This window comes from Nitratireductor sp. ZSWI3 (assembly GCF_024655565.1).
In the GTDB taxonomy this organism is placed as follows: domain Bacteria; phylum Pseudomonadota; class Alphaproteobacteria; order Rhizobiales; family Rhizobiaceae; genus Nitratireductor.
In genome coordinates this window covers 1-57,671 of sequence record NZ_JANKOF010000013.1, presented here as the reverse complement: position 1 = coordinate 57,671, position 57,671 = coordinate 1, and the positions used below count along the sequence as shown (strand labels likewise).

General features: G+C 64.1%; 39 protein-coding genes and 1 other annotated feature (1 of these 40 running past the window's edge). Of the genes, 17 read left to right on the top strand and 22 right to left on the bottom strand.

The features are described from left to right. Together NUU27_RS06805 and NUU27_RS06800 are read left to right on the top strand one after the other, a co-directional pair. A protein-coding gene (locus tag NUU27_RS06805) for an SDR family oxidoreductase (RefSeq protein ID WP_257761332.1) crosses the window boundary here: on the top strand, positions 1–561 show its 3' portion. It extends 219 nt beyond the left edge of the window; only the last 561 of its 780 coding nucleotides appear in the window; its start codon lies beyond the left edge, outside the window; the stop codon is at positions 559–561. Positions 562–579: 18 nt separating this feature from the next. After that, complete coding sequence (locus tag NUU27_RS06800) at positions 580–1,860, top strand: D-amino acid dehydrogenase (protein ID WP_257761331.1); 1,281 nt, start codon at positions 580–582, stop codon at positions 1,858–1,860. Here NUU27_RS06800 and NUU27_RS06795 read toward each other — a convergent pair. The 5 genes from NUU27_RS06795 to NUU27_RS06775 all read right to left on the bottom strand — a co-directional run bounded on the left by NUU27_RS06795 (position 1,824) and on the right by NUU27_RS06775 (position 8,090). Then, positions 1,824–2,600, bottom strand: coding sequence for a FadR/GntR family transcriptional regulator (locus NUU27_RS06795; protein WP_257761330.1), 777 nt, complete (start codon positions 2,598–2,600; stop codon positions 1,824–1,826). The genes NUU27_RS06800 and NUU27_RS06795 overlap by 37 nt on opposite strands. Then, positions 2,593–3,582, bottom strand: a complete 990-nt coding sequence (locus NUU27_RS06790) for an ABC transporter ATP-binding protein (RefSeq protein ID WP_257761329.1) — start codon at positions 3,580–3,582, stop codon at positions 2,593–2,595. The genes NUU27_RS06795 and NUU27_RS06790 overlap by 8 nt, the downstream gene beginning before the upstream one ends. After that, entirely contained in the window at positions 3,575–5,515 is a 1,941-nt protein-coding gene (locus NUU27_RS06785; protein WP_257761328.1) for a dipeptide/oligopeptide/nickel ABC transporter permease/ATP-binding protein, read from the bottom strand. The genes NUU27_RS06790 and NUU27_RS06785 overlap by 8 nt, the downstream gene beginning before the upstream one ends. Continuing rightward, the gene (locus NUU27_RS06780) at positions 5,515–6,459 is read right to left on the bottom strand and encodes an ABC transporter permease (protein ID WP_257761327.1); all 945 of its coding nucleotides are present in this window, start codon (positions 6,457–6,459) and stop codon (positions 5,515–5,517) included. Before NUU27_RS06780 ends, NUU27_RS06785 begins: the two co-directional genes overlap by 1 nt. Positions 6,460–6,533: 74 nt before the next feature. Beyond that, positions 6,534–8,090 carry an ABC transporter substrate-binding protein gene (locus NUU27_RS06775; RefSeq protein WP_257761326.1) on the bottom strand — a complete coding sequence of 519 codons (1,557 nt, stop codon included), beginning with the start codon at positions 8,088–8,090 and terminating at the stop codon, positions 6,534–6,536. 46 nt (positions 8,091–8,136) lie between these two features. On the opposite strand from NUU27_RS06775, the gene NUU27_RS06770 reads away from it, so the two are divergent. Then, positions 8,137–9,474 (top strand): Zn-dependent hydrolase, encoded by a 1,338-nt coding sequence (locus NUU27_RS06770; RefSeq protein ID WP_257761325.1) that lies wholly within the window; start codon positions 8,137–8,139, stop codon positions 9,472–9,474. Position 9,475: 1 nt separating this feature from the next. Here NUU27_RS06770 and NUU27_RS06765 read toward each other — a convergent pair whose 3' ends face one another. After that, complete coding sequence (locus NUU27_RS06765) at positions 9,476–10,186, bottom strand: phosphoribosyltransferase (RefSeq protein ID WP_257761324.1); 711 nt, start codon at positions 10,184–10,186, stop codon at positions 9,476–9,478. A gap of 198 nt (positions 10,187–10,384) precedes the next feature. Between NUU27_RS06765 and NUU27_RS06760 the strand changes: the two genes are divergently transcribed. Next, positions 10,385–11,554 carry a M20 aminoacylase family protein gene (locus NUU27_RS06760; protein ID WP_257761323.1) on the top strand — a complete coding sequence of 390 codons (1,170 nt, stop codon included), beginning with the start codon at positions 10,385–10,387 and terminating at the stop codon, positions 11,552–11,554. Between the two features lies 1 nt (position 11,555). Here NUU27_RS06760 and NUU27_RS06755 read toward each other — a convergent pair whose 3' ends face one another. From NUU27_RS06755 to NUU27_RS06720, 8 genes are all read right to left on the bottom strand, one after another. Next, positions 11,556–13,343: an adenine deaminase gene (locus NUU27_RS06755; RefSeq protein ID WP_257761322.1), complete on the bottom strand. Its 1,788-nt coding sequence runs from the start codon at positions 13,341–13,343 to the stop codon at positions 11,556–11,558. Continuing rightward, positions 13,340–14,257 carry a nucleoside hydrolase gene (locus NUU27_RS06750; protein ID WP_257761321.1) on the bottom strand — a complete coding sequence of 306 codons (918 nt, stop codon included), beginning with the start codon at positions 14,255–14,257 and terminating at the stop codon, positions 13,340–13,342. Before NUU27_RS06750 ends, NUU27_RS06755 begins: the two co-directional genes overlap by 4 nt. A gap of 12 nt (positions 14,258–14,269) precedes the next feature. Beyond that, positions 14,270–15,295 (bottom strand): ABC transporter ATP-binding protein, encoded by a 1,026-nt coding sequence (locus NUU27_RS06745; protein ID WP_257761320.1) that lies wholly within the window; start codon positions 15,293–15,295, stop codon positions 14,270–14,272. Then, complete coding sequence (locus tag NUU27_RS06740) at positions 15,288–16,067, bottom strand: ABC transporter permease (protein ID WP_257761319.1); 780 nt, start codon at positions 16,065–16,067, stop codon at positions 15,288–15,290. Before NUU27_RS06740 ends, NUU27_RS06745 begins: the two co-directional genes overlap by 8 nt. After that, positions 16,064–16,891 (bottom strand): ABC transporter permease, encoded by an 828-nt coding sequence (locus tag NUU27_RS06735; RefSeq protein ID WP_257761318.1) that lies wholly within the window; start codon positions 16,889–16,891, stop codon positions 16,064–16,066. Before NUU27_RS06735 ends, NUU27_RS06740 begins: the two co-directional genes overlap by 4 nt. Positions 16,892–16,965: 74 nt before the next feature. After that, positions 16,966–17,988: a PotD/PotF family extracellular solute-binding protein gene (locus NUU27_RS06730; RefSeq protein ID WP_257761317.1), complete on the bottom strand. Its 1,023-nt coding sequence runs from the start codon at positions 17,986–17,988 to the stop codon at positions 16,966–16,968. Then, on the bottom strand, positions 17,982–19,091 hold the full coding sequence (locus NUU27_RS06725) for a LacI family DNA-binding transcriptional regulator (protein ID WP_257761316.1): 1,110 nt from the start codon (positions 19,089–19,091) through the stop codon (positions 17,982–17,984). The genes NUU27_RS06730 and NUU27_RS06725 overlap by 7 nt, the downstream gene beginning before the upstream one ends. A 249-nt stretch (positions 19,092–19,340) precedes the next feature. Further along, positions 19,341–19,547 carry a hypothetical protein gene (locus NUU27_RS06720; protein WP_257761315.1) on the bottom strand — a complete coding sequence of 69 codons (207 nt, stop codon included), beginning with the start codon at positions 19,545–19,547 and terminating at the stop codon, positions 19,341–19,343. Between the two features lie 634 nt (positions 19,548–20,181). Here NUU27_RS06720 and NUU27_RS06715 point away from each other — a divergent pair. Next, positions 20,182–20,544, top strand: coding sequence for a hypothetical protein (locus NUU27_RS06715; protein WP_257761314.1), 363 nt, complete (start codon positions 20,182–20,184; stop codon positions 20,542–20,544). A gap of 59 nt (positions 20,545–20,603) precedes the next feature. Here NUU27_RS06715 and cysN read toward each other — a convergent pair whose 3' ends face one another. From cysN to NUU27_RS06680, 7 genes are all read right to left on the bottom strand, one after another. Continuing rightward, positions 20,604–22,499, bottom strand: a complete 1,896-nt coding sequence (cysN, locus tag NUU27_RS06710) for a sulfate adenylyltransferase subunit CysN (RefSeq protein ID WP_257761313.1) — start codon at positions 22,497–22,499, stop codon at positions 20,604–20,606. Next, complete coding sequence (gene cysD, locus NUU27_RS06705) at positions 22,499–23,413, bottom strand: sulfate adenylyltransferase subunit CysD (RefSeq protein ID WP_257761312.1); 915 nt, start codon at positions 23,411–23,413, stop codon at positions 22,499–22,501. The genes cysN and cysD overlap by 1 nt, the downstream gene beginning before the upstream one ends. Before the next feature lie 123 nt (positions 23,414–23,536). Next, a complete protein-coding gene (locus NUU27_RS06700) occupies positions 23,537–24,451 on the bottom strand; it encodes an NAD-dependent epimerase/dehydratase family protein (protein ID WP_257761311.1) in 915 nt (304 codons plus the stop codon). Positions 24,452–24,742: 291 nt separating this feature from the next. Beyond that, positions 24,743–26,536, bottom strand: a complete 1,794-nt coding sequence (locus NUU27_RS06695; protein WP_257761310.1) for a hypothetical protein — start codon at positions 26,534–26,536, stop codon at positions 24,743–24,745. An 18-nt stretch (positions 26,537–26,554) separates the two neighbouring features. Next, complete coding sequence (locus NUU27_RS06690; protein WP_257761309.1) at positions 26,555–27,880, bottom strand: HlyD family type I secretion periplasmic adaptor subunit; 1,326 nt, start codon at positions 27,878–27,880, stop codon at positions 26,555–26,557. Continuing rightward, positions 27,877–29,526, bottom strand: a complete 1,650-nt coding sequence (locus tag NUU27_RS06685) for a type I secretion system permease/ATPase (RefSeq protein WP_257761308.1) — start codon at positions 29,524–29,526, stop codon at positions 27,877–27,879. The genes NUU27_RS06690 and NUU27_RS06685 overlap by 4 nt, the downstream gene beginning before the upstream one ends. A 248-nt stretch (positions 29,527–29,774) precedes the next feature. Then, the gene (locus NUU27_RS06680; protein WP_257761307.1) at positions 29,775–30,254 is read right to left on the bottom strand and encodes a hypothetical protein; all 480 of its coding nucleotides are present in this window, start codon (positions 30,252–30,254) and stop codon (positions 29,775–29,777) included. Positions 30,255–31,011: 757 nt separating this feature from the next. On the opposite strand from NUU27_RS06680, the gene NUU27_RS06675 reads away from it, so the two are divergent. The 6 genes from NUU27_RS06675 to NUU27_RS06650 all read left to right on the top strand — a co-directional run bounded on the left by NUU27_RS06675 (position 31,012) and on the right by NUU27_RS06650 (position 38,919). Next, a complete protein-coding gene (locus tag NUU27_RS06675) occupies positions 31,012–33,099 on the top strand; it encodes a polysaccharide pyruvyl transferase family protein (protein ID WP_257761306.1) in 2,088 nt (695 codons plus the stop codon). Positions 33,100–33,465: 366 nt separating this feature from the next. Beyond that, positions 33,466–34,689: an NAD-dependent epimerase/dehydratase family protein gene (locus NUU27_RS06670; protein WP_257761305.1), complete on the top strand. Its 1,224-nt coding sequence runs from the start codon at positions 33,466–33,468 to the stop codon at positions 34,687–34,689. Between the two features lie 65 nt (positions 34,690–34,754). After that, the gene (locus NUU27_RS06665) at positions 34,755–36,851 is read left to right on the top strand and encodes a glycosyltransferase family 4 protein (protein WP_257761304.1); all 2,097 of its coding nucleotides are present in this window, start codon (positions 34,755–34,757) and stop codon (positions 36,849–36,851) included. Then, positions 36,844–37,569 (top strand): glycosyltransferase family A protein, encoded by a 726-nt coding sequence (locus tag NUU27_RS06660; RefSeq protein ID WP_257761303.1) that lies wholly within the window; start codon positions 36,844–36,846, stop codon positions 37,567–37,569. The genes NUU27_RS06665 and NUU27_RS06660 overlap by 8 nt, the downstream gene beginning before the upstream one ends. Before the next feature lie 72 nt (positions 37,570–37,641). Next, positions 37,642–38,604: a sulfotransferase family protein gene (locus NUU27_RS06655; RefSeq protein WP_257761302.1), complete on the top strand. Its 963-nt coding sequence runs from the start codon at positions 37,642–37,644 to the stop codon at positions 38,602–38,604. Positions 38,605–38,622: 18 nt separating this feature from the next. Beyond that, positions 38,623–38,919: a hypothetical protein gene (locus NUU27_RS06650; RefSeq protein ID WP_257761301.1), complete on the top strand. Its 297-nt coding sequence runs from the start codon at positions 38,623–38,625 to the stop codon at positions 38,917–38,919. Between the two features lie 56 nt (positions 38,920–38,975). Here NUU27_RS06650 and NUU27_RS06645 read toward each other — a convergent pair whose 3' ends face one another. Then, a complete protein-coding gene (locus NUU27_RS06645; protein WP_257761300.1) occupies positions 38,976–39,215 on the bottom strand; it encodes a hypothetical protein in 240 nt (79 codons plus the stop codon). A 176-nt stretch (positions 39,216–39,391) separates the two neighbouring features. Further along, positions 39,392–39,447, top strand: a sequence feature (sul1 is cis-regulatory element that is thought to sense ions involved in sulfur or methionine metabolism; They are found in Alphaproteobacteria). Positions 39,448–39,509: 62 nt separating this feature from the next. On the opposite strand from NUU27_RS06645, the gene NUU27_RS06640 reads away from it, so the two are divergent. The 6 genes from NUU27_RS06640 (at position 39,510) to NUU27_RS06615 (ending at position 57,609) form a co-directional block, all read left to right on the top strand. After that, positions 39,510–40,994 (top strand): SulP family inorganic anion transporter, encoded by a 1,485-nt coding sequence (locus NUU27_RS06640; protein ID WP_257761299.1) that lies wholly within the window; start codon positions 39,510–39,512, stop codon positions 40,992–40,994. 152 nt (positions 40,995–41,146) lie between these two features. Next, on the top strand, positions 41,147–42,340 hold the full coding sequence (locus NUU27_RS06635) for an MFS transporter (RefSeq protein ID WP_308219953.1): 1,194 nt from the start codon (positions 41,147–41,149) through the stop codon (positions 42,338–42,340). 223 nt (positions 42,341–42,563) lie between these two features. Beyond that, positions 42,564–42,788, top strand: a complete 225-nt coding sequence (locus tag NUU27_RS06630) for a hypothetical protein (protein ID WP_257761298.1) — start codon at positions 42,564–42,566, stop codon at positions 42,786–42,788. A 1,014-nt stretch (positions 42,789–43,802) separates the two neighbouring features. Then, complete coding sequence (locus NUU27_RS06625) at positions 43,803–44,555, top strand: AraC family transcriptional regulator (RefSeq protein WP_257761297.1); 753 nt, start codon at positions 43,803–43,805, stop codon at positions 44,553–44,555. Positions 44,556–45,073: 518 nt separating this feature from the next. Continuing rightward, a complete protein-coding gene (locus NUU27_RS06620) occupies positions 45,074–53,863 on the top strand; it encodes a choice-of-anchor D domain-containing protein (RefSeq protein WP_257761296.1) in 8,790 nt (2,929 codons plus the stop codon). Beyond that, positions 53,860–57,609 carry a TonB-dependent receptor gene (locus tag NUU27_RS06615; protein ID WP_257761295.1) on the top strand — a complete coding sequence of 1,250 codons (3,750 nt, stop codon included), beginning with the start codon at positions 53,860–53,862 and terminating at the stop codon, positions 57,607–57,609. Before NUU27_RS06620 ends, NUU27_RS06615 begins: the two co-directional genes overlap by 4 nt. Positions 57,610–57,671 lie beyond the last annotated feature (62 nt).

Genomic DNA, 57,671 nt, shown 5'->3' with positions numbered 1-57,671 from the left:
GCGGCGCTTGCCGCTTGTCCGGAACCGGACATTCTTCTCAACAATGCCGGCGGCTGCCCGCCGGGCGACTTCCGCGACTGGAGCCGGGACGACTGGATCGCAGCGATCGATCTGATGATGCTGCCGCCCATCGAGATGATGAAGGCAACGGTGGACGGGATGATGGCCCGCGGCTTCGGCCGCATCGTCAACATCGTCTCGCGCAGCGTGAAGATCGCCCAGCCGGAGCTGGGCTTGTCGAACGGCGCGCGTTCGGGCCTCGTCGGCTTCACGGCCGGGCTCTCCCGCCAGACCGTCGCCAGCAACGTGACGATCAACAATCTGCTGCCCGGCATCTTCGACAGCGAGGCGCAGCGCGAACACATCCGCGGCATGCTGGACCCCGGCGGCAAGAGCTTCGACGAGGTCTGGCAGGAGCGCGCGCGCGGCAATCCTGCCGGCCGCTACGGACGCACGGAGGAGATCGGCGCCTACTTTGCCTTCCTTTGCAGCGCGCATGCGGGTTTCATCACCGGGCAGAACCTGTTGATCGATGGAGGCGGCTATCCGGGCACATATTGAGGTGGGGTGCGGCTCCCGATGAAGGTTCTGGTTATCGGCGCGGGGGTGGTGGGCCTGACCACGGCCTGGTACCTGACGAAGCACGGCCATGAGGTGACCGTCGTCGAGCGTTGCGCCGGCCCGGCGATGGAAACGAGCTTCGGCAATGCCGGGGGCGTGTGTCCCGCATTCGCCGGACCGTGGGCCGCGCCCGGCATGCCGCTGAAAGCGCTGAAATGGATGTTCAGGGAGAACGCGCCGCTGAAGGTCCGGCCGCGGCTGGACCCTCATCAGTGGTCGTGGATGCTTCGTTTCCTGGCGAACTGCACCGCCTCCCGCTTCGCCGAGAACAAGGCCCGCATGCAGATGATGGCCCATTACAGCAAGGCCTGCCTCGTCGCCTTGAGGGAGGAGGTCGGGATCGCCTACGACGATGCGGCCAACGGCGTGCTGCAGGTCTTCGCCACGGAGGAGGAGATGGCCGGCGGCGTGCGGGCCGCCGCCGTTCTGGAACGGCTGGAGATCCCCCACCGTCTCGTCGATCGCGACGGGATCGCCACGATCGAGCCTGCGCTGGCGGCAAGCGGCGCGCCGCTCGCCGGCGGCCTTCATCTGCCGGATGACGAGACCGGCGATTGCCGACTCTTCTGCACCCGCCTTGCCGATCTGCTCACGGAGCGCGGCTGCGTCTTCTTCTACGACACCTCGGTGCTGCGGCTCGTCCGTTCGGGCGACCGGATCGACCGGGCGGTGACGACGGAAGGCGGCATGCAGGCGGATGCCTATGTGGTCGCCTGCGGGCCTTTCGCGCCCTCGTTGCTCGGCACCCTCGACATCCGCCTGCCGGTCTATCCGGTCAAGGGGTATTCGATCACCTGTGAAATCGACTTGCCCGAGCGGGCGCCGCGCTCCTCGGTGATGGACGAGCATTCCAAGGTGATGATCACGCGCCTCGGCACACGTCTGCGGGCGGCCGGCGTGGCGGAAATAGCAGGCTTCGACGGCAGCTTGCGCGAAACGGCGCTCGCCGGCATTCGCGCGCGGGTGCGGGCGTTGTTCCCCGACGCCGCAGACTATGATGCGTCGAGCGTGTGGTGCGGGTTCCGCCCGATGACGCCCGACGGTCCGGCGCGGGTCGGTCCGACCCGGTTCGCCAATCTTTTTCTCAATGCCGGCCATGGTTCGAATGGCTGGACACAGGCCTGCGGGACGGCCTCCTATCTGGCTGACATCATCTCGGGAGAGCGCCCGCAGATTGAGTATGACGGGCATGTGCAGCAGCGTCAGTCGCGCACGACCTCGGCGCGCTCCAGCATATAGGCCTCGGCCGTGGCCATGTGCTCCCGCATGATCTGGCGGGCGCGCTCGGCATCGCCGGCCTTGATGGCCCGCAGAAGGCGTATCTGGTAGTTGAGCCCCGTCTCCCTCAACGTGGGGTTCGCTTCCCGATAGATCGCGCGGCAGGCCGTCATGTCGCGCAGGAGGCTGACCAGGAAGGTGCACAGAAAGCCGAGCAGTGCGTTGTCGGTGCGGCGTGCCAGCTCGACATGAAAGTCGAGCTCCGCGAGCCGCTGGCCGTATTCCTCCTCTGCGGTTTTCGGCTCGTCCTCGTAGAGCCTGATCGTTTCCTGCAGCGCGGCGAAGGCGTCGGACGACAGCTTTCCCGCCACGCTCGCCGCCAGAAGGGGCTCCAGTTCCTTGCGGATCGCATAGATGTCGGCAATCGATGGGGGATGGAAAAGAAACAGGTTGTCGAGGAGGCGGATCGCCTCGTCGGCGCCGACGCCGGACACGAAAACGCCGCCGCCGGGCCCGGTCTTGCTGGTCGTCAGACCCTGGATCTCCAGTATCTTCAAGGCTTCGCGCAAGGTGCCGCGCGATGCCCCCTGTGATTGCGGCGAGAGCCATTCGCTCGGCACGCGGTCGCCGGGGGCGAGCCGGTGCGCGACGATCATCTCGCGCACCTTGTCGGCGATGATGTCCGGGCGCTTCCGGCGCCGCAGGACGGCTGAAAGCTGCGAGGGCACCGGTGTGGGAGCCCCTGGGTCCGGGTCAGGCATGTCCTCTCTCTTCGACGGGATGATAGCACGCGGTCCGGTGGGCGGGGCGGCCGGCGGCCTGCTCGAGCGGCGGATGCGAGGCGAGGCACCTGTCCGTCCCGCGGGGGCAGCGCGCATGGAAGGCGCAGCCGGGCGGCGGGTCGTAGGGATCGGGCAGCTCGGTGTTGGCGTCCTCGGGAACGAGCGAGCGCCGGCCGGGCACCGGCGCCGATTTCAGCAGAAGATGCGTGTAGGGATGGCGCGGCGCGGCGAAGATCTCGCGCGCCGGCCCGGTTTCGGCGATGCGACCGAAATACATGACCGCCACGCGGTCGCTGACGCTTTCCACCACCGAGAGGTCGTGGCTGATGAAGACATAGGTCAGGCCGAAGCGCTGCTTGAGGTCGTCGAGGATGTTGAGGACCTGCGCCTGCACCGAGACGTCGAGGGCGGAGACCGGCTCGTCGAGAACGATCAGTTCCGGATCGGCCGCGAGGGCTCGGGCGATGCCGATGCGCTGCGCCTGGCCGCCGGAGAATTCGTGCGGGTAGCGGTCGAGGAACTCGGGCGCCAGGTTGACCGCTTCCATCAGTTCCTTCAGCCGTGCCTGACGCGCCTTTTTGTCGAGCGCCAGGAGATGGCGCAGCGGCGCCTCCAGAATGGCGCGGATGGTCTTGCGCGGATTGAGGGATGCGACGGGATCCTGGAACACGTACTGCACCCGCCGGGCAAGTCTCTGCGGGTCGCGCCTGGCTTCAGCCACGAGATCGCGCCCGTCGAAGGTGATGGTTCCGGCGGTCGGTTTGTCGAGGCCGACGATCAGGCGCGCGAGCGTCGATTTCCCGCAACCGGACTCCCCTACCACGCCCAGCGTTTCGCCCTTCCTGACGTCCAGCGAAACGCCCTGCACGGCATGGACGGCCGGCAGCTTGCGGCCGAGCAGGGAACGTCCGCCGCCGAAGATCCGTTCGGCGCTGTCGATCTCCAGAAGCGGCTCAGCCATGGGCAGCCTCCCTCGTCAGTGGATGCAGGCACCGCACGGCACGCTCCTCGCCGAAGGACGAGAGGGGGATGTCGCCGGTCCGGCAATCGGCCTCGACGCGCGGGCAGCGATCGGCGAAGGCGCAGCCGGCGGGCAGCTTGTTGACGACCGGGGGCCGGCCCTCGATGGAGGCAAGGCGCCGTTCCGGCTGGCCGAGCACCGGCACGCAGTCGATCAGCTTTCCCGTATAGGGATGGGCGGGAGCGGAGAGCACATCCTGCGTCCGTCCGGTCTCCACAATGCGGCCGGCATACATGACGGCGACGCGATCGCAGACCGCCGAGACGACGCCGAAATCGTGGGTGATGAACAGGATCGCGGCGTCCTTCTCACGCCGCAGCGCATCCATCAGCGACAGGATCTGTGCCTGCACGGTGACATCCAGCGCGGTGGTGGGCTCGTCGGCGATGATGAGCCTGGCATCGTTGGCCAGCGCCATGGCGATGCAGACCCGTTGCCGCATGCCGCCGGAAAGCTCGTGCGGATAGGCCTTCAGGCGCGCGCGGGGGTTCGTGATGCGGACGAGGCGCAGAAGGTCCTCGGCGCGCCCGTCGGCCTGCGAGCGCTTCATCGGCCTGTGCGCCGTGATCGCCTCGGCAAGCTGGTCGCCGACGGTGAAGAGCGGATGCAGCGTCGAAAGCGGATCCTGGAAGACATGGCTGACGTCGGCACCGCGCAACTGCCTCATGCGCTCGTCGCTGACGGCGAAGAGGTCCTCGCCGTTGAGCCATGCGGCTCCGCCGGTGATGCTGCCGGGCGGCGTCGGCACCAGGCCCATCAGCGACATGGCGGTGACCGATTTGCCCGATCCGGATTCGCCGACGATCCCCAGGCATTCGCCGCCCTTGAGGTAAAGGTCGACACCGCTCACGGCGCGATAGACGTCGCCGCCGACGTGAAACTGGGTGCTGAGATCGACGAGGTCGAGCAGGCGGTCCTCGTGCGCCGGCTTCTCTGGCACGTTCTCACGCTTGACCGCCGTGCGCGCCACGGGGCGCGTCAGCGCGCCCGATTTGAGCCGCGGGTCGAGGACGTCGCGCACGCCGTCGCCGAACAGGTTGATGCTCATCACCAGCGCGAAGATCATCAGGCCGGGGATGATGGAGACATGCGGCGCGGTGAAGAGGATCTTCCGCCCGTCGCCGAGCATGGAGCCGAGATCGGCCTGCGGCGGCTGCGCCCCGAGGCCGAGGAAGGAGAGGCCCGCGGTCTCGAGGATCATCCAGCCGATCGTGGTCGACATGGTGATGATGATGATCGGCAGCACGTTGGGCAGGACCTCGCCGAACAGGATGCGCATGTTCGACTTGCCCGACAGACGCGCCGCATCGACGAATTCGCGCCGCGACAGGCCGATGGTGATGCCGCGGATGTTGCGGGCGAAGAAGGGGATGTTGACGACGGCGATGGCGTAGAGCGCGTTGAGCAGGCCCGGGCCGAGCGCCGCGACGATGGCGAGCGCCAGAAGGATGTAGGGAAAGGCCATGACCATATCGATGCCGCGCATCAAGATCGTGTCGACACGACCGCCGGCATAGCCTGCCACGAGCCCGATCAGGGAACCGAAGAAGGCGGCGATGAGGGTTGCCGAAATGCCGACGGCGAGGCTGACCCGGGCGCCCCAGACGAGGCGTGAGAGGATATCGCGGCCGAGGGCATCGGTGCCGAGCAGATGCCCTTCGGCAAGCGGGCGGAGCAGTCGGTCGGCAGGCGCCGTCATGTCGGGATCCGGCAGCGGCAGCACGGGCGCTGCAAGCGCGAGCAGGACGATGAGAAGCAGGACGACGAGCCCCGACGTGGCCAGCGTGTTGTTGAGCAGCAGGCGCAACGCGCTCGGCCGGCCGGCGGAGCGCGCTTTGCCTATCCGCATGGCGGGGGCGGCGGTATCGCTCATCAGCGTAACCTCGGGTCAAGCAGCGTCTGCACCACGTCGGCGGCCAGATTGAACAGGACATAGGCTGCCGCGACCACCAGCACGCCGCCCTGAACGAGCAACAGATCGCGGGTGGAGATGGCGTTGACGAGCATCGATCCGATGCCGGGCCACTGGAAAACCGTCTCGATATAGACCGCCCCGCCGAGGACGAAACCAGCCTGGATGCCGATCACGGGGATGACGCTGACGAGCGCCGCCTTGAAGGCGTGACGATAGATGACGCGCCGCTCGGTGAGGCCCTTGGCGCGCGCCGTGCGGATGTAGTCCTGGCGGAGCACCTCGAGCATCGCCGTGCGGGTCAGGCGGGCGATCACGCCGGTGGCGACGGCCGCCAGCGTCAGCGCGGGCAGGAACAGGTGGTGCAGCAGGTCGGGCAGGTCGCCGCCTCCGTAAATGGCGTACATGCCGCTTGCCGGGAAGAGCTTGATCTTCACGGCGAAGGCGAGGATCAGGAGCAGGCCGAGCCAGAAGGAAGGCGTCGAGATGCCGATCAGCACGAGGACGGTGATCGCCTTGTCGGCGAAGCCGTATTGACGGGCCGCCGAGACGACGCCGGCGAGGAGCCCGAGGATCGAGCACAGGACGAGCGCCGTTCCGGCAAGGATCAGCGTCGCCGAGAAGCGCTCCAGCACCTCGTCGAGCACCGGCCGGTTGAGCGCGTAGGAGCGGCCGAGGTCTCCCTGCAGGAGGTTGCCGAGCCAGATCAGGTATTGCTGCGGCAACGACTTGTCGAGACCGAGATCGGCGTTGAGCCTGGCGACGTTTTCCGGCGTCGCATAGGAGCCGAGAATCGCCGTCGCCGGATCGCCGGGGATCATCGCCATGATCAGGAAGACGATGACCGACAGGCCGAACAGGACGGGAATCGCGGCCAGCAGGCGTTTGGCTATGTAGGCTGTCATGGCTGAAGCCTTGCTTCGGTTGGATCAGGATGAAACCGGGCTCGCTCGTTCAAGCCCGGTTTCCCGCCGCGCGCTCACGGTTTCGCCACATCCTGCAGCATCAGGAAGAAGGACGGCTGGAGCTTGAAGTTCTCGACGCCAGCGCCGGTGACTGCGTTCTGCTTCCAGTTCGCCACGAAGACCCATGGGGCATCCTCGTGGACGATCTCCTGCATTTCCTTGTAGAGCGCGGCGCGCTCGTTCTGGTCGGTTGCCGCCCGTGCCTTGCCGAGCAGGTCGTCGACCTTCTCGTTGGCGTAGTAGCCGGAGTTGAAGCCGCCCTGGTCCGGCATGGCTTGCGAACGAAGCGTCAGGAAGGGCAGCGTGTCGGGATCGTTCGTCATCCAGGCCATCTCAGCCATGTCGGCCTTGCCCTCCAGCCCGGGGTTCACCTTGCCGAGAAAGGTGTTCCACTCATAGGTCTCGATCTTGACCTTCATGCCGACGGCTTGCAGGTCGGCCTGGATGGCGGTGCCCATGGCGAGCGGGTCGAGCATGCCGGAACCACCTTCGGTGACGTAGAAGGTCAGTTGCTCGCCGCCGTAGCCGGCGTCGGCGAGAAGCTGCTTGGCCTTCTCGGGGTCGTAAGGATAAGGCTCCAGCGTATCGTTATAGGCCCAGGCGAAGGCCGGGGGCGTCGGGCCCGCCGCAACTTCCGCCGTGCCCTGCAGGATGTTCTCCACCAGCGCCTTCTTGTTGATCGCGTAATTGGCGGCCTGGCGGATTTCCTTCTTGGCGAAGGGCCCCTCCTTGAGGTTGAGGATCAGGAACCAGACATGCGGGCCGGCCTGCTCCTGGACCGTGAAGGCGGCGTCGTCGCGGAACTGCTGCAGGCTGTCCGGCGGCACTTCGACCATCACGTCGAGCCCGCCCGACAGCATCTCGGCGATCCGGGTGTTGGCGTCGGTGATCGGCCTGTAGATCACGGCTTCGAGCGGCGGCGCGCCATCCCAGTAGTCCTCGTTGCGGGTCACCACCAGCTTGGCGTTGGCGTCCCACTCGGCGAACTTGAAGGCGCCTGTGCCGCTCGGGTGGCGGCCGAAGTCCTTGCCGTGTTCCTCGACAGCGGCCGGAGAGACCATCAGGCCGGTCGGATAGGCGAGGTTCGACAGGAAAGGCGCGTAAGGCTCCTTCAGCTTGAATTCCACCGTCAGATCGTCGACCGCGGTCACCTCTTCGACGGAGGAGAAGAAGAAGGCCAGCGGGAACGGACCCGTGTCGTGGAAGGGGTGGTCCTCCTTCAGCATGCGATCGAAGTTGAACTTCACCGCCTCGGCGTTGAATGGCGTGCCGTCGTGAAAGCTGACGCCCTCGCGCAGCTTGAAGGTGTAGGTCTTGCCGTCCTCGGAAATCGTCCAGCTCTCGGCGAGCGAGGGCTCCACCTCCAGCGTCCCGTCCTTGTAGCGGGTCAGGCCGTCATAGACGTTCACCAGGATGCGGAAGTCGTTGACTGCCGTCACGGCGTGCGGATCGAGCGATTTCGGTTCGGCAATCTGTCCGACGACAAGAACATTCGGGGGCGTCTGTGCGAGCGCCGGCGATGCCAGGAGCATCGAAGCGGCTGTGATGGCGGCTGCCAGAAGATTTTTCATTGAAGGTCCTCCGTTCGCGCTCGCCAATTAATTCTGATAATCTTGAATGGTGCAACCTTTTATCATGATCAATTTCCCGACAGCTCCGACGGGGCGTTCGAAATTCCTGCAAGTGCTTGAAATCGAGGCTGAAGACGTGTCCGGACAAAATCCCCGCATCAACTCCGAACGCCTCAAGGCTCTGCTCGACGGCGTCAACGCCTATGGGCACAATTCGCGCACGGGCGGCTTCAACCGCATCGGCTATTCGGAGCCCGACATGGCCGTGCGCGCCTGGTTCGTGGAGCAGATGCGCGGGGACGGCCTGGCGGTCAGCCGCGACGGCGTCGCCAATATTTTCGGCCGCTTCGGACCGGTGCAGGGTCCTTCGATCCTGGTCGGCTCGCATCTCGACACGGTGCCGGAAGGCGGTTCCCTGGACGGGGCCCTGGGCGTCTGCGTCGCGCTCGAATGCGTAAGGGCGATGCGCGAGGCCGGCGTTGAGCCGGCGACCGCCGTCGAGGTGGTAGCGACGGCGGAGGAGGAGGGGCGGTTCGGCGGCATGCTCGGCTCACAGGCAATCGCAGGCGTTCTGACGGCTGAGCAGATCGATGCCGCGGTGGATGCGGATGGCGTGAGGCTTGTCGAGGCGATGCGCGCCCGGGGGCTCGACGCGCGGGACGGGCTGGCGGCCGCCCGGGCGCCGGGTTCGGTGCGCGCCTTTCTCGAACTGCACATCGAGCAGGGGCCGGTGCTCGAGCACGCCGGAATTCCCATCGGCATCGCCCACACGGTGGCCGGCGTCGTCAATCTGTCGGTTCGTCTGGACGGTGTCGCCAACCATTCGGGCACGACCCCGATGCATCTGCGCGCCGATGCCTTCGCCGGCGCGGCGGCCATTGCCCATGCCGTTCCGCAGCTGCTGGAGCGACATGGGGGCGAGAACAGCCGCATCACCATCGGAAAAGTCGATATTCACCCGAACTTCATTCACACCGTGCCGGGGCGCGCCGAATTCGTCGTCAACATCCGCGATACGGACGACCGCAGGATGGCGGCGCTGGCCGGGGCCATGCGTGAGGTCGTCGCGGATGTCGCGGCCGCGCGGGGATTGCGTTGGACGATCGAGGAGCAGAGCCGGATGGCGCCGGTCGAGCTCGACGCGGGCCTGGCTGCGCTGCTGCACGAGGAGGCGGACCGGCTCGGCCTGCAGGTCCTCGACATGCCCTCGGGCGCCGGTCACGATGCGCAGACGATGCAGTCGCTCTGCCCCTCGGCGCTGCTCTTCGTGCCGAGCCGCGGCGGTATCAGCCATGCTCCCGAAGAATGGACGGCCTGGGGGGATATCGAGAAGGGCGCCGCCCTGATGCTCGCCGCCCTCGTGCGCCTGGTCGAGAGGAGCTGACTTAAGTTTCCGGCAGCCAACCGCCCTCGGGCGTGGCAGCCAGGGCAGGGGTCTGAAGTACTCCGACAATGCGGTCCGCCAGTGCGGGATAATCCTCCGCGAGCCTGCTCCGCCAACGCGTCGTCTGCAGCATCGCCGCGCCGATGGCGGCCGGCTCGATGCCGCAGAGTTCCAGGAGCCGCAGGCTGGCGAGGATCGAGCTTCCGCTGCTGATCACGTCGTCGACCAGGAAAACGCGCTTTCCTTCGAGCAGCGGCAGCATGCGCGGATCGACATAGAGGCGCTTTTCCTGCCCGGGGCTGGTCACCGAGCGAAGCGCGACGGAGCGGTCCTCGTCGTACCAGAACTTGCGCGACGTGCTGAGCGGCACATAGCGGCTGTGGCCGAGCGCGCGGGCCAGCTGGGCGGCCAGCGTCAGGCCGAGGGTCGGCAGGCCGACGACGACGTCCGGCCTGAAGGCGGCGGCTTTCGCGGCGAGCCCGGCGGCCAGCGTGTCGACGACGTGGAAGCTTGCCTGGTTGACGATCAGCGAGGCGAGCGCCGTCTTGCCGCCGGAAAGCACCCGGATCGGCAGCGCCAGCTGGCGCCTGTCGGGCAGAGCGGCCGGATAGAAGGTGCGATGTCCGCCTTGCGGCGCGGCGGCATAGGTGCCGGGTGGCACAATCTTCTGCCAGAATGCATGTGGATGGTTCTGGAAATCGGCCTGCATCATTGTTTGCAAAATGCGCTCACGCTAGAATGTGGTTGATTTATTTGGGTTTCCGTTCCCTGACAATGTGCGGTTTCGATCCTAGTGGTCTGACCGAAACAGATGGTACCCATCTGTTTCGGTAAGTCAGCCCGCAAACTATTGATCTAGTGGTGGCAGGCGCATTATCGGGGTTGCAGTGATGATGGAAAGGGCATTTTGATGACGGGTGTGGATGACGTGCGTGAGGACCTGGAATTTCTCATCGCGCTCAGGCGCGACCTGCACGCCCATCCCGAACTCGGATTCGAGGAGGAACGCACCAGCGCCATCGTCGCCGAACACCTTGCCGGGACGGGCATGAAGGTTCATCGCGGGCTTGCCGGCACGGGCGTCGTCGGAACGCTGACGGTCGGCAACGGCACGCGGGCGATCGGCTTGCGCGCCGACATGGACGCGCTCGCCATGCCGGAAACCGCCGAGCGACCCTACAAATCCACTGTGGCCGGCAAGATGCACGCCTGTGGTCATGACGGACACACCACGCTGCTTCTGGGGGCTGCCCGGCGGCTGGCGAAGACACGCAACTTTTCCGGAACGGTTCACTTCATCTTCCAGCCCGCCGAGGAGGGGCGCGGCGGCGCCCGGCGGATGGTGGAGGAGGGCTTCTTCGAGCTCTTCCCCTGCGATGCGGTCTACGGCCTTCACAACATGCCCGGGCTTGCAACGGATGAGATGGCGGTCGTCGCGGGCCCGCAACTGGCCTCGTCCGACAGTTGGCACGTCACCTTCCAGGGCGTCGGCACGCATGGTGCGAAGCCGCATCTGGGCAAGGATCCGGTGACGGCGGGCGGGCATTTCCTGTCGAGCCTGCAGACGATCGTCGGCCGGGTTGTGGATCCCCTTCAGCCGGCGGTGGTCAGTGCCTGTTCCGTGCAGGCCGGCGATCCCAAGGCGCTCAACGTCATTCCCGATTTCGTCGAGATCGGCGGCACGGCGCGCGCCTATGCGCCGCAGGTGCGCGACCAGCTGGAAGAAGAGATCGGGCGGCTCGCACGGGGCGTGGCATCGATGTTCGGCATTACAGCGGATTATCGCTTCGTGCGGCGCATTCCGCCGGTCGTGAACGATCCGGACATCACGGCGCGCGCGCTGAAAGCCGCTCGCGCCGTGTGCGGCGAAAAGGTGCGCACCGAATTTGCGCCGTCGACGGCCGGAGACGATTTTTCCTTCTTTTCGCAGAAAGTGCCGGGGGCCTATGTCTGGCTCGGCAACGGGCCTGCGGTCGACGGTGCTCTGCATCACAACACGGCGTATGATTTCAACGACGATGCCATTTCGACCGGCGTGCGTTTCTGGACGTCCCTGGTCGAGCAGGAACTCGCCGCCTGACTCACCCGAGGATTTTCAGGACGGGTGTCTCCATCACCGTCGGCCGCGCGATGTCGGCAATGCCAAGGTCGGTCTGGTGCGGGCCGGCGTTGCAGGCGAGCGTGGCGCCGAAGCAGGCTTTGAAGACCAGGTAAGGCGGCTGCCAGTCAACGATGCCGTCCATGGCCTCGCGAAGGTCCGTGAACGCCTCGGCGATGTCTGCGAGCGGCGCTTCGGAAACCAGGCCCGACAGGGGCAGTGCCAGGGATGCAATCACCCGGCCGTCGCGGGCGACGGCCATGCCGCCGCCGGCCTCGATCACCCAGTTCGCCGCGACGGCCATGTCTTCCTCGTTGCCGCCGAAGACGGTGACGTTGTGGCTGTCGTGGGAGACGGTGGTGCAGAACGCGCCGCGCCAGCTTCCCCAGCCCGTCAGATATCCGGTGCGCGGAACGGCCGGTGCCAGGCCGTGGCGATGGATCACGCTGATCAGCGTCGCGCCTTCCGGCGGCACCACGAAACCGTCGCGAACGTCGGTCTCGGCCTCGCCCCACTCGGTGAAACGCGGCCGGTGGATGGTCGCCACCTTGACGCGGCGGCCTTCGGAGCGAACCCTGAAATCATCCGGCGAACAGGCTCGGCAGCGGATGGAGTTCTTGAGCGGAGCGGACGAAATGCCTTTGGTGGGCGCGAGCATCCTGCCGCCCTCTGCTGCGAGCGCGCCATTGGCCACCACCAGCGAGGCGTTGAATGCCGAGAGATCCTCGAACAGGGCGAGATCCGCCCGCCGGCCCGCCGCGACGAGGCCCAGATCCGGACGCGCCAGCCGGTGCGAAGCGTTGAGCGTCGCTGCCTGCAGGGCCCAGGCCGCCGGCATGCCGTAGCGCACCAGGCGGCGCACCACGTCGTCGAGCCCGCCGGCGCGCGCCAGATCGTCGGGGAAGACGTCGTCCGTGCAGAGCGTCACGGTGGACGGCAGGTGGCCGAGCCCGTTCAGCGCCGCGACGAACTCCGGCAGGAGGTGATCGTGCGAGCCGCGCAGTTCGATGGTGAGGCCGGCGCCGAGCTTGGCCATGAGATCGTCGGCCGATGTGAGCTCGTGGTCGGACGTGACGCCGGCGGCCATGAAGGCGTTGAGATCGCTTCCCGCGAGGCCGCGCGCATGGCCGAAGACCGGCTTGCCGCTTTCGAGCCCGGCCTGCACCACATCGGAGATGGTGCCGGCCCGGTCGACAACGCCGCGCATGTCCATCACCTCGGCCACCCCGCCGATTCCCGGCTGGGCGAGCATATCGGCAAGTTCGGCGCCGCCGAAGGCAGCGCCGGACTGTTCGAGGCCGGGAGCCGAGGGCACGCAGGAGGGCGCCAGCACGACGACGCGCAATGGCAGGTCGGCGCAGGCATCGAGCGCCCAGGAGACGCCCGCCAGACCGTGCACATTGGCAAATTCATGCGGGTCCCAGACGATCGTCGTCACGCCGCGCGGCAGAACGGCTTCTGCATAGGCGGCCGGCGTGATCATCGAGCTCTCGACGTGCATGTGCATGTCGATCAGGCCGGGTGCCACGATCAGGCCCTCGGCCTCGACGGTCCGGCGGCTGTCGGCACGGGCGGCGGGCGCATGAACGCTGGCGATCAGCCGACCGGTTATGCCGACGTCGCGGGCGCAAAGGGTGCCGGTTGCGGCATCGAAGACCCGGCCGCCGCGGATGAGAAGGTCGAAGGGTGCATCGCCGCGCGCGGCGGCGACCGCCCGGTCGCGCAAGGCGCGGTCGGCAAGGTCGTGGGGTTCGGTGTAGCGCGCGTTCATGGCCTCGCTGCCTTCATCAGCGCGCCGAGCGCCAGTTCGCGGACCCGCCGCGCATCGGCGCGCATGCCCCAGTCGGCATTCGGCACGACATGCGGGCGCTGATCGACGATGGTGCGCCCCCTGGTGTGGGTGCCGGCGAGCTCCATGGTCACATGAACGGGCTCGAAGGCAAAGGCGTCGGGATCGATCACCGCCGCTGCCGCCGTCGGATCATAGAGAGCCATGGCCGGTCGACCACGCGTCAGGGCGATGTCGATATAGGCGCCGAGAAGGTCGGCGAGGATTTTCGCCCTGGGAGAGGTCAGGCCCTCAAGTGGCGCCAGATCGTCCGGGGAGACGAGGACCTGGCGGCAAAGATCGAGGTCGACGACGCGCAAGGGGAGCGCGTTGGCAAGGACGATGGCCACGGCCTCCGGATCCGCATAGGCGTTGAATTCGGCTGAGGCGGTGTGGTTGCCGCGGGTCGCTCCGCCGCCCATCCATGTGATGCAGGCGATGTTGGGTATGAGATCAGGGCGCGCCAGCGCCAGGATGGCGATGTTGGTCAGCGGCCCGAGCGCGAGGATTTCACCGGGCGCCTCAAGCCCCTCCAGCCAGGAGACGAGGGCGGATAGGGCGCCGGAAGGCGCTGCCGGCGGTGCATCGGGCAACGCCTTTCCCCGCGTCGGAATGCCGGTGGGGCCGAGCACGTGGGCGGGCGTTTCGATGCCGCCGAGAATTGCCGTCGTGGCCCCGGCGAAGACCGGGAAGCGCCAGTCGAGCAGCTTGGCCGCGCCGGCCGCATTGCGGCGCACCTGCTCCAGCGGCGCGTTGCCGAAGACCAGCGAGACACCGGCGATCCTGCGCGGCGATGCCGCCACCATCATGATCGCAACGATGTCGTCGAAACCCATATCGGTATCGATCCAGAGCACCGGTCAGCTCTCCTACATCCGCTGCAAGGTTGCGGCATTCTCGGTCGGTAGGTCGAACGAGAGCCGGCTGCCGGGCGCGAAGGCGGGGGCTGCGGCATCCATCTCCGCCTTGATCGGCCCCAACTCGGTCTTCAGCAGATATTCGCGCGTGCCGCCGGCAAACGCCACGCCCAGAACCTCTCCCTCGAAGCGCCCTTCGCCGAGCCGGACCATTTTCGGACGCCAGGCGAGGCCGGACGTTTCGGGCGGCACCGGCACGGACAGGTCGACGGGGCCGTTCTGCGTGTGCAGACGGCCGTTCTCGACGGAAAAGATGTTCTCGAAGCCGACGAAATCGGCCACGAAGCGGGAGACCGGCCTGTTGTAGACGTCCTCCGGGCTGCCAAGCTGCTCGATGCGTCCGTCCTTCATCACCACGATGCGGTCGGCCAGCGCCAACGCCTCGTTCTGATCGTGAGTGACGAACACCATGGTGACGCCGCTTTCGCGCTGCACGCGCTGCAGTTCGGTGCGCATCTCCAGTCGCAAGCGGGCGTCGAGATTGGACAGCGGCTCGTCGAGCAACAGCACCTTGGGCTGCATCACCAGAGACCGGGCGAGCGCCACGCGCTGTTGCTGGCCGCCGGAAAGTTCCGCCGGCTTGCGGTTGTGGAACCGGCTGAGCCCGACGAGGGCGAGACCGTCCCCGACCTGCCTGTTGATCTCGGCGGAAGGCAGCTTTCTGAGGCGCAGGCCGAAGGCGACGTTTTCGAAGACCGAAAGATGCGGGAACAGGGCATAGGACTGGAAGACCAGCCCGACTTCGCGCTTGTTGGCCGGCAAGCGGGTGATGTCCCTGCCGTCCAGCGTGATGGTGCCGGAGGCAGGCTTCAAAAGGCCGGTGATGGCGCGCATGGTGGTGGTCTTGCCGCAACCGGAGGGTCCCAAAAGCGCGATCAACTCGCCCTTGCGGATCGGCAGGTTGAGCCGGTCGACGGCGATGGTCTTGCCATAGGCGAGCGTCAGCTCTTTCAGGTCGAGATAGGCAGGATCAGACATAGCGTGAAAAGCCCAGAAAACGTTCGGCGAGGAAGACGATGGAGATGGACAGGAAGGCGAGCAGCGCCGCCAGCGCGGCGACCGACGGATCGTAGGTGATCTCCATGTACCAGATCATGTCGATGGGCAGCGTGCGCACGCCGGGGCCCGAGAGGAACAGGGAGACGGGAACCTGGTTGAAGCTGGTGACGAAGCCCAGGATGAAGGCGGCCAGTATGCCGCTCTGGATGTTCGGCAGCACGATGCGGAAGAAGGTCGCCAGGCGCGAGGAGCCGAGAAGGACCGCGGCTTCCTCGATGTCGCTGCGCAGATTGTCGAGCGAGGCCGAAACGACACGCACCGCATAGGGCAGGATCAGCGCCGTGTGGGCGATGAACAGGGCCAGCCCGACGCTGACATTAAGCGGAATCACGAGGTATCGCAGCAGCGCCAGGCCGACGATGATGCCGGGGACGATGATGGGCGCCGAGACGACGGTGCGGATCACCTCCCCGAAGGGCAGCCGATAGCGCGAGGCGGCATAGGCCACCGGCACGCCCAGCACCAGCGCCGCGAGCGTGCCGAAGATCGCCAGGAACATGGAGAGAGCGAAGCTCTGGCGGAAGCTTTCCACCGTGAAGACCTTGGCGATCCATTTCAGTGACAGACCCTGCGGGGGAAAGGCCAGCGTCTCGCCGCCGGAAAGCGCCGCCGCGACGATGATCACGAAGGGCCCGATGAGGAACAGAAAGACGACGGCTAAGGTCAGATAGGAATAGAGGCGTGAGGTCATCGCTTGTTCCTCGCTGTGGCCAGCCGCTTGAGCAGCATGTTGGCCGAAAAGCTCATCACCATCAGGATCATCGCGATGATGCTGGCAGAGGCGAAATCGTTGGCGACGGTCACCCGCTGGTAAAGCAGGGTTTCCAGCATCAGCACTTTCGACCCGCCCAGAATGGCGGGGGTGATGTAGGCCGTGAGCGAGCCGGTGAAGACGAGCGTGCCGCCGATGACCAGCCCTTCCCTGGTGAGCGGCAGAATGACCTTGACGAAGACCTGCAGCCAGTTCGCGCCGAGCACGCGCGCCGCCGGCACCGCATCCTTCGGCATGTTTTCCAGCGCGCTGATGAGCGACAGGATCATGAGGGGCAGGAAGAGCTGCAGAAGGCCGATGAAGACGGCCGTTTCAGTGAACAGGAAGCGCAGTGGTTCGTCGGAAAGGCCGAGGCCGACGATCGCCTTGTTGACGATGCCGGTGCGCCCCAGGATGACGATCCAGGCATAGGTGCGCGCCACTGGCGAGATCATCAGCGGCATGACCACGAGACCGATCATCCGTCCGCGCGCGGTCGGCGGAAGGGTGACGATGGCATAGGCCGTCGCATAGCCGATCACCGCCGAAGCGAGGGTTACCAGCGCCCCGAGCTTCAGCGTGCGCCAGAAGACGACGCGGTTGAGTTCGACGTCGAAAAAGCCGGCATAGGACGACAGCGTCCAGCCGTCGGCGGCCCGGAAACCTTCCGACAGAAGGATGCCGACGGGGACGAGAAAGACGACAGCCGCGAAGATGACCGCGGGCATCGCCAGCGCCAGCGCTTCCGTCCGGTTGTGGAACATGGTGGGGAACCCTCGTGTTCACCCGGAAGCCGCACAGGCGGTGCGGCTCCCGGTTCTTGTCTGGGCGGGGCGCTTTATTGGCCGACCTTGGCGTTCCACTCGGACAGCCAGGCCTCGCGATTGTCGAGGATCACGTCCGGCGGCAGGAGCTTGAGGCTCTTCACCGTCTCCGCGCCATAGGTCAGATTTTCGGCGATGTCGTCGGCGACCACCACCTCGGAATTGGCCGGACTGTCGACCAGCGCCTCGGCGAGCTTGGTCTGGATGTCGGTCGAGAGCCAGAAATCCATGAACTGATAGGCAAGATCCTCGTTCTTCGCGCCCTTGGTGAGGATCATCACGTTCATGCCGCCGGTCTGGCCTTCCTTGGGAGTGGCCCAGGCCATGTCCATGTCCATCTTGGAATAGGGGCCCCAGGAGAAGCGGCCGATGGGAGCGGCGAGGATTTCCTCCTGCTGCATCAACTGGGCGACCTGCGAGGAACGCTCGTAGAAGGTGACGACATCGTCCTTGTGCTCGGCGACCTCGTTGATCGGCGCCGCAAGGCTGGCGGCATCATCGCCCATCGCAAGGCCAAGCATGTAGAGCGCGGGCGGGCCCTGATTGGTGGTGACGTTCGGGAAGGCGACGCGGCCCTTCAACCCGTCCTGGAAGAGATCGGCCCAGCTTTCGATCTTCACCTTGTCGGCGCGGTAGGCGATGGAGGTCGCATAGAAAGTGTAGCCAACGCCGAGATGATCGCCGAGCGGATCCTTGGCGATGTCGTAGAGCTTCCCGTAATTGGTCAGCCTGGACACGTCGATCGGCTGGGTGATGCCCTTGCGGGCGGCTGCCAGCGCGTCATGGGTCGACATCACGGCCATGTCGATCTCGGGATCGTCCTTGCGCGCTTCGAGCTTTGCCAGCCGCTCGACGCTGTTGCCGGTCTCGACGACGAGATCGCAACCGCAGATGGCCTCGAACGGGTCGTAGACGATCTGCTTGAACTCGTCCTGGGCAAAGCCATAGACGGAGATGACGAGCTTCTTGTCGGCTGCGTTGGCGGCGCCGGCGAGCGTCACGAGCGCGACGCTGGAGGTTAGGAGGGATTTCAGCATTTGTGATCGGTTCCTTCTCTGGTGTCTTCCAATATCGATCCGTTTGCTTGATTGTCGGCCCGGCGCGGATTGCCGCCTGGCCTCTTGCCTGCGGGAGCCGCCGGGGCGGGCCCACTGGATTGGCGGATGATGAGTTCCATCGGCACGGCGTGTCCGCCCGGCCGGTGCGGCACGCCGTCTTCGCTGTCCCGGCCACCTTCGATCTGGCGGATCAGGTCGGCGATCGCCAGTTCGGCGATCCTGGCCATGTTCATGCGCATGGTCGTCAGCGTCGGCGCGATGACGCCGGCCCAGATCAGGTCGTCGAACCCGGTAACGCTCACATCGCCGGGGATGGAGACGCCGCCGCGCTGCAGCTCCGTCACCGCGCGCAGGGCATGCAGATCGGACACGGCGGCAAAGGCCGTGACGCCTTTGTCGATCAGGCGCAGCAGGCCGAGCTCGGCACCGGGGCCGCGCTTGCGCTCCAATTCGTCGATCCAGAGAAGCTCGACCCGCGCTTGCCGCGGCAATGCCGCCTTGATGCCGCCGATGCGATCGTTCTGGACGTTCGAATCGGAATGCAGGCCGATGATGGCGAAGGAGCGGTGGCCGAGCGCCGACAGGTGCGCGCCGATCTGTGCGCCGCCGTCCCAGTGATCGGCAGAGGCCGTGTTGCCGGGCGTCGAAGGGGAATCGATGACAGCGATGGGATGGCCGATATTGGCGATCCGCGTGCCGTGGCGCGGCACGACCACGATGCCGTCGGCACCGCGCTCGATCAGGCGGTTGATGGCGCGCGTCTGGGCGTCGATCTCGCCGCGGCTGTCGCCGATCAGGACACCATAGCCGGCTGCGGCCGCGGCATTCTCGATCGCCTGGGCGAACTGGGGAAACAGGGGATGCCCGATATCCGCCAGCACGAGCCCCAGCACCTGGCTGCGTCCGGTGCTCAGCGCCCGGCCCGCCAGGCTCGGGATGTAGCCGAGCTCCTTGGCTTTCGCACGGATCACCCGCGCCAACTCTTCAGAGACCCGCCCCTTGCCCGACAGCGCGTTGGAAACCGTGGCGACGGAAACGCCAAGAGCCTTCGCTATGTCGGAAAGGTTGAGACGGGGAGCCATCGCGCCAGAAAAACCACAGATTAAACGTTTAATCAAGTATGCCGCCCCGGCGCATCGATGTCGACTCCCTTTTTTTCCGGTCATGAGAAGTGCGGGCGGAGCGTGCCTTGCCGGTGGGGAAAAACAGGGGTCAGGGCGCGGTAACCGCGCGCCCATCTCTCGTGATCCTGTGAAGATTTTGGCTGCTGTGCCGGAGGCGATATCGGCCGCGTCTGCGCGGCCGAATGAGGGTGGACGCGAAACGCGCGATCAGTCGGGAAACTTGATGCTCGGCATCTCTTCGCTGGCCCGCTCCTGAATGGAGACCAGCCCCATCTGCAGCAGCCGAAGGGCGCGTCTCGCAGCTTTGAGTGCGGTCTCGCCCTGCCTGGTCGCACCCTCCCTTCTCCCCAGTGCGAGCAACGCCTGGTGAAGGGCTTCATAGACCTCGTCGTCTGTCAGCTTACGATAAGACATGGCTGGAATTGTTAGCAGCACAAGCAACAAAACGGAAGCGGGAATTACGCGGCCAGGATGAAGAGCGCAATTAGTTCAACGTTGCTTGATTCACCCTCCGCTCGATCGTTTGTATGCTTGTAGCTGTTGTTCCATCACGGTTTTCTAGAATTGAATGCAAATCAATTATAAAGAGAATCTATTTTACATTAACTCTTATGGTTGCAATGAGTGCGAGCTGTCCGGCCATACGAATCCTGCGCCTTCGCTGCCGGTTTGCGGGATCTGCCGGCAAGGGCGATCGGCCACCTTATGGATCGCACCACCAGGTCTGAGCACCAGCTGCGAGGTCCTGTATGTGATGGACATTACAACTTGCGCATGCGCGCGGAGGATCTTTGCCCGAAGGTAAAATTCCGGTGCTCTGCTTCGCAGGCGGCATGATTTGCAATTCGGCTTTGTTTGCCTGGTGTAATGAATCGTGAAATACTGCGTGTGAATAGTCGGTGGGCCGGCTTCTGGCAGGAGGGGTTTTGTCGTGCTTGGTGGATTGACCGGATTGCTGAGTGGGGCTGGCGCGCTCCTGCGTGGCGCACATGACGCGGCAAACGACGTCGGTGAAAGCGTTTCGCAGGGGGCCACGGAAGGCCGGACCGTGACCGGAAACCTGATAAACGACAATGGGGTGACCGGGGATCTCATCTCCGGTGTCGAGGAAGGCGACCTGACGGGCGGCCTGGCCGATGTCTATGCCGACATCATCGGCCGTGGCGGCGTGATCAACAATCTGGGCGACGGGTACGGCCTCGGCATCGAGACCCTGCTCGGGAACGTGCTTGGCACCGCCGATGAGCTTCTCGGAGCCGCCGACAGCATCGGCAACGGCTTGCTGGACGGCGTTGTCGGCGACGAGAGCCTGCTTGGCGACGTCCTGGGTGAAGGCGGACTGATCGGCGGCGGCCTCCTCGGGTCGGCCGGCGACCTGGACGATCTCCTTGACGGCGGCTTGCTCGGCTAGAGCGCTCATCTCCCCAACACAAAGGGCCCTGCGGCCGCGAGGAGCCATCGTGCGGCGTCTCAAGACACGTGGCGATGTTCTCGCAGGTAGTCGATCACGGCCTGAGCAAGCTCGTCCGGCGTTCGGGAGCCTGCCGCCAGGTGAATTTCCGGAGCCTGCGGGGCCTCGTAGGGGCTATCGATGCCGGTGAAGTTCTGCAGTTCGCCGGCGCGCGCCTTGCGGTAGAGCCCCTTCGGGTCGCGGCGTTCGGCGATTTCGAGCGGTGCATCGACGAAAACCTCGACGAACTCCCCCGGCTCCAGCAGTTCCCGCACCATGCGCCGCTCGGACCGGTAGGGCGAGATGAATGAGCACAGCACGATGAGGCCGGCATCGACGAACAGTTTTGCTGTTTCGCCGATCCGGCGGATGTTTTCCACCCGGTCGGCTTCGGTGAAGCCGAGATCGTGATTGAGACCGTGCCGCACATTGTCTCCATCCAGGAGATAGGTGTGGCGGTTCATCGAGAAGAGCCGTTTTTCGACCAGGTTTGCGATCGTCGACTTGCCGGCGCCGGACAGACCGGTGAACCACAGCACGAACGGGCGTTGCCCGAGGGCCTGGCTGCGGGTTTTCTTGTCGAGGTCGATGGCCTGCCAATGGATGTTCTCCGATCGGCGCAGGGGAAAATTGATCGTTCCCGCGCCGACCGTCTGGTTCGAGAGCCGATCGATGACGATGAAGCCGCCGGTGGCGCGGCTGTCCTTATAGGCGTCGACGGCGATCTGCTCGCCGACCGCCAGGTTCACGAGGCCGATCTCGTTCAGCTCGAACTGCCTGGCAGCGCCAGGTTCCATCGTGTCGACATTGACCCGATGCTTGATGGCGGTGATCGATCCCGTGACCAGCTTGGAGCCGAACTTGAAGAGATAGGAGCGCCCCGGAATCATCGGCGCTTCGTGCATCCAGATCAGGTTGGCGGAGAACTGGTCGGACAGTGCCGGACGCTCGGTCGGCGAGCTGAGCAGGTCGCCGCGCGAAACGTCGACTTCGTCCGCCAGCACGAGCGTCACGGCCTGGCCGGCTGCGGCGGCCGGAAGGTCGCCGTCATGGGTGACGATGCGCGAGACCGTCGTCGTCCTGCCGGACGGGACGACGGTGACGGCATCGCCGGGGCGCACGGAGCCGCTGGCTATGGTGCCGCTGAAGCCGCGGAAGTCCTGATGCGGCCGGTTCACCCATTGGACCGGCATCCTGAACGGACGGTCCCGCTTCGACGACGCGATCTCGATCGACTGAAGCAAGTCCAGAAGCGGCGGCCCGTCATACCAGGCGAGCTTGTCGCTGCGCCGGGTGATGTTGTCGCCGAAGCGGGCCGATACCGGGATCGGTGTCACGGTGGCAAAATTCAGGGCTGCCGCGAAGATACGGTATTCGGAGGCGATCGCTTCGAAGACCTCCTGGGAATAGTCCGTAAGGTCGATCTTGTTGACGGCGAGGATCACATGCCGGATGCCCAGCAAGGAGGCGATGAAGGAGTGGCGGCGTGTCTGGGTCAGCAGGCCCTTGCGCGCATCGACCAGAATGACGGCAAGATCGGCTGTGGAGGCTCCCGTCGCCATGTTGCGCGTGTATTGCTCGTGTCCCGGCGTGTCGGCAACGATGAACTTGCGCTTGGCGGTCGAGAAGTACCGGTAGGCGACATCGATGGTGATCTTCTGTTCCAGCTCGGCTTCGAGGCCATCGACGAGATTGGCGAAATCGATCTCCATGCTAGGGTGCCCCTGGCGGGCGACTTCCTGTCTGAGGGCCGCCAACTGGTCCTCGTAGAGGAGCGCGGCGTCGTAGAGCAGGCGGCCGATCAGTGTCGATTTCCCGTCGTCGACGGAGCCGCATGTGATGAAGCGCAACTGGTCCTTGCTTTCCTGGCGGAAGATGTATTCGGCGAAGGATTGAGCGTCGGGCGCAGGCTTCATCAGAAATAGCCCTCGCGTTTCTTCTTCTCCATCGATGCCGCTTCGTCGAAATCGATCAGGCGTCCCGAGCGCTCGGAGGTCGACACGGTCAGCATTTCCTCGATGATCTCGGGCAGGGTGGTTGCTGCCGACGCCATCGCCGCGGTGAGCGGGTAGCAGCCAAGGGTCCGGAAACGGATCATCTTGAGTTGCGGCGTCTCGCGGTTTGCCAGCGGCAGGCGGTCGTCGTCGACCATGATCAACTGCCCGTCTCTTTCGACCACCGGCCGCTCGGCGGCGAAATAGAGCGGGACGATCTCGATCCCCTCCCTCAGGATGTAGAGCCAGATGTCGAGCTCGGTCCAGTTCGACAGGGGGAAGGCACGGATCGATTCGCCCTTGGATATCCGGGTGTTGTAGAGGTTCCAGAGTTCCGGGCGCTGCCTCTTCGGATCCCAGCCATGGCCCGCGGTGCGAAAGGAGAGGATGCGCTCCTTGGAACGGCTTTTTTCTTCATCGCGGCGCGCGCCCCCCAATGCGGCGTCGAATTCGTGGCGGTCGAGCGCCTGCTTCAGCGCTTCGGTCTTCATCACGCTGGTGTAGAGCGCCGACCCGTTGTTGAACGGGGTAATGTTCCGGCGCAGGCCCTCCTCGTTGGTGTGGACGATGAGCCTCATGCCGGCCTCTTTGGCCGCTCGATCGCGGAACGCGATCATGTCCCGAAACTTCCAGGTCGTGTCCACATGCAGCAGCGGGAAAGGCGGCGGCGAGGGGTGGAATGCCTTCCTGGCCAGGTGCAGCATGACGCACGAATCCTTGCCGACCGAGTACAGCATGACCGGGTTGCGGAACTCGGCGGCAACCTCACGCATGATGTGGATGGACTCCGCCTCCAGCATGTCGAGGCTCGTGAGACCGGCCGCTGTCGTCGTCATCGTGCCATCCTCAAAATCGCGCTAGACCGGTTCATCGTTTCATGGAAACGTTGTTCTGTTCTATCTCATTGTTTTTCCGCATTTATGCGGTCGTCAGGTGATTCCACCTGACTGCAAAACGCTCTAGAGGAAGGAGCCCAGCAATTCGCTGACGCCTTCGTCTATCCCGATCTCGGGCTCCCATTGAAGCAGCTCGCGGGCGCGGGCGATCGACAACACGTTGCTGGGAGCATCGAAACTCCGGCTCTCCGTGTAGCTGACGTCAATCGTCCTTCCCAGGCTCGCCCTGATCGCATCCAGGATCTGGTTGAGGGACGTGCCCCTGCCAGAGCCGACATTGATCTCGGTGCCGTGAGCCGGACAGTCGGCCGCACGGGCCATGGCGCGCGTCACATCGCTGATGTGGATGAAGTCGCGCTCGACCGTCCCGTCCCCCCATATGGTGATGGGGATTCCGTTCGCGGCATTGTAGCAGAAGGTGGTCAGGGCTCCTTGCGCCTTGCGGATGTTCTGGTTCGGGCCGTACGGGTTGCCGATGCGCAGGGACAAGGTGGTGAGCGGCCGGCCTTTCGCAAGGCCGTCATAGAACCGCAGATAGTGTTCGCAGGCGAGCTTCGAGATGCCGTATGCGGTGATGGGCTGCGTCGGGTGGCTCTCGGCGATCGGGGTCGCCCTGGCGTTGCCGTACACCGTGCCGCCCGAGGAACTGAAGACGATGCGTCTCACCTTGGCCTCGATGGCCATTTCGGCGAGTTTCATCGTGCCGATGACGTTTTCCTGGCAGTCCGACAGGGGATTGAGATTCGATTCCCGCGGAAAATTCGTGGCGGCGAGATGGAAGATGGTGTCGACGCCGACCATCGCCTCGCGCAGGAGCTCGGGTTGGAGAAAGCTCCCCGGCCAATGGCTCAATCGCGCATGTGTCGCAGGAGACGCGACGAAATCGACATTGCGGACGCTCCAGCCCTGCGAAAGCAGCCGGTCGATCAGGGCCTTTCCGATGAAGCCGCTGCCCCCCGTTACCAGAGCCAGTCGCATGTCTCCCATCTCCCTCACCTTCCTTGCGCCGGTTGTTGTGATGCCTCCCGCCGGACGCTCTCCCGTCGTATCGGTAAATGCTTCGTTGCCGGAAACAGGAATTCCGCTGCGCATTGCAGCTGAAAGCGATTCGTTCAGCCGGAAAGGTTAGAGTATCGGCTGACGAACCGGAATCGGTTTTCCGCAAGGCGTATGCCGTGTCTGCAGGCCGTTTGATGTCGTTCACGCCATGGAGGCGATGCTTCACCGTCCCTCTTCAAAAGGGACAGTGAAGCTGGAAGGCCTTCACTGTCAGATAAGACCGTGAAGCAGAGAGCCGTTTGACGCGGCGAAGTCGTGATTGTCGGTGCTGTCGGTAATGGACTGCCCGATGAAGCTGATCGTCGGCGTCAGCTGGCTGATCACCCCGTCGGTGAGCTGCAACGCGCCCTCCGCTGCTTCGAATATGTTTGGCCCCTCCAGAGAGACTTCGATCGTCGCGGTCGTGCCGCCGAGCAGCCCGCCGACAAGTCCCCCGACCGTGTCGGTGACGCCATCGAGAACACCGCCGACGACATCGCCGACCGTATCGGTGACGCCGCCGAGCACATCGTCGACCGTGTCGGTGACACCGCCGACGACATCGCCGACTGTATCGGTGACGCCGTCCAGCACATCGTCGACCGTGTCGGTGACACCGCCGACGACATCGCCGACTGTATCGGTGACGCCGCCGACGACATCGCCGACCGTGTCGGTGACGCCGCCGAGCACATCGTCGACCGTGTCGGTGACACCGCCGACGACATCGCCGACCGTGTCGGTGACGCCGCCGACGACATCGCCGACCGCGTCCGTGACGCCGCCGACGACATCGCCGACCGTGTCTGTGACGCCGCCGACGACATCGCCGACCGTGCCGGTGACGCCGCCAAGCACACCGCCGACCGTGCCGGTCACACCGCCGAGTATACCATCGACCGTATCGGTCACACCGCCGAGAACGTCATCGACCACATCCGTCACGCCGCCGACCACATCGGTAACACCGTCGAGGACATCATCGACGACGTCTGTCACGCCGCCGACGACGTCTGTCACGCCGTCAAGGACGTCGCCGACAACATCAGTGACGCCGCCGAGGACATCTTCGACCACATCCGTCACACCATCGACGACGTCGGTCACCCCGTCGAGGACGTCGTCGACCACGTCCGTCACACCACCGACGATGTCTGTGACGCCATCGAGAACGTCGTCGACCACATCCGTGACACCGCCGACGATGTCTGTGACACCGTCGAGGACGTCGTCGACCACATCCGTCACGCCGCCGACGACGTCGGTGACATCATCAAGAACATCCTCGACGACGCCTGTCACCCCGTCGACGACATCTCCGACCGTGTCCGTCACGCCGTCCACAGCATCGGAGGTATCCGGGATGATCGTGCCGACAACCGGAGCACTGTTCGAGCCGCCGGTTCCGGTCGCCAGATCGTCCAGAAGTCCGTTCGAGATCTCCCCGACCTTGCCTGGTCCGTCCGTCTTGTCCGGCCCCAGCGAGAGCGAAGAACCGCTTCCGACGGGCGAACTCGTGCCGAGGCCGGACCCAGAAGCGTCAGTGACCGTGCCCGCGTCGTTGGAGGCATATTGCACGAGCTCGGACAGGCCCTGCGGATGGCCGGGATGTTCGGCGCCGCCCAGTCCGTTCTCCGCCGCGAACGTTTCCATCTGCTGCAGATATTCCTGGATGGCCTGCAGCAATCCGGACAGATCGATGCCGCCCGCTTGCCCCGCATCGGCGTCGAGGGACACCGATGTCCCCAGACCCCCGAAGGAAAGCTGGTTGGCGGCTGCGGCGAGCTGACCGTCCGCATCTGCCGATATTGACACGCGCGCCTCGTCCGTGAGCTGGAACTCACCGAGGCTGAAGTTGGCCGCGTTGAGGGCCGCCATCGCCTGTTCCTGCTGGAGAAGCGTGATGCCGATGCCAATGGCACCCGCGGTCAGTGAGAAGGCCAGGGCGCTGTCCGACTTGGGCGCCGCCGATCTGCCGCTTTCCGATTTTGCCTCGGAGCGTTTCTTGTTGTCTGCGCTCGTCATCCTAGACATTTGAAGTCCTCACTGTTCGCGAAATGCATGTCCAACCTCATCGAGTAGCGGCCCCAACAGATAGGCGGCCAGAGTGCGCGACTTGGTCGTCACGATCACTTCCGCCGGCATTCCCGGCTGAAGCCTGACCCTCAGATCGCTAAGATCATCGGGGTTCAGCCTGGCGCGCAACGCGAAGTAGCTCGCGCCGGAGTTGGGGTCGGTTATCTTGTCTGCCGAGACGCTGATGATTTCGCCTCTGATCTGCGGCCGCTCGTTTCTCGGGATCCCGACGAGCTGCACATCCACTTCCTGACCGGGCTCGACATAGTTGATGTCGGACAGGGGGAGGCGGGCCTCGACGATGATCGGATTGTCGTCCGGCACGATGTCCATCAGCCGCGCTCCGGGCTGGATCACGCCGCCTTCGGTGAACACCGACAGGTCGACGATGGAGCCGCTGACCGGGGATTTGATGGTGGTTCGATTCACGACGTCCTGCGCGGCTTCCAGCTTCGGGATCGCCCCGGCGAGCGCGGACTGTGTCTGGCGGATCTGGTTGGCAAGCGCGGTGATGCGCTCGCGATCCAGCTTCGCCACGGCAAGCTCGGCTTCGCTGATCGCCTGTTTGGCGCCGGCCATGTCGGCAATCCGCGAACCCTTGTCCGCCAGAATCTGCGCCGCCAATCTCTCGAGCTCATGGACGCGGGTCCTTGGAGTGAAGCCGGATTCGAGCAGCTTCCTGGCGCCCTTCAGCTCTTCCTCCAGGGAGGCCTCCTGCGCGGAAAGACCCTGGATCTGCGCCGTCAGCCCGGAGATCTTCTCCCAGAGCTGGGCGACATTGGAAGTCAGCATCCCCTTTTCGGCCTCGTATTGCAGGCCCCGCGCGAGCATCACCGCCCGTTCGTTGGCGATGGCCTCTTCCATTCCGCGCCGTTGCGAATTGGCGTTCGCAAACGCGTCGAGGCATTCAGGGCCCTGATCGTCCCGCTCGCAAACCAGCCTTGCCTGTTCCGCCAGAAGAGCCACGACTTCCGCGTTCGCGATGTCCAGCTTGGCGCGGGCGTCGGTGCCGTCGAGCTCGATGAGCGACTGACCTTGAACCACACGCTGGCCTTCCATGACCAGCAGCCTGGAGATCACGCCGCCATAAGGATGCTCGACCGACTGCCTCCTGGCCTGGACCTGGAGGCTGCCTTCGGCGATCGCCGCGCTGGAAAGCGGCGCGGCATAGCCCCAGATCACGAAGAGGAGGATGAACAGGACGATGGCGCCGGCGCCCCACAGGGCCGGCATCAATGGGTTATCGTAGCGGATGTTGCTGGTGCGGCCGGCGGAGAGGAAGGCAAGCTTCATGCCTGTGCCTCCTCGAAGAGCTTCGAGCCGAACGATTCCGGGGGGCCGAGCTTGTCGATCGCGCCGCCCTTCAGCGTCAGCACCGTGTCGACGACGCGCAGGATCGCCGGCTGATGGGTGATCACCACGACGGCGGTGCCTTGCGCCTTCATGACGAACAGAGCCTCGCTGAGCGCCTTTTCACCGACGATGTCCAGATGCGCGTTGGGCTCATCGAGGACCAGCAGCTTGGGACGTCCCAGGAGAGCCCTTGCCAGGCCGATGCGCTGGCGCTGGCCACCCGAAAGGCCGAGGCCGCCGGGGCCGAGCACGGTGTCATACTGTTTCGGCAGGCTCAGCACCATTTCGTGGATCCCGGCCAGAGTGGTCGCCTGGATGATCTCTTCGACGGACGGGTCTCCGAAGCGGGCGATGTTCTGGCGGACCGTGCCGGCAAACAATCCGACGTCCTGCGGCAGATAGCCGGTTATGCGGCCGAACTCCGTGGGGTCCCAGTGCACGTAGTTGAGCCCGCCGAAGAAGATCTCGCCGTTGGTCGGCTGAAGAGCGCCGATGAGCAGCTTGGCGAGCGTGCTCTTGCCCGAACCGCTCGGCCCCACGACGCCGAGGACCTCGCCTTCTCCGATCTTGAACGAGACATTGTCGAGAATTGGCTTCTTCCTGCCGAGCGCCTGATAGGACAGTTCCTTGACCTCGAGCGCCGTCTGCTTGATCGGCACCACGGTCTTCAGGTCCGTCACCGGGTTTTCCTTGAGAATATCGCGCACCCGCCGGTAGCCCATGCGGGCGGTCACGGCTTGCTTCCAGGCGGCGACCGACTGTTCGACCGGCACCAGCGCCCGCCCCATGATGATGCTCGCGGCGAAGATGGTGGCGGGCATGATTGCATGGTCGAGCGCCAGCCAGGCGCCGGCGCCGAGCATCAGCGACTGCAGCAGGAGCCTGGCGAACCTGATGCCTGCGGACAGGAAGGCGTTGCGATCGCTGGCGAAGGCTTGCCGGCGCAGCATGCCCGCCCGGTTGCCCTGCCAGTGGCTCTCCACCGACGACTGCATTCCCATGGCCCGGATGACATCCGCGTGCTGCATGATGTTTTCAGTGAAGGTGAAGGCACGCCGCGCCGAGTTCTGCGCGTCCTCGATCGGCCTCCGTGTGAGGAATTCGTTCAGAAAGGCCAGTCCCATCAACACCGCGGCGCCGATGGTCGCGACGATCCCCAGGACGGGATGGATCAGATACAGGAGGCCGAGATAGATCGGGATCCAGGGGATGTCGAAGGCGAAGTAGATTCCAGGCCCCGTGATGAAGGTCCTGAATTCGTCGAGCTCTCGAAGCGGCTGGGCACCCAGCGAATATCCCTGTCTCGACGACTTTTGGACCAGCGCGGAAAACAGGCGGCCGGAAAGCTTCTGATCCAGTATAATTCCGCATCTGATCAGGATTTGCGCGCGGGCGGCATCGAGCGCTGCCATCACGAGCAGGGCGATGACCAGAATCAGCGTCAGCAAGGCGAGGGTGGGAATGCTCTCGCTGATCAGGACACGGTTGTAGACCTGCATCAGGTAAAGCGGAGAGCTGAGGTAAAGAAGATTGATGGCGCTCGAGAAGATGCCAACAATAATAAAATGAAGTCGCAACGACTTCAATGCAATGCTTATCTCGTGATCGACCCGCTTCTCTGTGGAGCGGGAGATTGACGTCGCGTCAGCCATAAACATCGGATTTCCTCGACGTCACATTCATGAATTCCGACATTCTGTTTGCGGAAGCCCAATCTTTCAAGCACTGAGTGCATTGTCTACCAAGTTCTCCGGCAGCATAGAGACCATCGACGGGAGCATTGGCAAGTCCAAATACTCCGGGGGGCAAGCCCCCCGGAGTGGAATCGACTGCGTCAGCCGAGCAGGCCGCCGTCGCCGAGGACGCCGCCCAGAAGGCCGTCGTCACCGAGCACGCCGCCGAGCAGGCCACCGCCGAGCAGGCCGTCGCCGCCAAGGACGCCGCCCAGAAGGCCGTCGTCACCGAGCACGCCGCCGAGCAGACCGTCGTCGCCGAGGACGCCGCCCAGAAGGCCATCGCCACCGAGCAGGCCGTCGAGCAGATTGTCGCTGCCGCCATCGGCCGAGCCGAGCAGGCCGTCGGCGAGACCCAGCACGCTGCCGAGCGCACCCTCGATGCCCAAGCCATGGCCCTGGGCGAGGTTGTTGATCGCACCGCCGGGGCCGACGATGTTGCCGTATGCGTTGGCGATGCCACCGATCAGGTCGCCTTCGCTAACTCCGGTGATGAGGTCGCCGAGCAGACCACTCTCGTTGATAAGGTTTCCAGTCGTCGTGCGACCGTCGGTGGAGCCGGGTGAAACGGTTTCGGCCAAACTATTTACGGTTGCATGTACGTTCTGAAGAAGAGGACCGACAGTGCCGCCGACCGTTGACAATAGACCACCAATCATAAGGATCTCCTCGTTTGATAATGTCGCCCCCGTCTGGATATTGGACGAGGGACGAATATGATTACAGGCTCGAAGAAAGGTTCGCAACCATTGATAAGCAAAACTTGTGCTATTTCTGTTGTCATAAAAAGTAAGAATTGATTAGATTGATAGGATTTTCTGTTTCGTCTGTTTTATTCGGGTGGACGCGTTTATTTTTTCTTGTTTATATTATTTTGACGGTAGTGCGATTTCGTTTACAGGAATCCTACGTTGTCTATGTCATCGAGTGGCGGTTTCTGTCGCAATACCGGCCCTGTTTCTGCGCGACGCCGGCATAACGGAGGTCCGAGCGATAGCCGGCGCGATGCCGATCGCAATGCCGGCTAAGCGTGCGGTGATGATCGGAGCCGGGCGGCTGGCATATCAACTTTCGGTAGGGTAGATTTAGACCGAGTGCCAACCCCGTGCGTCGGGGTCCTGTTCCGATATTCCCAAGGTTAGAAGCAGTGTGATGAATAACGCAGCGGAGAAAGCAAGAGCCGTTGACCACATCAAACGCGTCGCAATCGTCAATTTCACCGGAACGCGCAGGAACTGGGGATGTCAGGCCACAAGTTGGGAGTTGTTGAAGTTTATAAACTCGTCTTTCGGTGCAGATAAACTTCCGCTCATCTCTCTTATACCACTTCTGCCGAGAATGGAGCTGGACAGGGAGTGGGAGAAGGAGCACCTCGACAGGATCTATGAATCGATCCTCTCGGTCTGCGCGCTGGGTGCGGACAATGCCGGCAGCGCGGCACCCGCGGCTTACCTGGAAAAGCTTTGCGTGGAGCGGTGCGGGCGATATGCGCAGCAGGTGAAGGACGCCGACCTCGTCATCTTTCAGGCAGAAGGCACGATGGCGGGAACGGATTTCCTGCGTGGAGCGCGCCTCCTCCTCTTGCCCTTCGTCGCGAAGCACATGTGGAGGAAACCGGTTTACTCCCTGAACCAGACGATATTCGCTGGAGACGACCGGTTCTCGGAAGTCCTCGCCGCGGCCTACAACAGCCTCGATTTCGTTGCGGTGCGGGAGAACATATCCGTGAGCGCGGCGCGGCAGATCGGCATCCGGTCCGTGTTTCACATTCCAGACACGGCGTTCCTGACGCGGCCGGCGCCCGATCCCCGCCTTCCGGACTTGTCGCGCAGCAGGCACTTCATGGTCTCCGGATCGGCCTATTTCTCGCCCGAGATCCATGAGCAGATCTTTTCCGCCGCGACGCGAATCAAGTCGGAGACGGGGTTGGTCCCGGTCATCGCCGCCTCGACCGAGGCGGACGAAAAGCTCGAGCGGCTGGCCGCGCAATATTGGGAGCCTTCCTCGTATGAGGTGATTCCCCCGACCGTCAGCTATTCGGCCGTGGCGTCCGCGATGGACAAATGCCGGTTCCTTTTGAGCGGGCGCTACCACATGAACATCATGGCCGCGAGCGCCAACCTGCCGGTCATACAGGTTCGCGGCAATTCCTATAAGAACGAAGGCCTGGCGGCGATGCTCGGCGACCGGTTTCCGGTGCGCGATCCGGCCGACACGGACGGGATCGCCGGGCAGGCGGCCGGCATCCTCGACGGCGCCTCGCAAATGCGCAAGGACCTGTCCTCTTCGCTCGCGACGATCCTGCGCTCGATCGGCGATGCGTCCGCCTGGCTTGAGGCGGCGTTTGCCGGCCGGGCCGGGCCCTATCCCGCATCGTTCCTCGTCCCGCCGGGAAACGAGATCGACGCCGCCGCCCATATGGAGCCCTATCTCAGCAACTCGATCGAGAATGTGAGGGCATTCGCCTATCAGCCGAACAGCAAAGATCCGCTCGGCCCTCGCCCCACGGGCTCCAGCATGCTGCCTCCGCTATACGCCTCCTATCGCGGAGGAGACGAGCGCGCCCTGCCGGCGATCCGGCAGATCGTTCGAAGCTATCCCGATGCGCTCGCCGAGGTGGCCGACGAGGGCATGCGGCTTGAATTGTCGGAATTATGCGCCGACACACCCGTGCGGCTCGCTGCCGAACCGCGGGCGGGAGCCACCTATGGTGTCGAGATCATCGATCGGCTGCTGCACTCGACCTTCGCCGACATGAAGAGCAGAACCGTCGAGGGGGCGGACAAGACATATTCCTACGGACGCTCGAAAGATCTGTCGGTGCACATCCTGTCGATCAGGAACGAGTTTGTAGGGGCACCGGAACTGTGCCTCTATCACGCGATCCTCGTCGTTCTCATCCGCCGGAACATCAACCTGGAGGAAAACGTCCTCCGTTTCAGGGATCTGTGGGACAGGGAAGGGGCGTTCCTGTGCGAAAGGCTCGACAGCCGGTGGCTCGTTTCCGCGTGCGACACGATCATCGACCACGGGCGCGACACCGGCGAACGCGCGCTGGCCATGTCCGCTACGCTGTTCACCAACACGGTGAAGCTCTACGAGACCGAACGCTGGGCGACCGCCGCGGCGGCGGATGCGGCCCCCTACCGGGAGATCTCGGAACGGGTGCCTTTGCATGACGGGCTGTCCGCCTTTGCCATCGGGCGGGGGGACATGATCAAGAATCTCGAGCATCGCCTGCTGAGCTTTGCCGACGAAGATTCGGCCGCCTTCCTCATTCTCAGGGAGTTGTTTTCCCGAGCTGGCAGGTTCGATACCGTTTTCAGGCGCTTCGCATCGGTGAGCGAGGCCGGGGACGAGGCTTCGAGCCTGTCGCGTTTGCTCGGCTATGTGAGCAGACCCTTGCGAAAGCGCGGCGTCCGGTAAACCGAGGGGCATCAAAACGCTCCGCCCGATTTCCGGCCGGAGCCTCAGGCGTTGAAAGGCCAACCTGTCGTCTTCGCGACCAACCGGGTTTGCCCGTCCTTTTCACCGCGGTGCTGCAAGCTTCGTCTGCCGATTCGGCCCTTCGATCAGCACAGATCAATGTTCACGCATATAAATTTTATGAAATTTTTCGTGTTTTATTTGGTTTTATATGCGCGCGAAAGAACAAGTTAAGGTTGTGCTGGCAATCTTATGCACATGCTTTAGGACGGTGCGGTTATTGCTTGTCGAAAGTGGTTTGTATATGCCCTGCAACTGTGTTTCTTTTTGCTGGCTATTTTTCTGAGCATTTCGAGAGGGAAAAACGTGAAGATTGCGGTTCTCGGCGGTGATGGGTTCGTAGGTTGGCCAACGTCACTCCATCTGTCTCAGGCCGGCCACGAGGTTCACATCCTCGACAATCTGTCACGTCGCTGGATCGACGCCGAACTCGGCGTCCAGTCGCTGACGCCGGTTGAAACGATCCAGGAGCGCTTGCGCGCCTGGCACACCGAGACCGGTCGGCACATCCATTTTCACCTGGTCGATATTGCCCGTGACTACGACGTTCTCAAGTCGTGGCTCGCCGAGAACAGGCCGGATGCCGTCGTTCATTTTGCCGAACAGCGCGCCGCGCCCTATTCGATGCGGTCCGACCGGCACAAAAACTACACGGTGAACAACAACGTCAATGCGACGCACAATGTCTTGAACGCATTGATCGAGTTGGACCTTGACGCGCATCTCGTCCATCTCGGCACGATGGGCGTCTACGGCTATTCGAGCGTGGGCGCGGCCATTCCGGAAGGCTATCTTCCCGTCGGCATCGAAAACCTGGCCGGCGACCAGGCGTCCCTGGAAATCCTTTACCCGGCAAATCCGGGCTCGGTCTATCACATGACCAAGTGCCTGGATCAGCTTCTCTTCCAGTTCTACGCAAAGAACGACGGCGTGCGCATCACCGACCTGCACCAGGGCATCGTGTGGGGAACGCACACCGAGGAGACCAGGCTGCATCCGCAACTGATCAACCGGTTCGATTACGACGGCGACTACGGCACGGTCCTCAACCGCTTCCTCATCCAGGCGGCGATCGGCTATCCGCTCACCGTGCACGGCACGGGCGGGCAGACGCGCGCCTTCATCCACATTCAGGACTCGGTGCGGTGCATCGAGATCGCGTTGAAAAATCCGCCCAAGCGCGGCGATCGCGTGAAGATCTTCAACCAGATGACGCAGACGCACCGGGTTCGCGATCTGGCGAAGCTCGTATCCGGCATGACGGGGGTCGACATCAATTATCTGCCCAATCCGCGCAAGGAAGCCGCCGAAAACGACCTGGTGGTGAAAAACGAGCAGTTCCTCGCTCTCGGCCTTGATCCCATCACCCTCGAGCAGGGGCTGATGAACGAGGTCGTCGACGTCGCACGGCATTATGCCGACAGGGTCGATCGCTCGCGCGTTCCCGCCGCCGTGGCCTGGACGCGGGATATCGCCGAACAGCTCGACGAAGCCTCGTCGCCATCGGCGCCGCGCGCCGCATTGGGATAAGCGCGGGGCGGATACGGGGGCGATCAAGCAACAACGATCTGCAGCGGCGAGGGGAGACAGCACGAGTGCTGACGTGGGCAGAGGACAAATTCGACGCGGGGTTCTACCTGTCGGCCAATCCGGATGTCCGTGAAGCGGGGATGGATCCGTGGATGCATTTCGACCGTCACGGCCATTCGGAGGGACGCGTTCCGCATCCTGGCCTGCAGAAAATCGCGTCGGCCCTGGCTGCCCGGGCAAAGACGTCGAAGACACCTCTGGCCGACATCGTCGGCCTGTTTCCGCAAGCGGAGCGGGACCTGGCGCTGAGCGAGGAGACCTGGAACAGGCTGGTGCAGGTGCTCCAGCCGACCTTCTATGCCGCGCAGCTCGGCACCATCGAGCCTCTCACCGAAGAAGATGCGCTCATCCACTTTCTTTCGGAAGGCGCGTTTGCCGGCTTGCGGCCGACGCTTTTCTTCAATTCCAGGACCTATCAGCGGAGGCTGAGAGAGGCCGCCGAGGCGAGCGAAGACGATGGTCAGGAGGAGCCGGAAGCCGGTTTCTTTCACTGGCTGACCTATGGCTGGCGAAACAGGATCGTTCCCACGCCTCTCTTCGATGAGGCCTTCTATCTCGACACCCACAAGGATCTTTCCCGCTGGAAGGGGTGGTTGTTCGAGCACTACATCATTCACGGCTGCCGGGAGGGGCATCGTCGCCCCAGCCCCTTCGTCGACGCCATGCCGGCCGCTGCGCAGCCGCGCGGCATCGCCATCGTCGACAGGGTCATACGGCAGACCGAGGGGACCGAGGAACTGCGGCTGAGCACGCCGATCGAAGACGTCGCGGCGCATCTGATCGACAAGCTCGCGGTACTCGACAGGCCGAAATACCAGGAGCTGGTGCGCAAGGCGGCAGCGATCGAGCCGCGGATCCTGCGGCCGTATTCGGCGCGGGTGGTGCAGTCGCCGCCCATTCGCCATGGTCTGACCGAGGTCCGAAACATCGTCGAGAAGATGCGGCGCACGATCGGCTGCACGTCCGCCGACATCCTCATGCTGATCCCGCATTGCCGCATGGCGGGATCGGCGAGGGTCGCCGGCCACCTGGCGCGCGCCCTGGCCGAAATCGCGCCCGGGCAGGAGATCCTCGTCGTGACGACGGACCTGCCCGATTTCGAGCGTCCCGAGTGGTTTCCGGATACGGTGCGGGTCATCGACATAAGCCAGCACATCGGGCCGCTCACCCTGGACAACAAGGCGCGGGTGCTGCTCGACCTTGTTCGCGGCCTGCAGGCCAAGAAGGTGATAAACGTCAACAGCCGACTCTGCTGGGAGCTCTACGAGACCTACGGCCTGCAGCTGTCGACCTGGGTGGACCTTTACGCCTATCTCTTCACATGGGATCTCGACGAAAAGGGCAATAAGGGCGGCTATCCCATCACCTTTTTCCAGTCCTGCTTCACCCACCTCAAAGGGGTGTTCGTCGACAACTCCGCCCTGAAGGCCGAACTGGTGGAGCGTTACGCCATGTCGCGGGCGCTTCAGGACCGGATACATGTGCTTTTCACGCCGTGCGAACCTGCTGCCGACGATTTTTCCGGGGTCTTTCAACGCCGCCGCAACGGTCGCCTGCATCGGTTCGCCCTGCGGCGACCGAGACTGCAGGCCATCTGGGCCGGAAGATTCGACCGGCAAAAGCGTTTCGACCTCGTCGTCGAGATCGCCGCGCGGATGCCGGATCTCGATCTGCTCGTGTGGGGAAAGGAAGTTCTCGGGCAGTCGGGCGTCGATTTCAGCAACCTGCCGCAGAACATCACGCTGATGGGCACCTACAACGATCTGTCGGAACTGCCTTTCGCGCATTCGGACTTCTTCCTGTACACCTCCTGGTGGGACGGATTGCCGACGATCCTCATCGATGTCGGAATGCGCGGTGTTCCGGTCGTGGCGAGCCTGACCGGCGGGGTCGGCGATGTCGTCAGCGACGAGACGGGATTTCCGGTTCGCGATTTTCTCGATCCGGAGGCCTATCTGGCTGCCATAGCCGAGATGAAGGCCGATCCGGCCGAGGTCACCGCGCGCGCCAAGCGGCTTCGCCAGCACACTTTGAAGTTATGCGATGCGCAGCGGTACAGCCGTTCGCTTTCGGTCGCATTGGACGGGGTGGTGGATGCCTGACATATCAGCGATCATTACAGCTCATCGCGAAGGCGCCATGGCCGGCATCTCGCTGCGCAGCATGAAGGACGCTGCCTCGGTGGCGGCGGATGCGGGCCTGTCGGTGGAACTGATCGCGGTTCTCGACAATCCCGATGCCGGAATCCGGGCCGTGTTCTCCGACATCGAGGAGCAGGGAGGGCGGCTCGAGGAGGTGTCGTTCGGCGATCAGGGGCAGGTGAGGAACCACGCGGTTTCCATCTCCACCGGCAATTATGTCGCGTTTCTCGACGGTGATGACCTGTGGAGCGAAAACTGGCTGAAGGACGCGCACGCCATGTGCGAGACGAAGCCGGGCCAGATCATCGCGCATCCCGAGATGAACTGGTTCTTTCAGGACAACAACAACCTGTTCTTTCACATCGACCAGGAAGACGAGAATTTCGATCCCGCCTTCCTGCGGGTCATGAATTACTGGGACGCATTGTGCATGGCGCCGCGCGCCGCCCATGAGCGCTATCCTTATGCGGATCGCGATATCAAGGGTGGCTTTGCCTACGAAGACTGGCAGTGGAACTGCGAGACACTCGAAGCCGGCCTCGTCCACAAGGTCGTCCCCGAAACCATTCACTTCAAGCGCCGGCGTGGGGGCTCGCAGACGATGCAGGCCTCGGGGAGAAAAGCGCTCACTAGGACGACCCGGCTTTTCTGTTATGACTGGTACCCACAGCCGGACTGAGGCCTGCCCCCGATACCGATGTTTCTTCGGCTGCAGGTCGCGGCTCTTCGGGAACAGGCATAGGAACCGTACATGAAGAAAGCCATTGTCATCCTTGGGATGCACCGCAGCGGCACGTCCGCCATAACGCGCGTTCTCAATCTCCTGGGCGCCTTCCTGCCGGAGAAGCTGGTGGCGGCGCAGCCCAACGACAATGCGACCGGCTTCTGGGAACCGGTCGATGCGGTGATGCTTAACGAACAGCTCCTGGCGTCGGTCGGCTCCAACTGGATCGAGAGTTCCCGTTTTCCCGTGGAGAGCGTTCCCGAACCGGCGCTGAAAGCCTTTCGGCAGGGGGCTGGAGAGTTCATCGACCAGCAGTATTCCGGCCATGACCTGATCGTCCTGAAGGACCCGCGGGTCTGCAGGTTGTTCCCGCTCTGGGAGGAGGTCCTGCGGGAGCGGGGATATGCAGCGCACGTTATCCTGGCGCTTCGCTCGCCCTGGGAGTGCGCGCGGTCTCTTTATGCGCGCAACGAATATCCGCTGGAGGCCGGCCTTTTGAGCTGGTTGAGATACGAGCTGCAGGCGGAGAGGGATTCGCGGTCAGTCCCGCGGTGCGCCACCTCCTATGAGAAGCTGCTTTCCGACTGGCGGGCCGTCGTCGCCGGGATATCCGCAAGCCTCGGTATCCAGTGGCCGGTACCGGTCGAGCAGGCGGAAGCCGATATCGACGCTTTCCTCTCTGCCGGCGCCCGCCACCAGTTCGAAGACCGTTTCGAGGCATCGTTTGCCGCCGAGGTCGCAGAGGTGTGGCAATCGCTTCGTGACATGGAAAGCGGACCGCTTGATGCGGCGCGTACCGGAAGGCTCGATCAGATCCTCGCCGATCTGGACTCGACGGACCGCTATTATCGATCGATCATGTTGAATTATCCGGGGCTGATCAAGGCGCGCCGCGCCGCAGAGATCCAGCTTGAACATGAGAAGCGGCGATCTGCGGAATACCTGAAGCAGCGGGAGGCGTGGAAGGTTCGCGCGCAAAAGGAAACCTGAGACCGATGGCGTGCTGTGATGTTGATATTGATTTCATGTAGGCTGGCGGCAACCGATCAAGCCCCTGCGCGCGCCGCGTTCGAGGACATGGTGCAATGGGGAAGCATCAACACCCTGTATTGGTGTGACGACGACGGGCTTTATCTTTTCGAATCCAACTACAGCGCGCAGGAGATCAGGGACGAAATCACCCGGGAACCGGCCCTGAAGGACCGGATCGAGCGCCTCGTCGTCTTCGAGATCCCGCGATTCAAGGATATTGCTTCGTTCGGAGTGCCCACGGATCGCATTCTTCGATCCTTTCTGGATGCGTGATTGCCGGCCGGGAGGCACGGCGCTGTTGCAGAGATGGGGCTTGGTTCAGACCGGTTTCAGCGCTTGTCCAGCTTCGCCAGCATGCTGTCCAGCCCCTTCTGGGTCTCCTGGTTGAACGCCTTGAGCGCTTTTTGCGCTTCCCGTCTCGTGGAAGCAGCCGAAGCGATCTCGGCCGCAACAAAGATCGCGATGCCCGTGTGCTTCAGATGTATCGGAATGGCTATTCCGTTGACTGCTTCATGGAATCTGCTGGCGATCGCTTTTGCGACGATGAGTTCTTCGGTTGTAAGCGACACGTGATATTCTCCAAGCGATTTACATCACCATAGAATATTCCTCTGATTCACGCCAAGTCCCGACCGGCAACCGGTTTCGGAAAATGACCCGACGGACGGTGCCGACATGGACGGCAGGTCCAACGGCGGCGTGCATGTTGCATCGCAGCAATCCTCTGCTATACAGCATCCATTCGATCGGACCCGGTGCAAATCCGGGTGGCTCTTCCGGCCGCCAATCCGCCGGACAATCCACAAAGCTCTGCATTTTTTCGCCCGCCGGGCGATGTGGCTTTTCTGTGCATTCGGATCCCCATGCTTTCTCTCGATTCATTCCGCCGTGACTGGCTGTCCAATATCCGCGGCGACGTGCTGGCGGGCATCGTCGTCGCCCTGGCGCTGATCCCCGAGGCGATCGGCTTCTCCCTCATCGCCGGTGTCGATCCCAAGGTCGGACTGTACGCCTCGTTTTCCATCGCGGTGATCATTTCGATCACTGGCGGGCGTCCCGGCATGATATCGGCGGCGACCGCCGCAACCGCCGTGCTCATGGTGTCGCTCGTGCGCGATTACGGGCTACAATATCTTCTGGCGGCGACGATCCTGGCCGGCGTCCTGCAGGTCCTCGCCGGTTTCGCCCGGCTGGGCTACGTCATGCGGTTCGTGTCCCGCTCTGTCCTGACGGGATTCGTCAACGCGCTCGCCATCCTGATTTTCATGGCGCAGCTGCCCGAATTGAGCGGGCAGTCCTGGCAGACATACGCCATGATCGCGGCAGGCCTTGCGATCGTCTATCTCTTTCCGCGGGTGACCAGGGCCGTGCCTTCCCCTCTGGTGTGCATCGTGCTGCTGACGGTCGGGTCGCTGATGCTCGGGCTTGAAGTGCGCACCGTCGGCGATCTGGGCGAGCTGCCGTCGAGCCTGCCGACCTTCCTCGTTCCGGACGTTCCATACACGCTCGAAACGCTTCGGATCATCCTTCCCTATTCCATCGGCGTTGCGGCTGTCGGATTGCTGGAAAGCCTGCTGACGGCATCGATCGTCGACCAGATGACCGACACCGGAAGCGACAAGAACCGCGAATGCGTCGGGCAGGGCATCGCCAATTTCTGTACCGGATTCCTGGGTGGAATGGCAGGCTGCGCCATGATCGGGCAGTCGGTTATCAATGTGAAGTCGGGAGGGCGCGGCAGGCTCTCGGCCTTTGTCGCAGGCGCTTTCCTGCTGGTCCTGCTTCTGCTGCTCAACGACTGGGTGCGCATCATTCCCATGCCGGCTCTCGTTGCCATCATGATCATGGTCTCGATCAGCACGTTCTCCTGGTCTTCCCTCAACGATCTGCGCAAGCATCCGCGTCGCTCGAGCGCCGTCATGCTGGCAACTGTGCTCACCGTGGTCGGCACGCACAACCTCGCGCTGGGCGTCGGTGTCGGCGTGTTGCTCTCGGGCATCTTCTTCGCATGGAAAGTGGCGCAGACCTTCCGGCTGAACTCGCGGCTGTCGGACGATGGCCGGACGCGAACCTACACCGTGCTGGGCCAGCTTTTCTTTGCGACGGCCGACGACTTCCTCGGTTCCCTCGATTTCCGCGAGGACCTCGATCGCGTCCGCATCGACGTCTCCCACGCCCATATCTGGGACCTGACCGGAGTCGGCGCGATCGACAGGGCGGTGCTGAAGTTCCGCAAACAGGGCATCGAGACGGAGGTGGTCGGGATGAACGAGGCCAGCGCCACGATCATGGACAAGCTGGCCGTTCACAACGATCGGGACGCGCTGGAGCGCGCTTTCAGTCACTAAGACGACCTGGAATCGGGGGATTTCCTGTCAAAAGAGGATTTCCCACCTGCCTTCCCGGAAGCGATATGACTAATAGCAGTACCATGCTTGGCTTTGCGCGAGACAATATCCTTTTCCTTCGGGACAACGCCCGATGGATCGGTGCCGGGTTCTTGCTGACTTTGTTCTCGTCTTTCGGGCAGACGTTTTTCATCGGCCTGTCGGGCAACGACCTGCGCAATGCCTTCGGTCTGTCGGGCGGCGAGTTGGGCGGTCTCTACATGGTGGCGACGCTGGCAAGCGCCGCCACCTTGCCGTGGCTCGGGCGCACGCTCGATCTGATGCCCGGCTGGAAGGTGGCGCGTTTCAGCATGCCGGCGCTCGCGATCGCCTGCGTCTTGATCGTGATCGCGCCGAACGTCGTCGTCCTGACGCTCTCGATCTATCTGCTGCGCCTGTTCGGACAAGGCATGATGACCGAGATCGCCTTCACGGAGGTGGGGCGCTGGTTCGTTGCCAATCGCGGCCGCGCCATGGCGCTGATCACGCAGGGCCAGCAGGTCGGGTCGGCCGTCTTACCGGCTGCCGTCGTCGTGATCGCGCAGTTGAGCGGAGACTGGCGGACGGGCTGGATCGTCGGGGCGGCGGCGGTCGTCTTCATCGGCCTGCCGGCGATCGTCACGTTGATGCGGGTCGAGCGCGTGCCGCAATCGCATGAGGCAAAGGCTGCCGGGCAGCGCACGGCGCGCGACTGGACGCGCGGCGAAGTCGTGCGCGATCCCGTTTTATACGTCCTGCTCGCCGGCACGCTGGCTCCAGCCTTCATCGGAACCGTGATCTTCTTCCACCAGGGGTATCTGGTCGAGCTGCGCGGCTATGATCCGCTGGTATTCGCCGCCGCCTATCCGGTCATGTCGGTGACCACCATCGTGTTCGGGCTGCTCTGCGGCTATCTGATCGACCGGTTCGGCTCGCTTCGGCTTCTGCCGTTCTCCCTCATTCCCTTGGCCGTCGCTTCGGCGGGGGTTGCGCTGATAACTCCGGTCTGGGGCGTCTACGCCTTCATGCTGCTGCTCGGCATCAGCAACGGCTTCACATTCACGCTGCTCGGCGCCCTGTGGCCGGAGGTGTACGGTCTTGCCAATCTCGGCGGCATTCGCGCCATCACCGTTTCGGCGATGGTGCTGGCGACGGCGATCGGGCCGGGGATCACGGGCGCGCTGATCGATGTGGGCATCACCCTGCCGACGCAGATGCTCTGGCTCGCCGGCTGGTGCCTCGTCGCCAGTTTGCTGCTCGCATTTGCCGCCGGCCAGGTGCAGCGGCGCGAGGCGCGGGCGGCATATCGCGCGGCCGGATCCCGGTAGTTCCGGTCGCCTCGCCCAGCATCCGGCCCTTCCTCACATTTCGAAGCCCGGCGTAGCCAAACGTGTTGACCCTTGTCCGTGCGGCGCGGGAACAGATCTGCCGCGGCCGCATTTAGGACACGCGGGTGGCGCATCGTCGGCCGGCAGATCCGCAAACATGTCTATATTTCATGCAGTTGTTGACTATGATAATATGTACTGATTGCTTTGGGGTGGCCACGGGATGAGGGTTTTCAGCTTCGACAAACCACCCGTCGGGGACGACGATTCCGAGCTGATCGCAAAATGCGAGCGGCAGCTGAGGCCGATCGTGCTCGAGATCGTGCGGTCCGCTCTGGCGACGGGCTGGAGTCGCGAAGACATCCTCCTGTCGCTGGTGGAGGTCTCGTGGGACCTCTACGAGCAGGGGCGAGACAGCGCCGACACGGATTACGAGGCGCAGAGCTGATCTGGTTTCCGAAAATCGATACCGGTTTCAGGCCGAGGCCCTGAAGCCGGATTTTTCGTCCTGTAAAAGGCGCCGGGGCGGATTCGCTTCAACCATTCCGTGCAGTAGATAGCCTCGATGCGTGAGCGGCGAGCAGTGTTTCATTAATGCGGAATAGCGTGGATAACTAATTTATACACATTTATACAATTGTTCTTTTCAATCCACGAGGTGAGCATTAAGCTTATCATGGGGATGATGCGGTGGGCTTGAAAAATTACTCAGGCAATATGGGCCCCTGTCTGATTGATGGCATGGGGTCTATTGGCCGCCAATGCGGTTGAGGTTGGGCAGGGATGGCGAATCCGGAAGACTACCGGGGACGGGGCGGGGTGTGGACCGCCGACATGCAAGCGGTTGCCGAGGGCTTCCTGGGCGCCTCCGGGGAGGGGATGCACCGCGGCGGGGTGCCCTTGCACGCAACACCGACGGATCGTCGTTTCGATTCGCAAAGGCAGCCCGGCCGCAGCCGCCGGCCGGCCCGCGGCTCTTCCGGGGATGCCGCTTTCGTTTCAGCTATAGCATTTTGCAGTCAGGTGGAATCACCTGGCGTCCGCATAAATACGGAAAATAAAGAGGTAGAGCGTCCTTTGCGCGTCCGAAAGGACGCACGATGCTCCAGAAAGACGCCGCCGAGGCTGGCCCGGTCGGCGCCGTGGAATCCGGTCGCTTGCTCGCCCCCATGCGCCGAGCCCTTCGGGGAGGAAAGGTCCTACGGCAGTCGGCTTTGGACGATGGACACAGGTGAGGCCCGGGCAGCATATGGCGAAAGCTCCGGAGCGGATGCAAGAATCGACCTTGGGGCAGCGCGGCATGCAAAAGTTATTGGACGGTCCGGATAACGGGTCCTGCTGCCGAGAGCAGCGAAGGGCGGCGCCCAAGATTCTCGATGTCATTCCCCGCAGCGTCGGCCCAAGGGCGGAGACCCGCAGGGGCGGAGTCATTTACTCCGTCCGCGAGCCGGGAACGCAGTCCGTGCAGTCAGATTGCCATTTCGCGGCCGTCATGCTTGCGCCGGCGCCGAACAACCGGGCGGCGCTCGGCAGCGACAAGCTGGAGGCATACAATGCGCCGGCCGGGGCGATCGTCGTGCACCCGGCAAGCGTCGATGGGCGCGCCGAATGGTCGTGCACGCGCGAGAGCATCATCATCGCCCTGAGGCCGGAATCGCTGACGGAATTGGCGGCGGCCGAGTTCGACATGGGCGGCGTGTCGCTCCAGCCGCCGGCCTTCGGCACGGTCGATTTCGAGGCCCTGCGCATCGCCGAACGCCTGAAGGCGGAGCTGACGCGTGCGCAGCCGCCCAACGAGCTCTACATCGATTCGCTGGTGACAATCTTCGGCGTGCATCTTTTGCGAAACTATGCCGCCGGGCGCGAGCCGGTGCAGCGCATGAAGGGCGGGCTTTCCGTCCGCTCGGCGGAAGCCGTCAGGGATTTTCTCGAGGAGAATTTCACCCGCAAGCTGCAGGTGGCGGAGCTGGCCGCGGTGTGCGGCCTGTCGCCGCTTCACTTCATTCGCGCCTTCACCAGGACGTTCGGAAAGCCCCCGCATCAATACCTGATCAGGCGGCGCCTGGCCTTTGCCGAGGAGTTGCTGCGCAGGGGCGAGTTCACCATCGCCGAAGTCGCCTATCTGAGCGGCTTCTCCAACCAGAGCCACCTGACTTCGGCCATGTCGAAATATCTGAGCGTAACGCCCAAGCAGCTTCGCACGCTGCAGAAGTGATGCCGGGGGAAGATGGCGGAAACGCCAGTCGAAATTCCCCGTGTCCTATTATCCTTGAAATCGAGATGGCGGAGCTCCGCCATCAAGACTTGATATGTCTTCGCGCTTTTTCCGTGGCCCCGCCGCCGGCCCTGCCTGTAACTTCCCTTTGAGGCGGTTTTTCGAGAAACGCATTTTCTCATAAAGAAATCGCAACTTCCTGAAAGACAATCCAGCCAAATTTGGCCCCCTAATGGCGCCAATGTGTCCGAACTACGGCCCCTTCATGGCAATTGGGGCGGGCGTTGCCATGAGATTCTGGGACCGGACGTTCGGGCCTTAATTCGAGGGGCCCGCTTATGCGAATGCATTCTTCGCTGCCGAAGGCAGTGCGCAGTTTTTCCCGCAACATGTCCGGCAATGGACGTTTTTTGAGGAGGCTCCTGGGCTCCGTCGAGCGGCCTCTCCCGGCGGTGCATTTTCTTGCGCGCGGTTTCAGACATGCGGCGGTGGGATGGTTCGCTTCGCTCGTTGCGCTGATGACGCTGGCCACGGGCGCGCAGGCGCAGGTCGTCTTCAACGAAGATTTCGGCACGACCAATAGTCATATGCCGACGGCGCAAAGCACCGCCGATGGGCCATGGCTGCTGGCGGAATGTCTGAATGGCTTCATCACCCTCAATACAGGCATCTCGCCGACGCATTTTCTTCATCACAACACCCAACTTGGCGCATCTTGTACCTATGCGCCGGGGCAGGCGGTGTGGCGCAACATAAATCCGATCCCGGTCGAACCGAACAGGACCTACACCTTTTCCTACCGGGTTCGCGATCTGAATGGAATCTCGCCACCCGTCCTCAGCCAGACTATTGCGACGAATGCCGGCGGCTCCACGGTTCTTCAAGGCTCTTCTCAACCAGCCCTCGTCGTTGGGGGGTGGGTTACTCGTTCCATAACGTTCAGCACCGGTGCCGGTACAACCTCGGTGGCGCTGGAAATCGAAAACGCCAACACCGCTGTGGGAGGCAACGACTTCCTTCTGGACGACATCGTTCTGGAAGGCTGGGAAGCCGATCTCTCGGTCACCAAGGACGATGGCCAGGAGCAGTATACGCCTGGCGGCACCGTCAATTACACCATCGTCGTCAGCAACGCCGGCCCGGAAAGTGTGGTCGGCGCCTCCATCAGCGATCCGCTGCCAAGCGGCATCAGCACCGCAAGCTGGACCTGCGACGGTGTGACCAACGGCGCCGTGTGCGGCGCGGCGAGCGGCACGGGCGGAATCAGCACGACTGCCGACCTGCCGGCTGGCTCCTCCGTCACCTACACGCTGAGCATGACCGTCCCGGTCGGCTTCGGCGGCAACCTCACCAACACGGCGACCGTGGCGACGCCCGGCAGCATGCCCGACAGCAATTCGTCGAACAACACGGCCAGTGACACGAACACGCAGTTCGTCTTCCCGCCCGACCCGACGCCGAACGCCTGCAATATCGCCACCAACGGCTCGTTCGAATCTCCGAACATTCAAACCGAACCGCAACGGCCGGGCGAGAACACGTCCTACATCAACGGCTATGCGATCTGGCGGACGACGACCTATCCGCTCGACGGCTGGGAGACCGTCAGCGGCACGGTGGACCTGCTCCGCTATCACAGCAATGCCAGCGAGGGGATGCAGAGCATCGATCTGTGGGGCACTGCGCCGGCGACGCTCCGGCAAACCTTCACCGGATTGGTTCCCGGGCAGCAATATACTTTCTCGATCGACTATGCCGGCCAGTCGTCAACGCAATCGATCGCTTCGGTTCAACTGGGAAATGGGAGCGGAGTGACGCCCGTTACCATCGCGACGCTTCAGCCAGTTGCCAATTCCGTCCTCAACGGAGGCAGTGGCCTTCCAACGACACCGTACTATTCCCAGACTTGGGCCACCTATCAGTATACTTTCGTGGCGGCAGGCACCGAGGCAACGGTTCAGTTCGTCAACAATACTGCCCCCGGACCGGGAAATACGGGCCTTTTCATCGACAATTTCGTTTTCGCCGGTAACGCACCCTGCGAGGCCGATCTCTCGATCACCAAGGATAATGGCGAGACGGCATACACGCCGGGTCTGGACACCAACTATACGATTGTCGTCACCAACGCCGGCCCCGGACCGGTGGGTGCTGCACAAATCAGCGACCCGCTGCCGTTCGGCGTCACCGAGGCAAGCTGGACCTGCGGCGGAGAGGTGGGTGGTGCGGTCTGCGGTGCGCCGAGCGGCACCGGCGCGATCGACACCACGGCCAACCTGCCTGCGGGCGCCTCCGTCACCTATACGCTCAACATGATGGTTCCGGCGAGCTTCAGCGGCTCGCTGACGAACACCGCTACCGTCACGCCGCCGAACGGCGTGACCGACACCGACACCTCCAACAACACGGCCAGCGACACCGACACGCAGGAATCTCCGCCCACCTCCGGGGCGTGCTCGCCGCTGACCGTGGAACCGGGCGCGTCCTTCACTCTGGCGCCGTTCCCGGTCACCGGCACGGTCACGAAAACCGCCGGCGCGTGGCAGACAGACAATCCCTGGGCCACGCAAGGGGGCGGGGACTACACCATCCGCTGGACTTTCTCGCAGCCGGTACCGGCCAGCTGGCTCCGATTCGTCGTCGTCGACGTCAACGAACCCGGCACGTCTGATTACACCGCCGTCCCGCCGACCTTCACTGTGTCCCTCGGAGCCGGAAGCACGGCCACCACGGCTGACTTCTCCCTCATCCAGGGTGATCTCACCTATTCGGGCGGTGCCCTGCGCTACAATCCGTCAGGTCCCTACAGGCAGTCGGGTTATCTGCAGGGAACCAGCACCAACACGGTCACCTCCATCACCGTCACCTCCAGCGGCGTAGGCAATGGCGACAACATCGCCAACCCGCTCTTCGTGCGCCCAGCCTGCCTGACCGTCTCGAAGGTGAGCGAGGGCGGCACCGACACCTTCCAGTTCGACCTGTCGAATGTGATGCAGGCGGACGGGACGGGCGTGCCCTCGACCTCGCTGACCACGACGACCGCTGGAACCTCCGTCTCCTCGGCCATCTACAACTCGGTTCCCGGCACCGACATCGTCCTCAGCGAAGTGGTGCCGGACGGATGGTTCGCGGCCTCGGCCGCCTGTACGGACCAGAACGCGGGGAACACCGGCAATCCGACGTCGGTCGGCACCTTCGTGTCGCCAGACATGACGATCGACGGCACCAATGTGCGTCCGGAATCCGATCTCCAGTGCACCTTCACCAACAATGACGAGCTGCCGCCCTTCGCGGGCTGCGATGCGACCATGTATCTGGCGCAGGGCAATCCGACCCGGCTCTACCAGTTCGACACCTCGTCGAATCCCTTCGTCGTCACCCCCGTCGGGCAGGCCTGGACCGGCAATTACAACGCCATCGCCTACAATCCGGTCGACAACTACATCTACGGGCTCAGCGGCCCGGCGCCGGGCAGGCTGGTTCGTGTCGGCAGCGACGGCAGCGCGATGTCGCTCGGCACGATCGCCAATTTCCCGACCAACAGCGTCGCCGGCGAGATCGGTCCGGACGGCACCTACTATGTCGTGACCAGCACGACGCTCTATGTCATCGACATCGCGACGATGACGGCGAGCCCCCGGTCGCTCAGCCAGACCATCGCCGGTCAGGACCTGGCGTGGCATGACGGTCGCCTGTGGATCGCTGGGCCGAACAACGGTCCGCTTTACGAGATCAACCCGGCGAACGGAGTGGTCACCCCGCACGGCGCCACCGGCGTCGCCGGCGCCTTCGGGGGCATGTTCGGTGCCACCAACGGCGTCTTCGGCTCGAACAACGACGGCGGCTTCTACCGTTTCGATCTGGCGACGGGCCGGGCGACGCTGATCTCCGACCTGCAGGGCTCCAGCAGCAATGACGGCGCCAAGTGCGTCAACACGCCGATGACGTTTCCGGCCGACACTGCGATCACCAAGACGGACGACAGCGATACCTACGCGGCAGGCACGGACGTCACCTACACGCTGGTGGTCAGCAACAACGGCCCGTTCGGTGTGCAGAATGCGCTGGTGAACGACCCGCTGCCGGCCTCGATCGCCGATGCGACCTGGACCTGCGACACCCCCGTCAACGGCGGCGTCTGCGAGGTCGCGAGCGGTACCGGTGCGATCGTCGACGCCCCCGTCAGCCTGCCGGTCGGCGGCTCCGTCACCTTCACACTGATCATGAGCGTGCCGGATGACTTCACCGGCGATCTGGTGAACACGGCGACCGTCGCCAATCCCGCCGACGTGCCGGACCCCGACCTTGACAACAACACCGCGACCGACACCGACGTGACGGCTGCTCCCGGCCTGACCATCGAGAAGACCGGCACGCTGAACGATCTCGACGGCGACAATTTGATCGATGCCGGCGAGACGATCAGCTACTCCTTCCTGGTCACCAATTCGGGCAACGTGACGCTGACCGATGTGACGGTCGACGATCCGCTGCTGACGAATGCCGGCGTGTCGCTCGACCAGGGCCCGCAGACCCTTGCGCCCGGTGGCAGCTTCACCTTCACGGCGACCTATCAGCCGACGCAGGCCGACATCGACGCCGGCCAGGTGGAGAACACGGCTACCGGCACCGGCACGCCGCCGAATCCGGACGACCCTCCGGTCGAGAGCCCACCGGACACGGTGACGGTTCCGCCGGACGACGAGCCCGGCATGACCATCGACAAAACGGGCACGCTCAACGACCTCGACGGCGACAGCCTGATCGACCCGGGCGAGACCATCACCTATTCCTTCGTGGTGCGGAACACGGGCAACGTGACGTTGACCGGCGTGACGGTGAACGATCCGCTGCTCGTCAATGCGGGCGTGTCGCTCGACCAGGGCCCGCAGACGCTGGCGCCCGGCGGCAGCTTCACCTTCACGGCGACCTACCAGCCGACGCAGGCCGAAATCGACGCCGGTTCGGTGGAGAACACGGCGACCGGCATCGGCACGCCGCCGGACCCGAACGAGCCGCCCATCGAGAGCCCGCCGGATACGGTGGTGGTTCCGCCGGACGATACGCCGGGCCTGGTCATCGACAAGACCGGCACGCTCAACGACCTCGACGGTGACAACCTCATCGATCCGGGCGAGACGATCACCTATTCCTTCCTGGCAAGGAACACGGGCAACGTGACGCTGACCGGCGTGACGGTGAATGATCCGATGCTGACGAATGCGGGCGTGTCGCTCGACCAGGGCCCGCAGACGCTGGCGCCCGGCGGCAGCTTCACCTTCACGGCCACCTACCAGCCGACGCAGGCCGACATCGACGCCGGCCGCGTGGAGAACACGGCGACCGGCACCGGAACGCCGCCCAGCGGCCCGCCTATCGAAAGCCCACCGGACACGGTCGTGGTGCCACCGGACGATACGCCCGGCATGACCATCGACAAGACCGGCACGCTGAACGATCTCGACGGCGACGGCCTCATCGATCCGGGTGAGACCATCACCTATTCCTTCGTGGTGCGGAACACGGGCAACGTCACGCTGACCGATGTAACGGTCAACGATCCGCTGCTGACGAATGCCGGCGTGTCGCTGGACCAGGGCCCGCAGACGCTGGCGCCAGGCGGCAGCTTCACCTTTACGGCGACCTATCAGCCGACGCAGACCGACATCGACGCCGGCCAGGTGGAGAACACGGCAACCGGCACCGGCACGCCGCCGGACCCGAACGAGCCGCCGGTCGAGAGCCCGCCGGACACGGTGGTGGTGCCGCCGGACGACACATCCGGCATGACGATCGACAAGACCGGTACGCTCAACGATCTCGACAGCGACGGTCTGATCGATCTCGGCGAAAGCATCGACTACACGTTCGTGGTGACCAACACGGGCAATGTGACGCTCACCAATGTGACGGTGAACGATCCGCTGCTGACGAATGCCGGGATATCGCTGGACCAGGGCCCGCAGACGCTGGCGCCTGGTGGCACCTTCACCTTCACGGCGACCTATCAGCCGACGCAGGCCGACATCGATGCCGGCCAGGTGGAGAACACGGCGACCGGCACCGGCACGCCGCCGGACCCGAACGAGCCGCCGGTCGAAAGCCCGCCGGACACGGTCGTGGTGCCACCGGATGACACGCCCGGCATGACGATCGACAAGACCGGCACGCTGAACGATCTCGACGGTGACAACCTGATCGATCTCGGCGAGAGCATCAGCTACTCCTTCCTGGTCAGGAACACGGGCAATGTGACGCTGACCGGCGTGACGGTGAACGACCCGCTGCTGACGAACGCCGGAATATCGGTGACGCCCGGCCCGCAGACGCTGGCGCCTGGCGGAGCCGTGACCTTCACGGCCACCTACCAGCCGACGCAGGCCGACATCGACGCCGGCCGCGTGGAGAACACGGCGACCGGCACCGGCACGCCGCCCAGCGGCCCGCCGATCGAAAGCCCGCCGGACACGGTCGTGGTGCCACCGGATGACACGCCCGGCATGACGATCGACAAGACCGGCACGCTCAACGACCTTGACGGCGACGGCCTGATCGATCCGGGCGAGAGCATCAGCTACTCCTTCGTGGTGCGGAACACCGGCAACGTGACGCTGACCGGCGTGACGGTGAACGACCCGCTGCTTGCCAATGCAGGGATATCGGTGACGCCCGGCCCGCAGACGCTGGCGCCCGGCGGAGCCGTGACCTTCACGGCGACCTATCAGCCGACGCAGGCCGACATCGATGCCGGCCGCGTGGAGAACACGGCAACCGGCACCGGCACGCCGCCGGACCCGAACGAGCCGCCGGTCGAAAGCCCGCCGGACACGGTTGTGGTGCCGCCGGACGATACGCCCGGCATGACCATCGACAAGACCGGCACGCTGAACGACCTCGACGGTGACGGTCTGATCGATCCGGGCGAGAGCATCAGCTACGCGTTCGTGGTGCGGAACACCGGCAACGTGACGCTGACCGGCGTGACGGTGAACGACCCGCTGCTTGCCAATGCAGGGATATCGGTGACGCCCGGCCCGCAGACGCTGGCGCCCGGCGGAGCCGTGACCTTCACGGCGACCTATCAGCCGACCCAGGCCGACATAGACGCCGGCCGCGTCGAGAACACGGCGACCGGCACCGGCACGCCGCCGGACCCGAACGAGCCGCCGGTCGAGAGCCCGCCCGACACGGTCGTGGTGCCGCCGGACGATACGCCCGGCATGACCATCGACAAGACCGGCACGCTGAACGACCTCGACGGTGACGGTCTGATCGATCCGGGCGAGAGCATCAGCTACTCCTTCGTGGTGCGGAACACCGGCAACGTGACGCTGACCAATGTGACGGTGGACGATCCGCTGCTGACGAATGCTGGAATCTCGGTGACGCCCGGCCCGCAGACGCTGGCGCCCGGCGGAGCGGTGACCTTCACGGCCACCTACCAGCCGACGCAGGCCGACATCGACGCCGGCCGTGTCGAGAACACGGCGACCGGCACCGGCACGCCGCCGGACCCGAACGAGCCGCCGGTCGAGAGCCCGCCGGACACGGTCGTGGTGCCACCGGACAATACGCCCGGCATGACGGTCGACAAGACCGGCACGGTCAACGACCTCGACGGTGACGGCCTGTTCGATCTGGGAGAAACGATCGGCTACTCGTTCCTGGTGACCAACACCGGCAACGTGACGCTGACCGGTGTGACGGTGAACGATCCGCTGCTGACGGATGCCGGCGTGTCGCTGGATCAGGGCCCGCAGACGCTGGCCCCGGGCGACAGCTTCACCTTCACGGCGACCTTCCAGCCGACGCAGGCCGATATCGATGCCGGCTCGGTGGAGAACACGGCGACCGGCACCGGCACGCCGCCGGATCCCAACGATCCGCCGATCGAAAGCCCGCCTGATACGGTGACGACGCAGCTGCCGCGTGCGGATCTCGCCATCGAGAAGACGGGTGTCTTCAACGACGTCGACGGGAACGGCATCGCCAATGTCGGAGACCGGCTGGACTATACCCTGACCATCACCAACACCGGCAATCTGCGGCTACAGGACGTGAGCCCGCAGGATCCCGGACCGACCTTCAACGGTCGCAGCGGCGAGGGGACCCTGTCGGCGTTCACTCCGGATGCAGCGACGCTGGAACCCGGTGAGACGCAGGTGTTCACGGCCACCTACGCGCTCTTCCAGGGCGACGTGGACAACGGGGTCGGTGTCGACGACGGCGTGGAGAACACGGCGACCGCCACCGGCTTTGCCAACGGCACGCGTGTTACCGGCACGCCGGTCGAATCGAATGAGAGCGTCTCGGTTCTGGCACTTCCCGCCCCGGTGAGCGACATCACCGTGACGAAGGTGGCCAATCTGCGCTTCATCCGGCGCGGCGAGCAGGCACCGTTCACCATCAAGGTGACGAACAACGGCGCTTCGCTGGCTTCGGGCATCACCGTGATCGATACGATGCCTTCCGGCTTCCGCTATGTGGAAGGCTCGGCAACCGTGGACGGCACGGAGGCGACGCCCGAGATCGTCGGTCGGCAGATCCGGTTCTCGAATCTGTCGGTTCCCGGAAACGGCGGCATGCTCGAGATCCGTCTGAGGCTGCTGGCCCTGAGCTCTGCCGGTCCCGGCGAACACGTGAACCTGGCGAGCGTCATCGGTCCTGATGGCGAGGAGCTGTCGCCGTCGGCGCGGGCCGTGGTGGAGATCATCGTCGAGCCCGTCTTCGATTGCGGCGACATCATCGGCAAGGTCTTCGATGATCGCAACGGCAACGGGTACCAGGACAAGGGTGAGCCCGGCTTGCCCGGTGTGCGGATCGCCACCGTCAAGGGCTGGCTCATCACCACCGACAAATATGGGCGCTTCCACGTCGCTTGCGCGGATCTGCCGGACCAGCGCATCGGTACGAACTTCATCATGAAGCTCGACACGAGAACGCTGCCGACCGGATACCGCCTGACCACTGAAAACCCGCGCGTCGTGCGGTTGACGGCGGGCAAGATGACGGAGCTGAACTTCGGCGCGTCGATCGGCCGTGTCGTTCGGCTCGACCTCAGGGACGAGGCGTTCGCGCCTGGCAAGGTGGAGCTGTCGACGGTCTGGGCGGCGGGTGTCGATCAGCTGATCGAGGTCCTCGCGCAGCAGCGTTCGGTCCTGCGCCTCTCCTACATAGACAGCAGCTCTGACCCGGAGCTCGCCACGGCGAGGATACGCCACATGAAGAAGCTGATCGCCGACCGATGGCGGCAGCGGAAGCGGGAATATCCACTGAACATCGAGACGCGTGTGGAGACCGGGCAATGAGAACGCTTATCGCTGCCATGGGCCTCGGCAGGCCCGTCTTGGAACTCGAGCGCCGCTCCCTGCTCATGGCCGGCACCGCGTTGGGTGTCCTTCTGGCCGCCGTGCCGGCAGGGGCGCAGACCGGCGAGACAACCGATGGAAAGGTGGTTGCAGACAGCACGGCGGCCACGCTTGCGGTCGGTGAGAACACGGAACGGGAGGCGCCTGCCGATCAGCCGGCGGTTCCCTTCATGATCAGTGTCGACGGCGAGACAGTGGCCAAGAGCACTGACGACCGGCAGGAAAAGGCCGAGAGGCTGGCTCCCGGGGAAGCGCGGGCATCCGCCCGCCCGGTCGACCGGCAACGGCAGACGGATGTCGACCTCGACGCCGTCGATATCCAGGTCAAGTTCGACGGCCTCGAGGCCAACAGGCTTCTGAACGCCTCGACCGTGCCGCCGAAGCGGAGCTATCGCGGCGGCGAGGAAGTCCGGTTCCTGGCCACCTCGAACTACCCCGCCTTTATCGAACGCGCCGAAATCCGCATCCACGAAAGGCTGCGGGGAAAGGAGCCGGTGGCGGTGGTTCCGGTCGCCATCAACGGCGAAGCGGGCTGGGTCATGCCGCAGACGGACGAGGCGGAGTTCTCCTATGTGCTGCGCGTCTACGACGCCAAGGGCCGCTACGACGAAACCCGCCCGCGGGCGATCGCACGCACCAATCGCGATCTGCCGTCCGATCCGCAACAGAATGCGGCGGTCGCACCCGGCATGGCCGAGGACAACACCGCGTTGAGCAACATTCCCGTCCGCGGCGGAGCCGTCACGGTGTACGGGCAACATGTGCCGCCGGGATACTCTGTGCATGTGCTGGGCGACACCATTCCCACGGACGGTCAGCAGAGCTTCGTCGTGCAGCGCATCTTGCCGCCCGGCGATCATGAGGTCGACATCGCCGTGAGCGGCGCGTCCAAGACGGGCGGGCTGTCGTTCAGCCGCGACATCAACATTCCGGACAATGACTGGTTCTACGTGGCCCTGGCCGATCTGACCATCGGCAAGCGCACGGGCGATGCGAACATCGAAGCCGTTCGCCCCGGAGAATATGACGACGTCTACTCCAAGGGCAGGCTGGCCTTCTATCTGAAGGGCAAGATCAAGGGGAAATACCTTTTGACGGCGGCCGCCGACACGGGCGAGGATGAGCTCGACCAGCTTTTCCGCAATCTCGACAGCCAGGATCCGAGGCGGATCCTGAGACGGCTCGACCCGGACGACTACTATCCGGTGTATGGCGATGATTCGACATTTGTCGAGGATGCCCCGACCAAGGGAAAATTCTACGTCCGGCTGGAGCGCGGCGACAGCCACGTCATGTGGGGCAATTACAAGACCAGCATCACGGGGACGGAGTTCCTGCAATCGGATCGCGCCCTTTATGGCGCGAGCGCGGTCTACAAGTCGGAAGCCACGACGAGCTTCGGCGAGCGGCGCACCGAGGTCTCCCTCTATGCCGCGCAGCCCGACACGCTGCCGGCGCGGGAGGAGTTCCTGGGCACCGGCGGATCCGCCTATTTCCTCAAGCGCCAGGACATCGTTGAGGGTTCGGAGACGGTCCGTGTGGAGACGCGCGATGCGGTGACCGGCCGCGTCATCGAGCGCCGGACGCTGGTCTACGGCCAGGACTATTCCTTCGACTACATGCAGGGCGTCATCATCCTGCGGCGCCCGCTGTCGTCTCTCACGGGGACCACGGCTCCCGTACGCGATGGGGCACTGGGCGGCGGCAAGCTCTATCTCAGCGTCCAGTACGAGTTCGAGCCGGTGGTCAGCGACGTCGACGGTTACGTCTATGGCGGCCGCGCCCAGCATTGGCTCAACGAGAAGGTCCGCGTCGGCGTGACCGGCATGGACGACAGCACCGATCTGGCCGACCAGCAGTCCTATGGCGCCGACATCATGCTGCGCCATTCCGACAACACCTGGGTGTCGGCGGAGATCGCCCATTCGAAGGGACGCGGCTTTGACCTGTCGCAGTCGTCCGACGGCGGCCTCACCTGGGGCGGCAACGGCGGCGCCTATGACCCCAACGACGACGAAGGCACGGCCTGGCGCGTCGAGGGCCAGGTCGATCTTGCCGAAGTCGGCGCCGGCATCAAGGGCAAGGTCGGCGGCTATTACGAGGAGAAGGAAGCAGGCTTTTCCACGCTGTTCGACAACATCACCGTGGACCGGCGCGTGTGGCGTGCCCATGCCGATCTCGACGTGACCGACCAGACATCCTTGAGCGTCAGCTATGACGATCTGGCGGACGACAACGGACAGACCCGGCGCGACGGCAAGGGCAGCGTCAGCTGGCAGATCGACGAATACTGGAAGGTCTCCTTCGGCGTCACCTACACCGAACTCATGTCGCCCAAGGCCATTGAAGCCGGAAAGTCGGGTTATGACGGATCGAGGCTGGATGCCGGCGTCAGGGTCGACTACAGAATCGACAGCGATCGGCTGATCTACGCCTTCGCGCAAGGGACGCTGGAGCGGTCCGGCGACATCGATCGCAATGATCGAGGAGGCGTGGGCGCCGAATGGCGGCTGACCGACAAGATCGGCCTGTCCGGCGAGGTGTCCTACGGAACGCACGGCCTTGGAGCCCTGGCCGGCGTGACATACGATCCGAACCCCGACCAGCATTACTACCTTGGCTACAAGCTCGATCCCGATCGGGCTTTCGATCTCGATCGCGACTATGAGCTGTTCGGCTATGACAAGGGATCGCTGGTCGCGGGAATGAAGCGGCGCATGGGTGACACCGCGTCTGCCTATTCGGAATCGACCTACGACATGTTCGGCGACCGCACCTCCCTGACCCAGACCTACGGCGTCGTCTACACGCCCGATGCGATGTGGACGGTCGACGCGGGCCTGGAGATCGGCAGGGTGCGCGACGAAACGCTGGACAGCTCCGGCAAGCAGATGTCGGATTTCGATCGTTACGCGCCGTCGCTCTCGCTCGGCTACAAGGACGAGGAACGCGGCATCGCGGCGCGTGTGCGCGGCGAGGTGCGCGTCGAGCGTTCCGACGACAACACGCGTGACCAGAACACCTATCTGTTCGCTGCCGGGCTGGGCTGGAAAACCAACCCCGATTGGCGCCTTCTGGCCCACATCGACGCGGTCCTGTCCGATTCGCAATCGCCGGAGACGTCCTACTCCGACACGGACTATGTGGAAGCCTCGATCGGCTATGCGTATCGGCCGGTGGACAACGAGCGCCTCAACGCGCTGTTCAAATACACGTGGCTCTACGACCTGCCGGGCAACAACCAGCTCATCAGCGGCTCGACCGGAGACACGTTCGCGCCGGCCCAGCGCAGCCACATCCTGTCGGCCGACGTGATCTACGATCTCACCCCGTGGCTGTCGATCGGCGGCAAGTACGGCTTCCGCTACAGCCAGGTCCGCTATCGCACCGACGGCGGATCGGGAACGGATTTCGAGGCCGAGTGGCAGCGTTCCTCCGCCCATCTGGGCATCATTCGGGCCGATCTGCATCTCGTCAGGAAGTGGGATCTGCTGCTTGAAGGAAGGGTGCTTGCCCAGCCGGAGGCCGACACCGTGGATTACGGCGCTCTGGCGGCGGTCTACCGCCACGTCGGGGACAATTTCAAAGTGGGCGTCGGGTATAATTTCGGGCGCTTCTCCGACGATCTCAGGGATTTGACGCTGGACGATCAGGGCGTGTTCCTGAATGTCGTCGGCAAATTCTGACGGGTGACCTTGCTCCGGGCAGAGGGCGATCCAACAGATTGAAAGATGGCAGAGAGCCGGGC

Bases quoted from the DNA above. Each gene is read 5' to 3' on its own strand.
- NUU27_RS06700 (WP_257761311.1), bottom strand. From the start codon at position 24,451: ATGCGACTGGCTCTGGTAACGGGGGGCAGCGGCTTCATCGGAAAGGCC.
- cysD (WP_257761312.1), bottom strand. From the start codon at position 23,413: ATGACGACGACAGCGGCCGGTCTCACGAGCCTCGACATGCTGGAGGCG.
- NUU27_RS06765 (WP_257761324.1), bottom strand. From the start codon at position 10,186: ATGATGCAGGCCGATTTCCAGAACCATCCACATGCATTCTGGCAGAAG.
- NUU27_RS06690 (WP_257761309.1), bottom strand. From the start codon at position 27,880: ATGAAGCTTGCCTTCCTCTCCGCCGGCCGCACCAGCAACATCCGCTAC.
- NUU27_RS06655 (WP_257761302.1), top strand. From the start codon at position 37,642: ATGAAGAAAGCCATTGTCATCCTTGGGATGCACCGCAGCGGCACGTCC.
- NUU27_RS06660 (WP_257761303.1), top strand. From the start codon at position 36,844: ATGCCTGACATATCAGCGATCATTACAGCTCATCGCGAAGGCGCCATG.
- NUU27_RS06780 (WP_257761327.1), bottom strand. From the start codon at position 6,459: ATGACAGCCTACATAGCCAAACGCCTGCTGGCCGCGATTCCCGTCCTG.
- NUU27_RS06785 (WP_257761328.1), bottom strand. From the start codon at position 5,515: ATGAGCGATACCGCCGCCCCCGCCATGCGGATAGGCAAAGCGCGCTCC.
- NUU27_RS06675 (WP_257761306.1), top strand. From the start codon at position 31,012: ATGGAGCTGGACAGGGAGTGGGAGAAGGAGCACCTCGACAGGATCTAT.
- NUU27_RS06790 (WP_257761329.1), bottom strand. From the start codon at position 3,582: ATGGCTGAGCCGCTTCTGGAGATCGACAGCGCCGAACGGATCTTCGGC.
- NUU27_RS06795 (WP_257761330.1), bottom strand. From the start codon at position 2,600: ATGCCTGACCCGGACCCAGGGGCTCCCACACCGGTGCCCTCGCAGCTT.
- NUU27_RS06730 (WP_257761317.1), bottom strand. From the start codon at position 17,988: ATGCTGAAATCCCTCCTAACCTCCAGCGTCGCGCTCGTGACGCTCGCC.
- NUU27_RS06755 (WP_257761322.1), bottom strand. From the start codon at position 13,343: ATGAACGCGCGCTACACCGAACCCCACGACCTTGCCGACCGCGCCTTG.
- NUU27_RS06800 (WP_257761331.1), top strand. From the start codon at position 580: ATGAAGGTTCTGGTTATCGGCGCGGGGGTGGTGGGCCTGACCACGGCC.
- NUU27_RS06760 (WP_257761323.1), top strand. From the start codon at position 10,385: ATGACGGGTGTGGATGACGTGCGTGAGGACCTGGAATTTCTCATCGCG.
- NUU27_RS06640 (WP_257761299.1), top strand. From the start codon at position 39,510: ATGCTTTCTCTCGATTCATTCCGCCGTGACTGGCTGTCCAATATCCGC.
- NUU27_RS06770 (WP_257761325.1), top strand. From the start codon at position 8,137: ATGGTGCAACCTTTTATCATGATCAATTTCCCGACAGCTCCGACGGGG.
- NUU27_RS06695 (WP_257761310.1), bottom strand. From the start codon at position 26,536: ATGACGAGCGCAGACAACAAGAAACGCTCCGAGGCAAAATCGGAAAGC.
- NUU27_RS06775 (WP_257761326.1), bottom strand. From the start codon at position 8,090: ATGAAAAATCTTCTGGCAGCCGCCATCACAGCCGCTTCGATGCTCCTG.
- NUU27_RS06725 (WP_257761316.1), bottom strand. From the start codon at position 19,091: ATGGCTCCCCGTCTCAACCTTTCCGACATAGCGAAGGCTCTTGGCGTT.
- NUU27_RS06650 (WP_257761301.1), top strand. From the start codon at position 38,623: ATGTTGATATTGATTTCATGTAGGCTGGCGGCAACCGATCAAGCCCCT.
- cysN (WP_257761313.1), bottom strand. From the start codon at position 22,499: ATGAAGCCTGCGCCCGACGCTCAATCCTTCGCCGAATACATCTTCCGC.
- NUU27_RS06740 (WP_257761319.1), bottom strand. From the start codon at position 16,067: ATGACCTCACGCCTCTATTCCTATCTGACCTTAGCCGTCGTCTTTCTG.
- NUU27_RS06720 (WP_257761315.1), bottom strand. From the start codon at position 19,547: ATGTCTTATCGTAAGCTGACAGACGACGAGGTCTATGAAGCCCTTCAC.
- NUU27_RS06745 (WP_257761320.1), bottom strand. From the start codon at position 15,295: ATGTCTGATCCTGCCTATCTCGACCTGAAAGAGCTGACGCTCGCCTAT.
- NUU27_RS06620 (WP_257761296.1), top strand. From the start codon at position 45,074: ATGACGCTGGCCACGGGCGCGCAGGCGCAGGTCGTCTTCAACGAAGAT.
- NUU27_RS06630 (WP_257761298.1), top strand. From the start codon at position 42,564: ATGAGGGTTTTCAGCTTCGACAAACCACCCGTCGGGGACGACGATTCC.
- NUU27_RS06735 (WP_257761318.1), bottom strand. From the start codon at position 16,891: ATGTTCCACAACCGGACGGAAGCGCTGGCGCTGGCGATGCCCGCGGTC.
- NUU27_RS06615 (WP_257761295.1), top strand. From the start codon at position 53,860: ATGAGAACGCTTATCGCTGCCATGGGCCTCGGCAGGCCCGTCTTGGAA.